Here is a 56,284-nt window from a genome sequence, read left to right on the forward strand (position 1 = left end):
CCTATCTATTCAGCCTGCTCGACGACCTGGGCTACGAGGGCTGGATCGGCTGCGAATACCGTCCGCGCGGGCGCACCGGGGATGGCCTCGGCTGGCTCGCGCCCTACTTGAATCATTCGAACCAATAAGGAGACAGCACATGAAAGTATTGATCACCGGCGGCGCCGGTTTCCTGGGACAGCGCCTGGCGCGCCAGCTGCTGGCGCAAGGCCGGCTGACGGACAGCAGCGGCCAGTTGCAGACCATCAGCGAGCTGGTACTGGTCGACGTGGTGGCCGCGCATGACTTCGGCGATGCGCGCGTGAAAGTGGTCACGGGCGACATCGCCGATGGCGCCCTGATGCGCGCCACCGTCGATGCGCAAACGACGTCGATCTTCCACCTGGCCGCCATCGTCAGCGGCCAGGCTGAAGCCGATTTCGATCTGGGCATGCGCATCAACCTCGACGCCTCGCGCCTGCTGCTCGATATCTGCCGCGAACTGGGGCACAAGCCGAAGGTCGTGTTTACCAGTTCCGTAGCCGTGTACGGCGGCAAGCTGCCCGAGGTGGTGCTCGATACGACGGCCTTGAATCCCCAGTCGTCGTACGGCGCGCAAAAGGCCATCGGCGAATTGCTGCTCAACGATTACAGCCGCCGCGGCTTTGTCGATGGCCGCGTGCTGCGCCTGCCCACCATCAGTGTGCGCCCCGGCAAACCGAACAAGGCGGCGTCGTCCTTCGCCAGCGGCATCATCCGCGAACCGCTGAATGGCGAAGCGGCCGTCTGCCCGGTCTCCACCGACCTGCGCCTGTGGCTGCTGTCGCCGCGCGGCGCCATCGCCTCGCTGATCGCCGGCCATGAACTGGCGGGCGAAGCGTTTGGCGCCAGCCGCACGGTGAACTTGCCTGGCTTGAGTGTGAGCGTGGGCGAGATGATTGCCGCCCTCGAGGCAGTGGCCGGCAGTGAAGCCGCGCAGCGCATCAGCTACGCGCCCGATCCGGCCGTCGAGCGCATCGTCAAGAGCTGGCCCGGCGCCTGGGACACGGCCCGCGCCGACGCGCTGGGCCTGACGGCCGATGCAGATTTCGCCAGCATCATTCGCGCGTATATCGACGACGTCAAGGCGGGCTAGGATTCCTTGCCGATGGCGTCCAGGCGTTGCTTCAGGCGCTGCGTTTGCTGCTCGCTGCTTGCCGTCTTGAGCAAGTCGTTCAGCAGCGCCGTTTGCGCCACGCGCAAGGCATCCTTGGCCGCCGCCGCCACATCGGGCGCCACGCCCACGCCTTCCCAGTTGGTGTGGGTGATGGGGCTGATGGAGCGCCCGGTCGGCACGAAGGCGCCGAAGTGCGCATCCAGCCGCACGACGCGGCCCGGATGGGCGCCGCCGCCCGTGGTCTCGCCCACGATGGTGGCGCGCTTCAGGTTTTTCATCGCGTAGCTGAAGTCTTCCGCTGCCGAAAACGTCCGCTTGCTGGTCAGGATGTACAGCGGCTTCTGCTGTCCAAACGGCTTGCCGGCGACGAAGGTAGTGCTCCAGTTTTGCTCCGTGAGGTCGTCGATGCGGTAGTAGTTGTCGTTCAGGCGCGTGCGCTCGTCGAGCACATAGCTGGCCAGCAGCGCCACCGTTTCCGGGGAACCGCCGCCGTTGTCGCGCAGGTCGATGATCAGGCCGTCCAGGTTGGACATCATCGTCATCGCCGCCGCCAAGGTCTCGCCCGCGTATTGGGCGGGCGCGAACTCATTCAACTTCAGGTAGCCGACATTGCAGGGCAGGCGTTCGACGCGCTCGACGCCGTAATTGCGTCCGCGCATATTGGCCGCCTGTTCCGCCATCACTTGCGGCGACGGCGTGCCGCCGGGGGGCAGCACGGGGAGGTCTTTTTCGCTGTAGCGGACACGCAGATGCAGGTCGCCCGTCTGCTGTCGTATTTGCGTGGTCAGTTCCTCTGCCAACTGGTTTGCGCTGGTGATGGCGGCATAGCCGGCGCTGCGCTGGTAGCGGTGCAAGGCTTGCTCGAGCTGCTTTGCTTTTTCCGGAAATACATAGCCGAGCTTTAGTTCCGCGATCAGCCGGTCGACGACTTGCTGGCGCTGCTCCTTGCTGATCTGCATGTCGGCTTGCGGAGGCTGTCCCTGGCCATGGGCCGGCATTGCCAGCAGCATGGCGCCCGCGAGAGGGAGTGCCAGGATGGTGTTGCGCAGACTGCGGATGATCGTTTTACCGTGCATTGTGACTCCTGTGGAGGTGAGTAAAGCAACGTGGGGCGGGATTATCTGGTCTTGCGGCTTTCGGTGCCGTCTTCGGCGCGCACGGCGGCATCGCGGATGCGCGCGCCGAACGGTTGGTTGTCCAGCGCCGCGATGGCCTGTTGCAGCAGCTGCGACAGGGGATACGGCAAGTCGGCGTCGAGGCTGGCGGCGGCGCCGGCCGTCGCTTGCCAGCAGCGCTGGATGGCCGGCAGCATGCTGCGTCCCTGTTCCGTCAGCTGTATCAGTTTCTGGCGTCCGTCTTCGGGGCCGGCAGAGGCGAAGACCAGGCCTTCCTTGATCATCAGCGCCACCGTCTGCGTGGCGGCCGGCTGCGTGATGCCGGCGGCGGCGGCGATGGCGCCGATGCTGGCCGCGTCCTGCGCCATCAGCACGCGCATCACGGGCGTGTAGCGGGGACGGTAGCGCAGGCCCGCCTCTTCATAGGCGGCGCTGACGGCGCCGTCGAGCAATTCGATCAAATGGCGTAGCTGCGTGCCCAGCGAAGATTTTTTCATGAGGAAATAATATCAGCGCTTATATAAGCAGTAAAGAATTTTCTTGGAGGTGCGTCCCGGCGGATGTTCGGACGTGATTGGCCCCGCTGTCCGGCTAGGCCGCCTTGACGGGGGCGGTCGCCTGCGAACGGCGATAGTCGAGCGGCGTGCTGCCCACCAGTTCCGCAAAACTGCGGCTGAAATGGGCCTGGTCGAAAAAGCCCAGCTCCTGGGCCAGGCTGGCCAGGTCGGGCGCATCGGCCTGCGCCAGGCGCCAGATCGCTTCCTGCAGGCGGTAGCGCTGGATCACCCATTTCGGCGGCACGCCCACGTAGTTGGCGAACAGGCGCTGCAGCCGGCGTTCACCGATGGCCATGCTGTCGCATAGCTGCGCCACATTGACCGGGCCGTGGTGGGCCGCCGCCGCGGCAGTCAGGCGGGCTGCCAGCAGGGCCGCATCATCGGCCGGCGGCAGCTTGGCCAGCAGCAGTGCCTGTGCCTGCGCCACCATGGCCAGATCGTCGGACTGGCCTAACACGCGGGCCTCGGCCTCCCCTGCCGGCATGCCCAGCAGGGCGTCGGCAGCGAGGGTCGTGCCGGTGAACGATGACAGGGGCTGGCTGATGAAGGGGCGCAGGCCGCCCGGCGTGAAGCGCACGCCTAGCACCTTGCCCGCGCCGGTCAAGGGCCGGTCGAAGGCGCCGCGCACGACGCCATGGATGGCGGTGCGCCCAAGGTCGAACACCAGGTGGGCATTCGGGTAGGGCAGCACGCGCTGCGTCTCGGGCGCGCAGCCCCGCCTGTCCCATTCGACCAGCCAGAAATACTCGACGAAGGGCGCCAGCGCGGCAGCCGGCGGATAGGTCGCCAGGCGCAGGCGGCGCGCCGCCGCCCGCGGGTCGACGATGCCTTTCGGCGCCTGTCCGCGCGCGGCGAGCAGATTGCGCGTGCTGTCGGCTTTATCCAATATCTGTCTCCTGCGCGGGACTAAGCTGGCCATCTCGCATCGATTGAAAGGGAATCATGAAATCACGCAGTTTGCCGGGCCTGGTGCTGGCCGCGGTTTGTCTATCGGCGGCGCCAGCCGGCGCCGCTTCATTTGCAGGGGGAGATCATCGCATGCATGCGCACGCCACGGGAAGTTTCAGCATCACCATGCAGCCTGCCGCGGCGCCGCAGCGCGCGGGGCACAGTTCGCTGGGAAGGGTGCTGCTTGAGAAGGTGTATGCGGGCGACCTCGTCGCCACGGCCACGGGCCAGATGCTCAATGCCGTCACCGACACCAGGGGCGCGGCCGGCTATGTCGCCATGGAAGCCGTCACGGGCACGCTGCAGGGCAGGGAGGGCAGTTTCGTGGCGCAGCATGCGGGCACGATGGCCGACGGCCAGCAGGCGCTGTCCATCGTGATCGTGCCGCATTCGGGCACGGGCCAATTGACGGGCATCCGCGGCACGCTGGCCATCCGCATCGTCGATGGCCAGCATTTCTACGACATCGACTATTCGCTGCCGGAGCCGTAGGCGGACCCCGGCACGGCCTTGGCGCGGCTGGCGGTTTATTTGCCCAGGATCGACGCCACGTTGTCCGTGCCAGGCGCGCCGAACAGCTGCTGCTTGAGGATGTGCAGCTGGTCGCGCACCTGCGCCGCCTTTTCGAATTCCAGGTTCTTGGCGTGGTCGACCATCAGTTTTTCCAGGCGCTTGATTTCCTTGCTGACCTGCTTTTCGCTCATGGATTCGAACTTCGCCGCTTCCTGCGCCACCTGCAGGGTTTCGCGCGCTTCCTGCGGGCTGTAGACGCCGTCGATCATTTCGCGGATCGATTTCTTCACGCCGATCGGGATGATGTTGTTGGCCGTATTGAAGGCGATCTGCTTGGCGCGGCGGCGTTCCGTCTCGTCGATGGCGCGGCGCATCGAGTCCGTGATGCGGTCGCCGTACAGGATCGCCGTGCCGTTCAGGTTACGCGCGGCGCGGCCGATGGTCTGGATCAGGCTGCGCTCCGAGCGCAAGAAGCCTTCCTTGTCCGCGTCGAGGATGGCCACCAGCGACACTTCCGGCAAGTCCAGGCCCTCGCGCAGCAGGTTGATCCCAACCAGCACGTCGAAGGTGCCCAGGCGCAGGTCGCGCAGGATTTCCACGCGTTCCACCGTTTCGATATCGCTGTGCAGGTAGCGCACCTTGATGCCATGGTCGCCCAGGTATTCCGTCAATTGCTCCGACATGCGCTTGGTGAGCGTCGTCACCAGCACGCGCTCGTCCTTCTTGATGCGTTCGACGATTTCCGACATCAGGTCGTCCACCTGGCTGCTGGCCGGGCGCACGATGATCTGCGGGTCGACCAGGCCCGTGGGACGCACCACCTGCTCGACCACCTGGTCCGAATGGGTCTTTTCGTATTCGGCCGGGGTGGCCGAAACGAACACGGTCTGGCGCATCTTCTGCTCGAATTCCTCGAACTTCAAGGGGCGGTTGTCCAGCGCCGACGGCAGGCGGAAGCCGTAGTCGACCAGGTTGGTCTTGCGCGAGCGGTCGCCGTTGTACATGGCGCTCAACTGGCCCGTCAGCACGTGCGACTCGTCGAGGAACATCAATGCGTCGGGCGGCAGGTAGTCGACCAGGGTGGGCGGCGGTTCGCCCGGCAGCGCGCCGCTCAAATGGCGCGAGTAGTTCTCGATGCCCTTGGTGAAACCGATTTCCGCCATCATTTCCAGGTCGAAGCGCGTGCGCTGTTCCAGCCGCTGCTCTTCGATCAGTTTATTCTCCTTGCGGAAGAACTCGAGGCGTTCGCGCAGCTCGTCCTTGATGGTCTCGACGGCACGCAGCACGGTGGAGCGGGGCGTCACGTAGTGCGAACCCGGGTACACGGTGAAGCGGGGGATCTTTTGCCGCACTCTGCCCGTCAGCGGGTCGAACAGCTGGATCGATTCGATCTCGTCGTCGAACATTTCCAGGCGCACGGCCAGTTCCGCATGCTCGGCGGGGAAGATGTCGATGGTGTCGCCGCGCACGCGGAAGGTGCCGCGGCCGAAATCGACCTCGTTGCGCGTGTACTGCATCTGGATCAGGCGCGCGATGACGTCGCGCTGGGCGACCCGGTCCTTGACGCGCAGGGTCAAAATCATCTGGTGGTATTCGTTGGGGTTACCGATACCGTAGATGGCCGAAACGGTGGCGACGATGATGACGTCGCGCCGCTCCATCAGCGACTTGGTGCACGACAAACGCATCTGCTCGATGTGCTCGTTGATCGACGAATCCTTTTCGATGAACAGGTCGCGCTGGGGCACGTAGGCTTCCGGCTGGTAGTAATCGTAGTAGCTGACGAAGTATTCGACGGCGTTCTGCGGGAAAAAGTCGCGGAATTCGCTGTACAGCTGCGCGGCCAGGGTCTTGTTCGGGGCGAAGACGATGGCGGGCCGGCCCATGCGCGCGATGACGTTGGCCATGGTGTAGGTCTTGCCCGAACCGGTCACGCCCAGCAGGGTCTGGAAGGCCAGGCCATCGGCAATCCCCTCCGATAACTGGGCGATCGCCGTGGGCTGGTCACCGGCCGGAGGGAAGGGCTGGTGCAGCTTGAAGGGGGAGTCCGGGAAAGAGATAATTGCGCTTTCCGCCTCGCTGGCGGTAGATAATTCGGGCATGTGAATCAGACCTTTGTTAGAATAGTGCTCTGCTGGCGGCCCTGGCGTTGTATTCGGGGCGCTGTCTACAACTCCGCTGTGAACCTGCTTCCAATCGAATCCAATCTTATCATGACGAACCCAACTGTTTCTGCCAGTCTGTTTAGCGCCATCGAGATGGCCCCACGCGACCCGATCCTGGGCATCACCGAAGCATTTAACGCGGACCAGAATCCCGCCAAAATCAATCTGGGCGTCGGCGTCTATTATGACGACAACGGCAAGGTGCCTCTGTTAGCTTGCGTACGCAAGGCAGAAGCCATCCTGATCGAACAGGCAGCCCCACGCACCTACCTGCCGATCGAAGGCCTCGCCGCCTACGACAAGGCCGTGCAAGAACTCGTATTTGGCGCCGACAGCGCCGTAATTCAAGAGCGCCGCGCCATTACCGTGCAAGCCATCGGCGGCACGGGTGCGTTGAAGATTGGTGCCGACTTCCTGCAGCGCTTTGCGCCGGGCGCCCAAGTCTACATCAGCGATCCTAGCTGGGAAAACCACCGCGCGCTGTTCGAAAACGCCGGTTTCGTCGTGAATAACTACACTTACTACGATGCCGTTACCCATGGCGTGAACTTCGACGGCATGCTGGCCAGCCTGAACGCCATGCCGGCCGGCTCCATCGTCGTGCTGCACGCCTGCTGCCACAACCCGACGGGCGCCGACCTGAGCGTAGCCCAGTGGGACCAGATCATCAGCGTGGTGACGTCGCGCGGCCTGGTGCCGTTCCTGGACATGGCGTATCAAGGCTTTGCCAACGGCATCGCCGAAGACGGCGCCGTGGTGCGCCGCTTTGCCGACGCGGGCGGCCCGCTGCTGGTGTCGAACTCGTTCTCGAAATCGTTCTCGCTGTACGGCGAGCGCGTGGGTGCCCTGAGCGTCGTCGCTGCCAGCGCCGATGAAGCGGCACGCCTGCTGTCGCAACTGAAGCGCGTCGTGCGCACCAACTACTCGAACCCGCCTACGCATGGCGGCAAGGTGGTCGCCACCGTGCTGGCCACGCCGGAACTGCGCCAGCTGTGGGAAGAGGAACTGGCCGGCATGCGCGTGCGCATCCGCGAAATGCGCAATGCCTTCGTGGAAAAACTGAAAGCCAAGGCGCCAGGCCACGATTTCGAATTCGTGCGCCAGCAAATCGGCATGTTCTCGTACTCCGGTCTCACCAAGGAGCAGGTGGCGTCCTTGCGCGAGCAGTCGATCTACGCCGTCGACACGGGCCGTATCTGCGTGGCAGCATTGAATTCGCGCAATATCGACATCGTTATTGACGCGATCGCCAAAGTGCTTTAAGATCTTGCTTCTTCGGCGCTGCATGCAAGTGCGGCGCTGATGGCAGTAGAAAGTCGCTGATGGCCGTATGCGGCGAGATGCAGTTTGAGTCTTGCAAATATGGAATAAGCAACATATAATATTGCCTCTTTTCCCTGATAGCTCAGTTGGTAGAGCGACGGACTGTTAATCCGCAGGTCCCTGGTTCGAGTCCAGGTCGGGGAGCCAGAATTCGAAAGGCCACGTTGAAAAACGTGGCCTTTTTTGTTTTTGCGCCGCTGGCGCAAGCATGGCGGCAAGATAAGAATTTCCCTATGGGAATCTAGACATCCGCATGCTTGCCCTATATAATACGGCCTCTTTTCCCTGATAGCTCAGTTGGTAGAGCGACGGACTGTTAATCCGCAGGTCCCTGGTTCGAGTCCAGGTCGGGGAGCCAGAATTCGAAAGGCCATGTTGAAAAACATGGCCTTTTTTGTTTTCCAGCGCCGCCAGCAGGGCCTGCCGGTGCGTTATCGCGTTTTGCGCTATCCTGAATGCATCACTTCAGGAGCCCTTCCCATGACTTGTACCTCTGCCTTGCGTCACATCGTCCTGTGCGACTTCCTTGAGGGCATCACGCCTGCCAAGCATGCCGAACTCGTTTATGAGTTTTCCCAGCTGAAACACCGGATTCCTGGCGTGCAGCAATTCGAATGGGGGCCGAACGTCAGTCCGGAAGGCCTCGACGACGGCTTTACCGATTGCTTCACCCTGACCTTCAACGACGCTGCCGCGCGCGACGTGTACCTGACCCATGCGGCCCACCTGGCCTTTGTCGAGCAGCTCAAGCCATGGCTGGGCCGTGTGCTGGTCTTTGACTACTATCCGCAAGAGCATCCCGGCTGACGGTCGGCCGGCATCGTGAACCCAGGAAAATACACATTTTTCGGGGGACATCTGGACATCGGAAAATTTACCCTATAGAATGCGGCCTCTTTTCCCTGATAGCTCAGTTGGTAGAGCGACGGACTGTTAATCCGCAGGTCCCTGGTTCGAGTCCAGGTCGGGGAGCCAGAATACGTAGCAGCAAAAAGCCCAGCCTTCACCTGTTGGGCTTTTTGCGTTTCAGGGTCCCGTTTGCTGGCGCCGGCTACCTTTGGTGCGCCGACGCTTGATCCATCGCACGGCGCGCCAGGCATCCGGCACTAAGCTTAAGGAACGGGGCGCGGGCATGTTGCCATCGCCCGCATTGCAACTTCCTGGGGAGGCTGGCATGGATGACATTACAAATGCTGGGTCGGCAACGATCGTGCTCGTGCATGGCGGCTTTGTCGACGGGTCCGGCTGGGAAGGCGTCTATCGGGCACTGCGTGACGAAGGCTGTCACGTTGCCATTGTGCAAAATCCAACGCTGTCGCTGGCGGACGACGTGGCCGCGACGCAGCGGGTCATCGCGGCGGCGCCCGGGCCCGTGCTGCTGGTCGGCCATTCGTATGGCGGCGCCGTGGTCACGCAGGCGGGCAACGATCCCAAGGTCAAGGCGCTGGTCTACATTGCGGCGTTCGTCCCGGATCAAGGCGAATCCGTCGATTCCTTGCTGAAGCATGCCCCGCCCGGCGCACCGGTGCCGCCGATCCTGCCGCCACGGGATGGCTTCCTGTTGCTCGACGAGAAAAAGTTTGCGGTGGCCTTTGCGGCCGATGTGCCCCGGGACCACGCCCGCTTCATGGCGGCATCGCAAGTGCCCTGGGGGATGGCTGCCTTGACGGGCGTGGTCGGCGCGCCAGCGTGGAGGAACAAGCCCAGCTGGTATCTGGTCGCCACCGAAGACAGGATGATTGCCCCGGCGATGCAGCGCGAGATGGCCGCACGCGCGGGTGCGAAGGTGGTCGAAGTTGCCGGCAGCCATGCCATTTATATTTCGCAAGCCCATGCGGTGGCGTCGCTGATCCGCCAGGCCGCGGCCGGCATGGCCGGCGACGAGGCCGGCACTGCGCCGGCCAGCGTGCCGGCTGCCGGAAACGGCGCCCGGTGACGGGGCGTTGCGTCAGGACTTGGCCGTCGTATCCAGGGTCTTGATGATGGCTTCCTGAAACTTTGCAGGCTCATCCTGGTGAATTTGATGGCCGGAATGGTCAAACAAGAACAGCCCCTTCTTTGGCGCTTTCAATGTCTCGAAATACTCTTGCGTGATCCTGGTCGAGGTCTGGATATCGTTCTTGCCTACGAAGAAATACACGGGGCAGTCAACGCTCTGCAAGGTCCTGGGCAGGTCTATCTTCATGACCTCGTTCCACACCGGCGACCAGGTTTGTGACCATTGAAGAAAGCCCGTCTTGAAAGCGGGACTCGTGGCAAATTCCTTGCCATCCTTGTAAAAAAGCCATTTCCGTAAATAAAACATGCTTTCGTCACTCGTGAACGGGAAGCTGATGCTGCCCAGTTCCTGGCTGGCGACGGCATTGTCCTTGAAATGCACTTTCAAGGCTTGCAGCAATTCTTTCTCGCTTTCCAGCTGGCTCACGACAGGATTGGAGGCGAAATAGGCATGCAGCAGTTCCGGGTGATTCCTGACGATATAAAAGCCCAGGACGTTGCCCCAGGAGCTGCCCAGCAAGTATATTTTTTCCTGCTTGAATTCCTTGCGCAGGAATTGTATGACTTCGTACGTATCCTGCTCCATCTGCGCGACGGACGGCTGGACGGGGGATGGATTCAGTTTCAATGTTTTCCCAGCATCGCGCTGGTCCCACTGGACCAGCGTGAATCTGTTTTTCAAGGCATTGGTAAAGGAGTCCGCGCCCTTGATCATGGAGCTTCCCGGGCCGCCGGACAGGAACAGGAGGACGGGTTTGCTCGCGTCGTCGGTCTTGATTTCCAGAACCTGCTTGATGCCGCCAATGTCAGGCGTCAGGGTGGTGGTGACTTCCGTGGCGGCGGGTTTCGCTTCCGGCATCGCTTGCGCCTGGCATCCGTAGAAGGGAATCAGGGCGGCAAGGAAAACTGCGTATGTCATTTTTTTTATCATGGTCTGATGATCAGTTTCAGGTTGGTTGCACTGGCGCATGACGCGCCGCATGGGAACAGCTGCAGTGGCACGCCAGGCTCATCCGCCCGGCATGGTCTCCTCGGGTACGTCGAAAAACCTCCTCGCCAGATAGCTGGCCGTATAAAAAGTCATGGGTTCGCGCAGCCGTCCTGGCCCATGCGCAGCCGCAGCGCTTCCAGGGCTTGAAAGCCGGGCTGGACCCGCGCGGCGATGGCTGCAAGGCCATCCGTTGCGGGTGCCGGGGGATCGCCGTGGAAGGCCGTGCCGTATTTCGCATGCAGGCCGCCGCGCGCGCGCATCGTTTGCAGCTGCCCGGCTGCGGGAGCGATGCCGAGGCGGGGCAGCAAGTCGCTGAACAGGACGTCAGGCAATTGCCTGTAGTGCATTAACTGCAACTGGCCGACCGCCGCATGGGGCCGGGCGGCGTCGAACAGGCTGGCCAGCACCAGGCCCGTGTAGCCGTCGAGGTCGCCGGGCGCCAGCTGGTGTGCGGGCAGCGGCAGCTGTGCCGGGTGCAGCATGCCGGGCACCATCTGCGGACCGCGCTGGCGCTGGTGCGAGGTCAGCACGGCCAGCGGTTCGCGGTACAGGAACAGGCAGGGCGTGCGGGGAAAGGCTTGCCGCAGCAGGTCCAGGCTGTGGATGTGCCAGCAGTCGAACTTGATGACAAAGTGCGTTTCCTCGCCGGAGCGGCGCTGGCCTAGGGCCAGGATGGCCTGGCGCAGCAGGGTGACGCTGGCGGCCGTGTCGCCGCTGTCGTGATGCAGGCGCAGCAGTGAGTCGATGATGGGCGGCTCGGACATGACGATGCATTGTGGTAGCGAGGCCAGCAGTTGCGTCAGCAGGGTCGAGCCGCAGCGCGACACGTGAAAGATGAAGGCGTCGGGCGCCAGGCTGTCGCCGACACTGGCCAGCGCCGTGGCGGGTGTGCGGCAGACGCGGCGCTCGCCGGGCTGCTGGCACTGGAGGGTGTTGACAAAGAACGCGTCCGTGAAGCGCTGCTGTCCCAGGTGGCGCCAGCAGACGGAGACGCCGCCCGTTTGCGCGTCGCGTTCGGCGGACACGGGAAACCAGTGGCGCATCGCCATGCCGGCATGCCATGCCAGCGTTTCGCCCTTGGCCAGATATTGTTCCTGCTGGGCTAGGCCGTACACGGCCGTCATGGGGCCGTTCCCGGGGCCAATGCCGCCAATTCGCTGGCCAGCGCCAGCGAGGCCGGCGTCGGGGCGGCGCGCAGCTGCGCAATGATGGCATGCACATTGCCGTCATGGATGTTGGCGTCGCCGTACTTGGGCAGCGGCTTCGGCACGAAACCGGCGGCAGCGAACAGCGCTTCCAGCCAGCCGTTGGTGATGCAGTCAAGCACGAGGTGGATGCGCGGCGTCATGCCCCGGTTGTGCACGGCGTGCAGGCAGCTGGCATCCATGTACCAGGCGTGCCCGGCCGTAAAATGCACGGTCTCGCCATCGATGCTGAACAGCACCTGCGGCGACGTGTGGATGGGAATGTGGATGCGCGTCAAGCCGTCGGCCAGCGCCGTGCCCGCGTCGCGGTGCGCGCGGATGATGGCGCCCGGCTCGAGCGCCATCAGGCGCACGGCGCGCGTGTCGCACTCGAAACGGGCGAGCACTTCGCGCAGGTAGGGGCAGCGCCCCAGTTGCGGCGTATCCGCGTAGCGCGCGCCGTCGACGGGCACGATGTGGCCGGCGTCGCCGCCGGGCGAGCGCAGCGGCACGCAGCTCCAGCCGCTGTCATAGGCGCCCGTGTTGAAGTGGCTGATCCAGTCGCTTGCCGCGAACTGGCTGCAGTCGTGCTGCATGCGCGCCACGTCGAATGCCAGCGGCAAGCGCAGCCAGGTGCTGGGCGTCTTGATCAGCGGCATGGCGTCGCGCCCCACACCAGATGCTCCTGCACCTCGTTTTCCCCCTGTACTTGAAATCCCAGCCGCAGATACAGCTTGCGCGCGCCCCCGTTGTTGCGGTTGACGCTCAGGTGGATCGCCAGTTGCTGCGCTTCGGCCAGCGCCTGCAGGCTGCGCAGCACGATGCTGGCTGCGCCCTGGCCCCGCGCCTCGGGCAGCACGGCAATATCGACCAGGTGCAGCACCGCGTCGCGCCGCTCGATGACGAGCCTGCCGATGGAGATGTTGTCTTGTTGCAACACCAGGTAGGCTGCTTGCGGAAAGCTCTGCCGGTAGCCGTGCGACTGCATGCGCCGTTGCATGGCGATCAATTGTTCGATAAAGGCAGGCTCGGCTGGCATCTGGCGCAGGTCATCGCGCGTGGCGCCGTACAGCACTGCGGCGAAGGCCTCGTCTTCCTCGTGCTGCAGCCGCAAGCGATAGGGGGCGGGCAGCGTGTCAAGGAGGACTAAGGTCAGAGAGTGCATCGATGCTCCGCTTCATGGTGGATTGGTGGATATGCCAACGATGGCCACAGGCATTTACTTATTTGCTATGCTGCCAATTTTTAAGCAAGCTTGCAATCATTTCAAGAAAGATCGACATGCATCCTGTCTGCACCATCGTCTCCCAGCGGGGCTGCGCATGACGCCGGCACAGGCGGAACTGGCCGCCATCGCTGCCGCCCTGTGCGATCCGCAGCGCTCCCTGGCAAGCCTGGTGGGCGAAACGGTGCGCCTGCGCCAGCTCGTCGAGCGGCATTCGCGCCTGTCCATGGATGGGCAGGCGGGCATGTGCGCGCGTGAACCGTACCGCAGCGCCGCTTTCATCCAGGGGCTGGCCTTGGCCATGCGCCAGCAGCCGGATAGCGGGCGGCCCGTGCGCGTGCTGTATGCGGGTTGCGGGCCGTTTGCCTTGCTGGCCTTGCCGGTGATGGCGGTGCCCGGTGCCAGCCAGGTGCAGTTTGCCATCCTCGACGTGCACGCCGAAACCCTGGCCTATGCGCGCGAACTGATTGCAATCCTGGGCCTGGAGGGCCATGTGGCGGACTACATTTGCGCCGACGCGGCCGCCTACCGCATTCCTGCCGGCGCCATGCCGGACGTGATCGTCAGCGAAACCATGAATACGGCGCTGGGCAAGGAGCCGCAGGTGGCCATCCTGCGCAACCTGCACGCGCAAGCGCCGTCGGCGGCGCTGTTGCCGGCGGCCGTCACGGTCCACCTGGGCCTGGACCGGCGCAACCCCGGCGAGCCGTGTACGGACTGGGGGCGCGTGTTTGCCCTCGATGCGGACGCCTTGCGCGCCTGGCAGGACGAAGAGGGCGACAGCTTGCCGGCCGCCAGCATCCGCCTGCCCGATGTGCTGGAACAGGCGCCGCGCCTGCTGACGCGCATCCGCGTGCATGGCGACATCGTCCTGGGCGACCATGAGTGCAGCCTGAACCTGCCCCTGCCGTTGCCGGGCAAGCCCACCCTGGCTGGCGGCAGCGTGCTCGGTTTCCATTACCGCCTGGGCGGGCAGCCGGGACTGGGATTTCGCCTGCGCGCAAATGGGGAATCAATGCCGGAATAGGCAAGGCGATTCCTAGTAGTAATACTACATTGGCAAACAATTTATTTATGTAGGATAATGACGAGACGAATTGCATTTGCTCAAATGCGATTTAACGCAACCATCCAAGTCAACAAAACAATAAGTCTTGCGGGAGTCTCGTCATGAACCATCCAGGCAGCGAACCATCTGTAGCACCTGCAGCATCTCCCTCTCTTCCCCGCATCAGCCGCCGCCACGCCCTGATCGGCCTGGCCGCCTTGCTGGCGCAGGCCGGCTTCTGGAGCAATCCCCTGTCGGCCGCCATGCAGGCGCCGGCCAGCGTTCCTGCCAGCGGACCGGCGCCTGCCACCATGCTGTTCTACACGGTGTCGCAAACGATCACGGGCCACCGCGATCTGTCCGCCGACACGGCGGCCCGCATCGAGCAAGCCATGCGCACGAACGTGCCCGGCTTTGCCGAGCGCTTGCCGCAGCTGGGCGCGCTGCTCGTCACGGGCCAGGAAGCCAAGGCGCTGCTGGCCGCCGCCACTGCCGCCGATCCTGGGCTGCGCGAGCTGGTGCTGGCCATCGTGGCCGCCTGGTACACGGGCACCGTCGCCGGCAACGGGGCGCAGGGCACGAAATCCATCGTCGTCGCGTATGCGGAAGCGTTGATGTACCGCACGGTGGCCGATGGCCAGGTCGTGCCGACCTATTGCAACTACGGCCCCCTGTGGTGGCTGAAAGCGCCGCCGGCCGTGCGCGTCTCCGCGCCCGTGGCGCCGAAACCCGTGCCCGCCCCGGCCACTACCGGCACTCCCGAACCGAAAGGCAAGCAAGCAAAATGAAATCACCGCAATTCAAGAGTAATGGCGACGTCGTCGCCGATGTCGTCATCGTGGGTACCGGCGTCGTGGGCGCCATGATGGCCGACCAGCTGGCTGCGCAGGGCCATTCCGTGATCATGCTGGAAGCGGGCTTGCGCATCGAGCGGGGACAAGCCGTGGAAAACTGGCGCAACATGCCGTTCGAGAACCGCGTCGGTTCCGACTTCCAGGGCCTGTATCCGCAGGCGGACAACGCGCCCGCGCCCCTGTATTTTCCAAAGAATAACTATGTGGAATTGTCCGGCCCCAGCGGCAGCAGTTTCCAGCAGGGCTATCTGCGCACGGTAGGCGGCACCACCTGGCACTGGGCCGCGTCGTGCTGGCGCCACTTGCCCACCGACATGCGCATGAAGAGCGATTACGGGGTAGGGCGCGACTGGGCCATTTCCTACGATGAGCTGGAACCGTACTATTGCCGCGCCGAACAGGAAATGGGCGTGGCCGGTCCCAACGATCCCGCCCTGCAATCGCCCAGCGAGCGCAGCGCGCCGTATCCGATGGACATGGTGCCCTGGGGCTATGGCGACAAGCGCTTCGCCGAAGTGGTCAACCCGCACGGCTACCGTTCCGTGCCCATCCCGCAGGGCCGCTCGACGCGCCCCTGGCAGGGGCGTCCCACGTGCTGCGGCAATAATAATTGCCAGCCTATCTGCCCCATCGGTGCCATGTACAACGGCATCCACCACGTGGAGCGGGCCGAGCTGAAAGGCGCTGGCGTGCTGGCCGAAGCCGTCGTCTACCGCATCGATACGGACCAGAACAACCGTGTGACGGCCGTGCACTGGTATGACGCCAAGAAACAATCGCACATGGCGACGGGCAAGGCTTTCGTGATTGCCTGCAACGGCATCGAAACGCCCCGCTTGCTGCTGCTGGCGGCCAATCAGAACAATCCGAACGGCATCGCCAACAGTTCCGACCAGGTGGGCCGCAACATGATGGACCATTCCGGTTTCCACTGTACTTTCCTGGCCAACGAGCCCATCTGGACGGGCCGAGGCCCGGCGCAGAGCAGCTGCCTGGTGGGGCCGCGCGACGGCGCTTTCCGCGCGCAGTATTCGGCCAACAAGATGATCCTGAACAACATCACGCGCGTGGGTCCCGCCACCCAGCAGTCGCTCAAGCTGGGCCTGGTGGGCAAGGACCTCGACGATGAAATCCGCCGCCGCGCCGCGTTTGGCGTGGACCTGTCGATCAGCCTGGAACCCTTGCCCGAAGCGCACAACCGCTTGACATTGAGCAAGACGCGCAAGGACCCGCTGGGCCTGGCCTGCCCCGACATCTACTACGACGTGGGCGACTACGTGCGCAATGGTGCAAAGGCCGCGCATGCGCAGCTCGAACACATCGGCAAGCTCTTCGGCGCCGTGGAATTCCATATCACCGACAGCCTGAACGCGAATAACCACATCATGGGCGGCGTCATCATGGGCAGTAACCGTCTTGACTCCGTGGTCGACGGCAATTGCCGCGCGCACGATCACGCCAATCTGTGGCTGCCCGGCGGCGGCGCCATGCCGTCGGCCAGCGTGGTCAACACAACCCTCAGCATGGCCGCGCTCGGTTTGCGCGCGGCCGACGACATCACCCGTACCCTGGCAAGGGAGGCAGCATGATGCGCCGTTTGTTACTGAGTCTGGCGCTGGCCGCAGGCTTGCCGCTGGCCGCGCATGCGGTGGCGGCGGTTCCGCCCGTCACCCTGACGCCGGACCGTCCCGCCGCACCGGCCCCGGCCAGCCCCGATGCGCGCCTGGAACGGGGCCGCTACCTGGCCATCGCGGCCGACTGCATGGCGTGCCATACGGCAGCGGGCGGCAAACCGTATGCGGGCGGTTACGCCATCGATTCACCCTTGGGCACGATCTATGCGACCAACATCACGCCATCTAAGAAGGGCGGCATCGGCCATTACACGGAAGCGGACTTTGCGCGCGCCTTGCGCGAGGGCGTGCGCGCCGATGGCAGCCACCTGTATCCGGCCATGCCCTACACCAGCTATGCGCAGTTGACGGATGCGGACGTGGGCGACCTGTATTACTACTTCATGCAGGCCGTTAAGCCCGTCGACGAGCCGGCGCGCCAGACGGCCCTGCCATTCCCGTTCAATGTGCGCCTATCCATGCTGGGCTGGAATACCTTGTTCCTGGACAACAAACGCTACGTGCCGGACCCAACGAAAAGCGCGCAGATCAACCGGGGCGCCTACCTGGCCGAGGGCCTGGCGCACTGCAGCGCCTGCCACACGCCGCGCAACATGCTGATGGCGGAAATCGGCAGCCAGACCCTGGCAGGCGCGTCGCTGGGTTCCTGGCACGCGCCGAATATCACGTCCGACAAGGTCAGCGGCATCGGCGCGTGGACGGATGCGGAAATCACGGCCTACCTGAAGACGGGCCACGTGGAAGGCAAGGGGCAGGCGGCGGGCGGCATGGCCGAAGCCATCCAGAACAGCCTGCAATTCCTGCGCGACGACGACGTGGCCGCCATCGTCGCGTGGCTGCGCACGGTGCCGCCCGTGCGCGCGCCGGGGCAGACCAAGTCCGCCTTCAGCCATGGCAGCGCCGCCAGCGAAGAAGCGGTGCTGCGCGGCATGGCCGGCTCCACCGAGCACCATTCGCTCAACAGCGGCGCCGTGCTGTTTTCCGGCTATTGCGCCAGCTGCCATTCGGCCAGCGGCGCGGGCAGCACGGGCCAGGCGTATCCCGCCCTGTTCCACAACACGGCGACGGGCGGCGCCACGCCGGCCAACCTGGTCTCGGCCATCCTGTTCGGCGTCGAGCGCAAGGTCGACGGGGAGGAGCACGAAGCGTTCATGCCCCGTTTCGACCAGCGCTCGTACGTGCAGCCCTTGACGGACGAGCAGATCGCCTCGATCGCCAACTACGTGCTGAAGCAGTATGGCAACCCGGACGTGTCCGTCACGCCCGCCTACGTGGCGCAGGCGCGCAGCGGCGGCGTCAAGCCCGTGCTGGCCCGCATGCAACCGTTTATATTGCCTGCTGGCGCAGTGGGCGTGCTGCTGCTGATCGCGCTGTTCGTGGGGCTGCGCCGGCGCCGTCAGCGCAAGGCTTGAGTGCCGGAGCGGCGGCGAATATGAACGTTAGGCGCAACTTGCAGTAAAATGCAGGCTGAAAAATGGTTACGAGCAATCGTAGCCATTTTTTATTCTGGCCCGATCCCGGCGATTGCTTTCGTCTCATTTGAAAATTGACAATGTCCCATTCCCTGCATCACCAATTTCTACGTTTCGCCGCCGTCGGCGCTTCCGGCACGGCCGTGCAATACAGCGTGCTGTGGGGCGGCGTGGAATGGGCGGGCATCAGCGCCGCGGCCGCTTCCGGCATCGGCTACATCATGGGTTCCGTCGTCAACTACATCCTCAATTACTTTTTCACGTTCAAGAGCGACAAGGGACATGGCGAGGCGGCCAGCAAGTATTTCACCTTGCTGGGCATAGGCTGGTGCATCAATACGGGGCTGATGTGGCTGCTGGTACACCAGCTGGGCTGGTATTACTGGCTGGCGCAGGTGCTGGCCACGGGCATCGGGCTGGTCTGGAATTTTGCGGGCAGCCGCTGGTGGGCCTTCAAGCCGGCCAGCGCGCCGGGCAAGTAGCTAAGTGTAGAGTTCAAGTGAAAAGTTCAAGCAAAGAGTTGTTGCAAGAAAAAATGCGCATAGTCCAAGACCAGGCGCGCGGTTTTACCAAAACAAGGGGTTAATCATGCAGTTCCTGGAACGCTATTTCAAACTGAAGGACAACGGGACCAATGTGCGCACGGAGCTGCTGGCCGGCCTGACCACATTCCTGACGATGGCCTACATCATCTTCGTCAATCCCTCCATCCTCGGCGACGCGGGCATGCCGAAAGACTCCGTCTTCGTCGCCACCTGCCTGGCGGCCGCCATCGGCACCCTGATCATGGGCCTGTACGCGAATTATCCGATCGCGCTGGCGCCGGGCATGGGCTTGAACGCGTATTTCTCGTACACGGTGGTCAAGGGCATGGGCATGAGCTGGGAAGTGGCGCTGGGCGCTGTCTTCATTTCCGGCTGCCTGTTCATCCTCGTCAGCCTGTTCAAGGTCCGCGAGATGATCATCAACAGCATTCCGCCCGCGCTGCGCACGGCGATCACGGTCGGTATCGGCTTGTTCCTGGCCATCATTTCCCTGAAAAGCGCCGGCGTGGTGGTGTCGAATCCCGCCACCATCATCGCCTTGGGCGACTTGCACCAGTCGGCGCCCATCCTGGCCATCGTGGGCTTTTTCATCATCGTCGCGCTGGACCGCCTGAAAGTGCCGGGTGCCATCCTGATCGGCATTCTCACCATCACCATCGCCAGCTTCTTCTTTGGCGGCAACCAGTTCAACGGCATCGTCTCGGCGCCGCCCGCCATCGAGCCGACCCTGTTCAAGCTCGACATCATGGGCGCGCTGTCGATCGGCATCGTCAACGTGGTGCTGGTATTTTTCCTGGTGGAGTTGTTCGATGCGACGGGTACGCTGATGGGCGTGGCCAACCGTGCCGGCTTGTTGAAAGACGGCAAGATGGAGCGCATGAACAAGGCCTTGCTGGCCGACAGCACGGCAATTGCCGCTGGCGCCTGCCTGGGCACGTCGAGCACCACGGCCTTCGTGGAAAGCGCGGCTGGCGTGCAAGCGGGCGGCCGCACGGGCTTGACGGCCGTGGCCGTCGCGCTGCTGTTCCTGGGCAGCCTGTTCTTCGCCCCGCTGGCGCACACGGTGCCGCCGTACGCGACGGCGCCCGCGCTGCTGTACGTGGCTTGTCTGATGCTGCGCGAACTGACCTATATCGACTGGGATGACAGCACGGAAAGCATTCCGGCCGCCATCACGGCCCTGATGATGCCATTTACGTATTCGGTGGCCAGCGGCGTGGCTTTCGGCTTCATCACCTATGCCGTGTTGAAACTGTTGACGGGCAAGGGCAAGCAAGTGTCGGTCGTGGCCTACATCATCGCCGCCATCTTCCTGTTCAAATTCATCTACCTGGGCGAATAGCGGGGAGGGCAGGGCCGGAGCCGCGCGTCCGGTGCTGTCACCGCAAAAAAGCGGCAATCAAGAAGCGACAATCGCAAAAAGGCCGCCCGTGCATCCGCAGGGGCGGCCTTTTTTGATGGCGGGGCCTACATCAGCAGCGCCGCCACCAGGTCTTTCTTGTCCTCGCCGGCGCTGCCATCGAAGCGCAGGGCCGCTTCCACATGCGTCAGGTGTTCCGCCATCAGGCGCGCGGCCAGGTCGGCGTCGCCGCTGCGCGCCGCCTCGAGAAAACGGCCGTGTTCGTCGCATGAGCAGGCGGCGGCGTGGCCGGACTGGTACAGCATGGTGATCAGCGAGCTGCGCCCCACCAGTTCGCGCACGATATCGCGCAGCACGGCGTTGCCGGCGATGTCGGCCAGCAGTACATGGAAGTCGCCCAGCAGTTGCGAGCGCAGCGGCGTCGCTTGCGCCAGCGCCAGGCGTTCCGCTTTCAGGTGGCGTTCCAGCATCTTGTAGTCGGCGGGCTTGGCCCTGGCGACGAATTCGCGCGCCAGGGCCGCCTCGATGACGCGCCGCGCGGCGAAGATGTCGCGCGCTTCCGCCTCCGTTGGCTGGCTGACGAAGGCGCCCTTGTCGGGCACCATGCGGATCAGCTTATCTTTTGACAGGATCAGCAGGGCCGCGCGGATCTTGGTGCGGCTGACGCCATACAGCCGGCACAGCGCCTCTTCGCGCAGCCGTGTACCGGGTGGCAGCTGGCGCGCCACGATGGCTGCCGCCATATGTTCGGCAATTTCCGCCGAGCTGTCGCCGCTGCCGGGTTTGTCCACCAGGGATGCGCTTGATTCTGTCATGTCGGGTGAGAGCAGTAAGCCAGGGGCAAGGCCGAACCTTGCAAATGCATGTCTGCGCGGCGGCGTGCTTGACGCCCCGTTGCTGGCATGCCGTTTTGCGCCGTCCGTGTGGGAACGGCCTGGCTATTCTACTATCTTGCGTGGCGCCGCGCAGACGGACGCAGCCGCAACCCGCAGGCTTGCTCCGTTTGGCGTAAGCGGCCAGTGAGTGGCCCGTCCCGCGCATGCGCGCCATGCCACGGCAGCCCCATCCGCATGGCGCTCGCGTGCTGCCGTGCTGCCGTGTTGCAGTGCCTGCGATGCCTTCGCATGATGCCCTGGCATCTGGGCGAGGCAGTCAGCGGCAGGCGGCCTGTTTTAGTGCGCCATGCAGCAACAACTGGACATGGGAAATTTTGACGTATATAATTCGGCCTCCTTTCCCTGATAGCTCAGTTGGTAGAGCGACGGACTGTTAATCCGCAGGTCCCTGGTTCGAGTCCAGGTCGGGGAGCCAGAACAAGCAGTAGCAAAGGGCCACGTGGCAACACGTGGCCCTTTTGTTTTGCGCGCACGATTCCCGTTTTACGCTTTTTCTCTTTCCATCCCTTCAATACACGGCCGATGCACGCAATGCTTGCCTGCCGGCCGCCGGGACCCGCCCAATGCTGTGCGGATCAGGGATCGACGAACACGTCGAAGCGGATATTGAGCGGGCTGCCCCAGGAAATTTCCACCCAGGCCAGGAAGCCGCCGTTGTACGGGGCGATGTTATACACGGCCATGCGGGCGGCGCCGATGAAGCGGTGCTGGGCATCCGTGCTGAATTCGCTGATATTGAGGAACACGCGCGAATTGGCAGTCACGTTGCCGTTGACGAAATTCACGGCGTGGAACACGCCGTTTGCCCGCCACGTGTAATACGTGGTGAAGGCATTACCGCTCAGGTTCAAATCCTTTGCGGCCGTCCCTTTCGCCGTTTTGCTTTCCTGTTGCACGGGCAAGTCGGTGAGTTCCTGTTCGGCCAGATTGCTGCCGGTCCTGTCTTCTACTTTCATTTCCATGATGTGCTCCTGATCGATAGTTTGGACGCCGCGCCTGACGTCGTGCGGCAAGACGCCGTATCTGTTGCCGTGACGGCCAGTGTCACGATCTGGCTGATAAGGTAGCCGTCTGCTCCAAGAGGGGAGGCACTAATTTTAGGCCCGCAGGCAGGCAAAAAGGGGCGATTCGGCCATGCAAAACGGCGGCCATTTGTGCTGGCGCAAACACCTTGCAGGCAAGCGTCAAGATCTTTTCCAGCAAGCTATTTTTATGGGGCGCCACGCATGCCGCGCAGGACAATGGCACAATAGGTCCAGCCGACCTGTCGATGCGGAAACCGTTGCGAGCCTAGCCTATGCCGATACTGAACCTGAGTGCCGAAACCGATATCTATTACGAATTGATCGAAGGCGACCCTGCCAAGCCCTGCCTGGTCTTCCTGCATGAGGGGCTCGGTTGCTGTGCGATGTGGAAAGATTTTCCCGCTCAGCTATGCCAGGCGACGGGCTGCCGCGGCTTGGTGTACGACCGCCACGGCTATGGCCAGTCGTCGGCGCTGGCGGCGCGCCGCCAACTCCATTATTTGCACGATTACGCGCTGTGCGAGTTGCCGCAAGTGCTGGCGGCACTGCTGCCGGGGCAGGACCATTTTCTCGTCGGCCATTCCGACGGCGGCAGCATCGCCCTCATTTATGCGGCGCAGCAGCCGCCCCGCTTGCGCGGCATCATCACCGAAGCGGCACACGTGTTTGTCGAGGGCATCACGCTCGATGGCATCCGCGTGGCGGACGCGGCGTTTGGCGCGGGCAAGCTGCGCGCGCTGGCGAAATACCATGGCGACAAGACGGAAACCATCTTCAAGGCCTGGTCGGATACCTGGCTCAGCTATGGCTTCCAGTTCTGGAACATCGAATATCTGCTGCCCTCCGTCGAATGCCCGGCGCTGGTGGTGCAGGGCAGCGAGGACCAGTATGGCAGCGCGGCCCAGGTCGATACGATCGTGGCGCAGGCGCTCAACGCCGTGCCCGCCATGGTCGAACAGTGCGGCCACACGCCGCACCAGGAGCAGCCGCAGGCATTGCTGGCGTTGATGGAAGGCTTTTTGCAAGGCCGCATGGACGCGGCCACTCACCCGAAAAATACATGATAGACCACCTCGATCACCTGGTATTGACCACCCGCGACAAGCAAGCCTGCATCGATTTCTATACGCGCGTGCTGGGCATGCAGCTGGAAACGTTTGGCGCCGGCCGCCATGCCTTCAAGTTTGGCGCGCAAAAAATCAATCTGCATGAGGCCGGCAAGGAATTCCTGCCCAAGGCGGACTTGCCCACGCCCGGCGCGCTGGACCTGTGCTTCATCGCCGCCGTCCCGCTCGACGAATTCATTGCCCATCTGGCGGCGTTGGGGATTGCCATCGAGGAAGGTCCGGTGGCCCGCACGGGCGCCAACTGGCCCATCCGCTCCGTGTATCTGCGCGATCCGGACCGCAACCTGATCGAAGTGTCCGAACGCGCCTGACGTTGCATCCGGCGCCCCGGTATTCAGTGGCAGGCGGGATCGCTGTCCCAGCGGCCCGAGCAGATGCGCGAGCGGCACAGCATGCCTTCGATCAGGCCCAGCTGCCGGCAGCGCTGCAGGAGTTCCGCGGTTTCCCCTTCGCGCTGGCGCAGCACCACGTCGCGCATGGGCGCCGCCGTGCCATCTTGCCGGTGTGCATGGGCCACCATCGCCGTCAGCAAGGCGACGTCGCTGTCGCCGGGGGCGGCAGCCGCTCTTGACTCCGGTGTGCGCGCAGCAGCCTGGCGCGCGGGCGGCGGCGCCTTGCGCGGTGCGCTCGCACCCGCACCCGCACCCGCACTGCCGGCGCTGGCAAGCGCACCCGCCCCCGCGCTTGCTGCCGTGGCCGGTATTGCAGGCAAGGGTGGTCCCGCCGTATTGACGATGGTGGCCGCTTGCGCCGCATGCGCAAGCACTGCCGGCGCGGCCGGCACTGCCAGTGCGGGCGGGGCCGTGGCCGCGGAGGGCATCGGCGCCGGCGGCAGCGGCACGGTGCCGGGCCCGTCGGCGAGCATGGCCGTGATCAGCAGCGCCAGGCACAGCGCGCCGGCGGCCCAGTGCCGCCGTCCAGGGCGCCAGCGCAGGGCGGGCCTGGCGGCGGGCGCGGCGGCGCCGTGTTCCAGCTGCGACAGGATGCGCTTGCCATCGGCCTGCGCGGCGGCTGCCCCCGCCGTGCCCAGCAGGGTGGGACCTCTGGACTGGCCATCTCCGGTTTTCAATAAAGACAAAATATCACCTCCGCAATGGATCAAACTCGACTGACCTTGATGTAAACCGCGCTCAGGCGGGCCGCAGACGCCTACGATCTAGCGATACTGCCGAGCACGCTGCCCGGCCCACGCCGATCCCGTCACGGAGCGCCCCATGTTCGTCGCCCTGGTCCTGATGTATTTCCTGCTTGCCTGTTTTGCCTGCTGGCTGCTGCTGTTTCCCGGCGGCCGCGCCATCGTGCTGCATGCGCTCGTCAACCTCGGCTGGCGCATGCAGCGGCGTGCGCAGGGGCTGCAGCGGGGCAGCGGGGTGCAGTGGCAGCGCGTGCAGCGGCACACGGGCTCGGGCATGGCGCGCGCCTGGCAGCTGCTGTGGCGGCACCGCTGGCTGTCGCTGGCGGGCAGCGTGCTGGTCGTCGTGCCGCCGCTGCTGGCCTGGCTGTCCAGCGACCGCATCGCCCTGCGTGGCTATGCCGATCAGCAACATGTCATCAACGACCAGGTCAGCGACTTGCTCAAGGGCGAGCAGCTGGTGCCGCCACCCGCCTTGCCGCCGCTGCTGTTTTCCACGGCGGAAGTGACGCAGCTGCGCCCGCTGCTGGGCGGCGCCAGCCGCAACTGGCAATTGCTCGACCACGACTACGCGCAGCGCCTGTTGCTGGTCTTCAAGATCATGAAGGAGGTGCATGGCTACGACATGGTCTTGCTGGAAGGCTATCGCAGTCCCGCGCGCCAGGACCAGCTGGCGGCGGCCGGCCCGAACGTGACGAACGCGAGGGCGTTTCAAAGCTATCACCAGTACGGCCTGGCGGCCGATTGCGCATTCATGCATGAAGGAAAGCTCATCATTTCTGAAAAAAATGCCTGGGCCATGCGCGGCTACCGTTTATATGGCGTGACGGCCGAATCGGTGGGCCTGCGCTGGGGCGGACGGTGGACCATGATGGATTTTGGCCATACGGAATTGCCGCAACCGCGCGTGCTGGGCAAGTAAGCCGCGCCAGCCATTCTAGCGCCGCACGGCGGCCGGATTTTCAGCGCTGCAAGCTTACTTGCGCGGCATCAATGGGCTGCCGAAGCCTGCCGCGCGCTGGCGTCTGGTACTTGTCATATGTCAACAAAGGCGTGGCCCATTGCTGTCAGCATGGGCCGAATCCGCCTTGCTGCGCGGCGGCGTCCATCCTGTTTGCGACTTCACCCTGGGCTCATCATGCTGCGACGACTCTGGCATTTCTTCACCGACAGCCGCAATCTGACCATCGTCGGCTTCGTGGCGCTGGCCGTGTTCCTGTACCTGGGCGCCGAGGCGCTGGAAGTGGCGCTGGTCTGGGCGCTGGCCTTGCTGCTGCTGGCCTTTGTCACGTGGCTGGGCCTGTGGCTGTGGCGCCGGCGCCGCGCGCGGCGCAATGCGCAGATGCTGGGGCAAGCCATCCTCAACGAGGCCGAGATCGCCGCCGCGCAGGCGGCGTCGGCCTCGGCGGCCGGCAACACGCAGCAGGGCGAACTGGACGCCGTGCGCACGGGCATGCTGGCCGCCATCGAAACCATCAAGACGTCCAAGCTGGGCATTAAATCAGGCGCCGCCGCCCTGTACGAATTGCCGTGGTACATGATCATCGGCAATCCGGCCGCCGGCAAGAGCAGCGCCATCCTGCATTCGGGACTGCAGTTTCCCTTCGCCGACGGCAAGATCGTGCAAGGCGTGGGCGGCACGCGCAACTGCGACTGGTTTTTCACCACGGACGGCATCGTGCTCGACACGGCGGGGCGCTATTGCGTCGTCGACGAGCACCGGGGCGAGTGGTTCGGCTTTCTCGACCTGCTGAAAAAATACCGGCGCAAGGCGCCCATCAACGGCATCCTCATCGCCGTCAGCATTGCCGAATTGAAAGGCGACCCGGACGTGGGCATGCAGCTGGCGCGCAGCCTGCGCAAGCGCGTGCAGGACGTCATCGAGCGCCTGGAAGTGTTCGCGCCCCTGTACATCGTGTTTACCAAGGCGGACCTGATCGCCGGCTTCACGGAGTTTTTCGCGGATGCCGAACGCAGCGAGCGCGAGCGCGTCTGGGGCGCCACCATGCCCTACCAGCGCAAGCTGCCCACGGCCGATTTGCTGGCGTTTTTCGACCAGAGTTTCGATGAATTGCACGATGGCTTGACGGAGCTGAGCCTGGCCAACATGGCGCACCGGCAACGCAAGACGATGGCGCCCGGCGTATTCACCTTTCCGCTCGAGTTTGCCGCCGTCAAGCCGGCCCTGCGCGCCTTCATCGCCACCCTGTTCGAGGAAAATCCGTTCCAGTTCCAGCCCGTGTTCCGCGGCTTTTACTTCACCAGCGCGCTGCAGGAGGGCGAGCCCGTCAGCGCCTCCTCGCAGCAGGTGGCGCGCCGCTTCGACCTGGCCTTCGCGCCGGCCCAGGCCGTGCTGCCCGCGGGCGGGCGCCAGCATGGCTATTTCCTGCTGGAACTGTTCCGCAAGGTGATTTTTGCCGACAAGCATCTGGTCGCCAACTATGCCAACCGCGCCAAGCTGCGCTTCAAATATGCCGTGTTCTTTGCCGCCACGGTGTCGCTGGGCGCCTGCCTGGGCGGCTGGAGCTGGTCCTACCTGGGCAACCGGCAACTAGTGGCCAACGTGGAGGCCGATCTAGCTAAAGTGGTGAAGCTGCAGGAGCGGCGCCTGGACTTGCAGTCGCGCCTGGAAGCGCTCGAGATCTTGCAGGACCGCATAGAACAGCTGGAAGCGTACCGCACGCAGCGGCCGTGGTCCTTGCGCCTGGGCCTGTATCAGGGCGAACTGCTCGAACGCAAGCTGCGCGAGGAATATTTTGCCGGGGCCCGCCAGATCATGCTGGCCCCCGTGGCGGGGGCGCTGGAAGCGCTGCTGTTCGAGATGAACGCCAGCGCCGACCAGCTGCAGCCCGCGGCGCGCACGCCGCAGACCGCGGCCTCCGCGCTTTCCGCACCTTCCGCTGCGCCGCGCAGCGTGCAGTACCAGGCGGCCAGCGCGACGAACGTGGAAGATGCCTACAATGCGCTGAAAACCTATCTGATGCTGGCCGATAAGACGCATGCCGAGAGCAGCCACCTGAACGACCAGATGACGCGTTTCTGGCGCGGCTGGCTGGAAGGCAACCGGGGCGCCATGCCGCGCGAACAGATGATACGCAGCGCGGAGCGGCTGCTGACGTTTTACCTGGCGCAGATCGGCGATCCATCCTGGCCGCGCATCGAACAGAAGCTGGCGCTGGTCGACCAGGCACGCGAAAACCTGCGCCGCGTGGTGCGCGGCATGCCGGCGCGCGAGCGCGTGTATGCCGACGTCAAGGCGCGCGCCTCGACGCGCTTTCCCGGCATGACGGTGGCGCGCATCGTCGGCGAACAGGATCAGGCGCTGCTGGCGGGCAGTTACGCCGTCTCCGGCGCCTTTACGCGCCAGGCGTGGGAAAAATTCGTCGAGGGCGCGTTCCGCGATGCCGCCAACCGCGAGCTGCAAAGCGCAGACTGGGTGCTGAAAAGCGCGTCCACCGACGACCTGACCCTGGAAGGCAGCCCGGAGCAGATCGAGAAAAACCTGGTGGCCATGTACAAGGCCGACTACGCGCGCGAGTGGCAAAAGTTCGTGCAGGGCGTCGCCGTCGCCGACCTGAAAGGTTTTGACGGCGCCGTACAGGCGATGAACCGCCTGGGCGACCCGCAATCGTCGCCGATCGCCAAACTGCTGACGGCCATCTACGACGAAACCTCGTGGGACAACCCGGCGCTGCGGAATGCGCAATTGCGCAAGGCCGAGCGGGGCATCGTCGCCTGGTTCAAGGAAACGGTGCTACGCCGCGCGCCGTCGCAGCTGGCATCGAGTCCCGGCATGCAGGCGCAGCTCGACCCGGCCCGCCTGGACAAACCGATGGGACCCGTGGGCCGCGAATTTGCCGGCGTGGGCAAGCTGGTGGCGGTCAGGGACAACAATGCGTCCCTGATGCGCGCCTACCTGGAAGCGTTGTCGAAACTGCGTAGCCGCTTGAACCAGCTGAAGAACCAGGGCGATCCCGGCCCGGGCGCGCGCCAGTTCATGCAGCAGACCCTGGAGGGCAGCGGTTCCGAACTGGCCGACGCCTTGAAACTGGTCGACGAGCAGCTGCTCACGGGGATGAGCGACGCACAAAAGCAGGCCATCCGTCCCATCCTCGTGCGCCCGCTGATGCAGACCTTTGCCGTCATCGTCGCACCGGCCGAACTCGACATCAACAAGACCTGGGCGGCGCAGGTGTACGAACCGTTCCAGAAATCGCTGGCGAACAAATATCCGTTTGCGCCCGCGGCGCGCATCGAGGCGAGCAACCTGGAGATCGGCCAGTTCTTCGGCCCGGAAGGACTGGTGGCGAAATTCGTCACCACCTCCATGGGACCCCTGGTGGTGCGGCGCGGCGACGTGCTGGCGCCGCGCACCTGGGCCGACATGGGTATCAGCCTGGCGCCGCAGGTGGTGGCGCGTTTCCCCGGCTGGATCGCGCCGCTGGGCGCGGGCGGCGTGGCGGCTACTTCCGGCGTGGCGCAGACCGTGTTCCAGATCCAGCCGTCGCCCGCGCCGGGCACCTTGGAATACACGGTGGAGATCGACGGCCAGCAGCTGCGCTACCGCAATACCCCGGCCCAGTGGACGAACATGCTGCATCCGGGTCCCCAAGGCGCGGCAGGTGCCCAGGGCGCGCGCATCACGGCCGTCACCTTCGACGGACGCACGGTGGAGCTGTTCAACGAGCCGGGACAATTCGGCTTGAAGCGCATGATCGATGCTGCGGCCAAGAAGCGCAAGGACGGCGGCGTGTTCGAACTGCGCTGGGCGCGCGGCGAGGTGGCCGTGGCGGTCAACCTGAAAATCACCAGCAGCGCCGAAACGGCGGGGGCGGGCGCTGGCGGGACCGCGGCGCTGCAGGAGCAGGGCTTTCGCGGCATGCAGCTGCCCGAGACCGTCGTCGGCGCGCCCGGTGTTCCCGCCGTGCCTCCTGCGCCTCCCGCGCCCGCCATCGCCGCCGCAGCCGCAGCCGTGGCCGGGGTGGCGCCATGATGCGCGCGCCGCAGCAGGTGCGCCTCGCTTACTTCGGCAAGATCCCCGCGCGGGGCGACTTCATCAAGGCTTGCGACAATCACGCGCTGGTGCAGCTGCTCGATGACTGGCTGGCGCAGGTCATGAGTGCCCTGACGGTGGAACCGCGCTGGAAGCTCAATTACGACGCCTTGCCGCCGCTGCGCTTTGCCTTCGTCGGCACGCGCAGCCGGCGCGCCATCGCCGGGCGCCTGGAAGCGAGCAACGACCAGTCGCACAGGCGCTTTCCCTTCATGGCCATGGGCGCGCTGGAAGTCGACGACGCCGAGGCCTTTGTCGCCTGCAGCCCGCTGGCGCTGGCGCCCCTGTGGCAGCGCGTGGAGCAGCTGTCGCAAGGCATCGTGGCCAGCGCCGAACCGGGACCGGCCCTGCTGGCGCTGGCCGGCAACGTGGTGGAAGTGGAACCGGCCGCACCTGGCCATGCGGCGCGGCTGGCCGCCTTCTTGCAGGCGCAGACGGTGCAGGGCTTGCAGACCATGCTGGCCTCGCCCGCATTCCCCGTGACGGTGCGCGAATTGCTGCTGGGCCTGGGTTTGCTGCTGCGGCCCGTGCGCCAGAGCGGCTTGCCGCGCCTGGAGAAAAGCCTGGTGCTGCCGCTGCCGCAGGACGCGCAGCTGCGCGAGCTGGTGGCCAGCTTCTGGCTGCACCTGATCGCGCCTTTCCTGCGCCAGGCCGATTTCGAACTGGCGCTGTTCTTTTCCCACCTCGACGAGGCGCCCGTGCTGGTGATCGGTTTTTGCGGCGCCGACCCGCATGGCTTGCGCGCGCTGATCGATCCGCAGGCCGGCGGCGAGCGGCTGATCGTCTTCGACCAGCTGGACTGGGTGGAGCAGCAGCTGGGACGCGATGCGGCGCTCAGCCGGTTTTCCGCCTGTTTGCAGCAGGAGCAGTTGTCGCTGCGCTCGGCCTGCGCCATGTTTGCCGATACCTTTGCCTGAAGGAGTGCGATGAAACCGTTTGCCACTTTGCTGCTGATGCTTGCCGCCACCGCGCCCTGCCACGCCCAGGCGCAGGCGCCCCAGACGCCCATGCCGGGGCAGATCCTCGTTACGGGGACCCTGGCCGACGAGGCGGGCAAGGCGGCCGTGCTGGCCCGCCTGCGCGAACTGTATGGCGCCGAGCGCGTGGTCGACCAGATCGCCATCGGCACCGTGGCCGTGCCGGCCAACTGGAACGCCTACGTGCAAAAGCTGATCGCGCCGAACCTGAAGCTCATTTCACGGGGGCAGATCAGCATCGACGGCAACAACGTCAGCGTGCGCGGCGAAGTGGCGAACGAGGCGCAGCGCCAGCAGATCGCCAGCGACATCGCCACCAGCCTCAATCCCACCTACACCGTCAACAACGGCTTGCGGGTCAGGGCGGCCGAGGCCGAGCAGGGCTTGCTCGATGCGGCGCTGGATAGACGCATCATCGAATTCGACAGCGGCAAGGCGTCCATCACGCCCGCCGGCCTGGCCATCCTCGACGAGATGGCGGCCGTCATGCTCAAGCTGCGGGGACGCAAGGTGGAAGTGATCGGCCATACAGACGACACGGGCCTGCGCGCCAGCAATGTGGCCCTGAGCCAGGCGCGCGCCGAAGCAGTGCGCGCCTACCTGACCAGCAAGGGCGTCGTGGCCGATTCGGTGCTGGTGTCGGGCCAGGGACCGGACCGCCCCGTGGCCAGCAACGCCACGGCCGATGGCCGGGCGCGAAACCGGCGCATCGAGTTCAGGATCGCGCAATAGATTTGGTTGACACCTCACAAAACCGTAGCGAGCGGATGAGAGTTGTGGCCGAGAAGCGCAAGTGTGCGAATGCACATTGAGCATCGCAGGCCGCAAATCTCGACGCGCAGTAGGTTCTGTGAGGTGTTCAGGGCAGGGTGATGGTCAGGTGCGCGGGGCGCGGCGCCAGTTTGACCAGGTCCGCATACGCGGCCAGGGTCGTTTGCGTGCTGCGCGTCAGATGCGTTTTCAGGCCCAGGTAGGCGCAGATGGCCAGCAGCGCGAAAACGCTCGACAGCGCCCACAGCGGCACGTCGCTGCCGCGTTTGTTGACCACCTGGTCGGGGCGTTCCGCGCGCGGCGCGAAGCCCCGGCTCTTGCCCTTGATGTGGGCGATTTCGTCGCCCAGGCGCGCCGTCAGGTAGCTGAGCTTTTCGCCGCCGTCGATCGCATACTTGCCCTGGAATCCCAGTAGCAAGCACATGTGGAAAACCTGCAGCGCCTGCACGCGCATGGCGCCCTTGCCGCGCAAGGCGTCGAGGCGGTCGAAGAAGTGTTCGCCGGCCAGCTGGTCGCCAAAGATCAGCAACTGCAGCGGGCGCCGCTCCCACTGCTTGCGCAGGGCAAAGGGCGAGGCCAGGATAATTTCGTCGACCGCCGCGCAGAACGCATATTTGGCCGCCGCGATATCGTCGCCATCGGCGCGGATTTTTTTTGCCTCGCGTTCGAAGTCGTCGAGGAAGGCCGTGATGCGGTCCATGAAGCTTTGCTCGTCGCCGGGCGCCGAGCCGTGCTTCAGCATGAACAGCATGTAAAAGCCTTCGTGCATCAGGTCCAGCAGGGCGCTGCCGGCATGGCGGGCGCCGGCAGGGGCGGGACCGCGTGGTCCCAGCAGGGAGGGCGCCGCGCGCCGTTCGATGAGCTGGCTCATGCCGTCACCGCGATCAGTTCCAGCTGCAGGTCGCGTATGCCGGCCGGCACGTAGACGGAAATCGACTGCGCCTTGAGCATCTGCTCATATAGCGCGCCGCGGTTTTCCATCGCAAAATAATAGGTGTCCGGGCGCACGGGGATGGCGGCCGGCACTTGCGGCGCATGCGACAATTTGAGGCCGGGCATGGCCGTGAGCACGCATTTTTCCACGTCGTCGGGCGCACCCACTTTCACGCGCAGCGGCACCACGTCCACCAGTTCGATGGCAGGCATGGCGGCGCGGATCGCCAGGTACAGGGTGGTGTGCTGGTCGATCTTGCCCGAATCGAGCTTGCCCAGGTAGTACGACGGCTTGTCCTCGACCAGGGCGATGGAAAAATACTTCGACGAGATGACGGTGTCGAGCAGTTCGCGGATGATGGCGTCGAGGGCGTCGAAGCAGGCGCCCGGCTGCGCGTGGTCGTAGGCGGGCAGGCTGGCCAGGGTGTAGTGCTTGGAGTAGCTGAGCAGGCCGCCCGCCAGGCCCAGCAACGCTTCGTACAGGCGTTCCGGATGCAGGGCCGGATGGCGCACGTAATGCATCAGCGCGGCGGCGGCCGTGCTGACCGTGTGCAGCAGCCAGAACGAGGATACGTCGCCCGAGCGGAATTCGATCACGTTGCGGCTCGGTTCGCGGTGGTGGCCGTGCAGCGCGCTCACTTTCGCCTGCAGCGCGTCGAGCAGGTGTTCCAGCACGCCCTGCAGGCGCGGCGCGCCGGCAATCGCCAGGCTGGGCGCCATGAACGAAGGCACGGGCTCGAAGCCGCCCGAGACCGTGCGCCGCAGGGCGATCAGCGGCAGGCAGTCGTAGGAGCCGCGCGCCTCGCTGTCGGGAATCAGGCGCACGGCCTTCTTCAGGTAGGCCACGTCGGCCACGGCCGATTCCGTGAACAGGTCGGGCGTGGCGCGCATGGCGTGCGCAAAGCGCGTGCTGGCCGGCGTGCCGGCCTTGGACGCCTGCGCCGTGTAGTTCATGCCTTCGCCGTTGAGGATGGGCAGCGCCGCGTAATACGTCACTTCCTGCACCGCCGGCGGCAGCGCTTCCAGGTCCACGGGCGGGGGCAGGGTGTCGCTGCCGGGCGCGCCGTCACCCAGTGCCTCGAACACTTCGCCGTCGCGGAAGATCGCCGACAGGGCTTGCAGGCGCAAGGAGCCCGTCCTCAGCGCCGCCAGGTCCCATTCCATGTGCGCCACGCCCCACAGGTAGGGATGCAGCGCGCTGGCCGTGTGGTGCAGGCGCGCTTCGTGATATTGATCCTGGCGCTGGAAATGCTGCGGCCGCAGGAACAGGCCTTCGCCCCACAAGACTTTCGCTGCCATGCCCATTGCGTTTCTCCTTGAGTGTGTGCGAGCCGCTGCTGCCGTTACTGGCAGCGCAGGGCGGCCAGCGGCGCCATGCCGCTGTCCATGCCGGCCACGCTGAGCGCGCAGGCGTGCAGACCGACGGTGATGCCGCCCCGTTCCGCGTCGGCGGCGGCAAAGGTGGCGCGCCAGCGCTGCGCCGCCGGTGCGCGGAACAGGGCCACCACGCCGATGAAGCTGGCTTCTTTGCTGACTTTTTCCTGTATTTCGTAGCGCTGGCCCGGTACCAGCAGCACTTCCTTCACTTCCATCAGGTCGGCGCCCAGCGCGGCTTTTTCGCGCTGCGTGTCGAGGAAGCTGTCGTATGGCGTCTGCTCGAAGGCGGCGCTCTGGCGCAGCTTGTAGATGCGCGCCACCAGCGCCAGCGGCCGGCCGTCGGCATCCGTGTTGAGGCGCTGCGCCGCATGCAGGCGGATGCTGACGTTGCGCGGCGGTTTTTGCGCGTCGGGCAGTTCGGGCGGCGGCTTGGCCGTCCCGGCCATGTGCAGCGCCGCGTTGGCCAGGGTGCCGATGGCGCCGCCCGCACAGCCGGCCTGCAGCAACGCCAATAGCAGCAGCGCGGCGGCGCGGGCCAGGTGGCGGAACGGGGCGTCAGATGGCATGGGAGCTCTTTGCAAAAAATGGTGCGTGGAAATGAACCTGGTGCAGTCATTTAAGCGCATGCATGGCCAGACTACTTGCGTTGACGCAAAGTCCGTCTGCGATCAAGACAATTGCTGCGCCAGATCAGGATTCATGTCGCTGCACGCGGCTGTGATGTGGAACTTCTTCTTTGCTGATTAATCTCAATTTGGCAAAAAAATGGGCGATCAATAATGGCCTCCAGCAAGGCGCCGCCCATCTTTCCCAGCGGTAGCGTCCTCCACGTGAAGGAATGCCCCGATGAAGCCAGCCACCATATTGCCCCGTATTGCCTGCCTCGCCAGCGCCGTGCTGCTGGCCGCCTGCGCCGCGCCGGACCAGCCGGCACCGAAGATTCCTGCCGCGCCGACTCTGGCGCAAGTGATGAGCGACGCCGATGCGGCCGCGCGCGCCGGCCAGTACGAGCGGGCCATGACCCTGCTCAAGGGCGGCGGCACCAGCTATCCGGCCGACAAGGCGCCATGGCTGCAAATGGCGCAGATGAAGTTCGACCGCGGCCAGTACGGCGACGCCATCGGCCATGCGCTCGAAGCGCTGGAGCGCGACCCGGACGACAAGGTCGCCAACAGCATCGTCGCCGTCAGCGGCTTGCGCCTGTCCGGCAAGGCGCTGGCCGACCTGTCGCGGCAAAACAATCTGAATGGCTCGCTGCGGTCGGAAGCGCAGGACCTGGCCAAGCTGCTGCGCGCGAGCATAGGCGAGGACGTGCTGCTGCCGCCGGTCAAGCGCCCGGCAGCGGCAGGCAAGCGCGCTGCAACTTCCAGCTCCGGCACGCCGGCGGCGAAGGGGGCGGCGTCGCCAGGCAGCGCGGCCGACCCGTTCAGCGGCCTGAAATAAGCCCGCGTTCCCACCACCCCTTCGCAAAGGAAGCGACATGCCCAAGTCCGATAGCGTGCAAAAACGCCTGCAAAAGATACGCGCGCCGCGCGTGCAAATGACCTACGACGTCGAGATTGGCGACGCGATTGAAAACAAGGAGCTGCCCTTCGTGGTCGGCGTGCTGGGCGACTTTGGCGGCAATCCGGACAGCGACAAAAAACGCTTAAAAGACCGCAAGTTCGTCGCCATCGACCGCGACAACTTCGACGAAGTGCTGGCCGGCGTGGAGCCGGTCGCCCGTTTCGCCGTGCCGAACCGCCTCGGCGAGGCGGGCGGCACGTTCGCCGTCGACCTGCATTTCCGCTCGATGGACGACTTTCGCCCCGAATCGGTGGTGCGCCAGGTCGATCCCTTGCGCAAGCTGCTCGAGGCGCGCACCAAGCTGGCCGACCTGCGCAACAAGCTGGCAGGCAACGACAAGCTGGAAGACTTGCTGACGGAAGTGCTGAACAACACGGACAGCCTGGCCACCCTGAAACCGCAGTTCCCAGCGCAGGAGGATTGAGATGAGCGCCCAGGCAGAAGCCCTCGCAGTATCGACCGCCGGCGCGCCGGTCGCCGCCGACTTGCTGGACCAGATCGTCGAGCAAAGCCGCGTCGCCAAGTCCGGCGCCGAACATGCGCGCGCACGCGATCTGATCTCGGAACTGGTGGCGCAGGTGCTCGACGGCACGGTGCTGATGTCCAGCAGCCTGTCCGCAACCCTGGACGGGCGCGTGGCGGAAATCGACCGCCTGATCTCCGCCCAGCTCAGCGAAATCATGCACGCGGCGCCGTTCCAGCAGCTCGAACAAAGCTGGACGGGGCTGCGCTACCTGGTCGGCAATTCCGATACGGGCACGCGCCTGCAGATCCGCATGTTCAACGCCACCAAGCGCGAACTGGTGAAGGATTTCCAGGCAGCGCTGGAATTCGACCAGAGCAGCATGTTCAAGAAGGTCTACGAAGAGGAATTCGGCACGTTTGGCGGCGCGCCGTTCGCCGCGCTGCTGGGCGATTTTGCCATCTCGCGCCAGCCGGAAGACATGTATTTCGTCGAGCAGATGTCGCACATCGCCGCCGCCGCGCACGCGCCGTTTATCGCTTCGGCCGCGCCGGAACTGTTTGGCCTGGAAAGCTACGGCGACCTGGGCAAGCCGCGCGACCTGGCGAAAGTGTTCGACACCATCGAGTACGCGAAATGGAAAGCCTTCCGCGAATCCGAGGATGCGCGCTACGTGGGCCTGACCTTGCCCCGTTTCCTGGGCCGGTTGCCGTTCAATCCCGTCGACGGCACCACCGTGGAAGGCTTTAATTTTGTCGAGGAAGTCGACGGCAGCGACCACCACAAATACCTGTGGTGCAATGCCGCGTACGCATTCGGCAGCAAGCTGACGCGGGCCTTTGCCGACTATGGCTGGTGCGCCGCCATCCGCGGCGTGGAGGGCGGCGGCCTGGTGGACGACCTGCCCACGCACACCTTCAAGACGGACGAGGGCGACGTGGCCCTGAAATGTCCGGCCGAAGTGGCGATCACCGACCGCCGCGAAAAGGAGTTGTCGGACCTGGGCTTCATCTCCCTCGTGCACTGCAAGAACACGGCGTATGCGGCGTTCTTCGGCGCGCAGTCGGCGCAGAAAAGCCGCAAGTACAACAGCGACGCGGCCAATGCGAACGCGGTGCTTTCGTCGCAGCTGCAGTACATCTTTGCCGTCTCGCGCATCGCCCATTACATGAAGGCCATGATGCGCGACAAGATCGGCAGCTTTGCCGCCGCCTCCAACGTGGAAGATTTTTTGAACCGCTGGCTGATGCAGTACGTGCTGCTCGACGATAACGCCAGCCAGGAACAGAAGGCGCAGTTCCCCCTGCGCGAAGCTTCCGTGCAGGTGCATGAAGTGCCGGGCCGGCCCGGCGTGTACCGCGCCGTGTCCTTCCTGCGGCCGCACTTCCAGCTCGATGAATTATCCGTTTCGCTCCGACTGGTCGCGGAGTTGCCGAAGTCGACCAATTCCTGATCCACCGGATCATCTTTCAACCAGAGGAGCACACCATGGCAATCGATGTATATCTGCAGATAGACGGCATCAAGGGCGAATCCACCGATGACAAGCACAAGGACTGGATCGAATGCAAATCGGTCAGCTGGAGCGTCGAGCAGCCGAAGTCCGCCACCGCGTCGACGGGCGGCGGCCACACGGCCGAACGCTGCGAGCACAAGGACATCGTCATCTCCAAGCTGGCCGACCTGGCCTCGCCGGTGCTGCTTCAGACCTGCTCGGCCGGCAAGACCATCCCCAAGGCGCGCTTCGAATTCATGCGCGCCGACGGCCAGGGCGAGCGCGTCAAGTACTTTGAAATCGAGATCGAGAATGTGCTGATCGGCGCCGTCACGCCAAACGTGGAAGAGGGCGACATCCTCGGCGAACATGTGGGCTTCAAGTTCTCGAAAGTGAAGTGGAAATACACGCAGCAAAAAGTGACGGGTGGCGCCGGCGGCAATACCTCGGGCGGCTGGGACCTGGCCGCGAACCGCGTGGCTTGATCCATGGCGCGCGGCGCGCGGCGGCCACCCGCGCCCGCGCGCCGCGCCGACTTTTCAGGAGAGCGCATGGACAGTTATGTACCGGGCCTGTTCGACCGCCTGATGGGCGACGGCGGCGCGGCGGCGGGCGGCGTGGCGGTGCGCCTGTCGCTCGAACAATTGAAGGATGCGGTGGCGCGCGACCTCGAGGAACTGCTCAACACGCGCGTGGCCCTGCCGCCCGGCGCGCTCGACGCCTACCCGGAATGCGCGGCTTCCATCGTCAACTATGGTTTGATCGATTTCGCCGGCATGTGTTTGTCCAGCAGCGACGACCGTGCCCGCATCTGCGCCGCGCTGAAGGCCGCCATCGAACGCCATGAACCGCGCCTGCGCAATGTGCGCGCCCGCCTGGAACGGGACGCGGGCAGCATCAACCGGGTCGGCTTCGTCATCAGCGGCACCTTGGCCGTGACGGCGGGCGGCGAGACGGTCAATTTCGACGCCGTGCTGCAGCCATCGTCGCTGCGCTATTCGATCAACCGCAAGGGAGCTGCCGCATGAGCAATAACTTGAAAACCCTGATCGCCAAGCTCAATGACACGGCGCGCACGGCCGCCACGCGCGCCGCCGGCATCTGCGTGGGACTGGGACAGTATGAAGTCGATATCGAACACCTGTTCCTGGCCCTGCTGGAGCAGGAGCGCAGCGATTTCGTCACCATTGCGCGGCGCAGCGAAATCAGCCTGACGGCGCTGGAGGCGGACCTGCGCCGCGAGATCGGCAGCTTCAGGACGGGCAGCGCGCGCACGCCCGTGTTCTCGCCCCACTTGCCGCTGCTGTTCGAGCATGCCTGGCTGATTGCCTCGCTGGACGCGGCGCAGCCGGGGCCCATCCGCAGCCGCCACCTGCTGCTGGCGCTGCTGACGGAGCCGGAACTGTCGCAGCTCGCGTATCGCGGTTCGAAGCTGTTCGCCCGTTTCAGCGTCGAGCAATTGAAGCACCATCCGGACAAGCTGACGGCCGGCTCCGGCGAGGAGGAAAGCGCGGCAGTGCCGCGGCTTTCCGACACCGGCGACGATCCTGTTGTTAGCCTGGCCAGCAAGACCCCGGCGCTGGACCAGTTCACCACCGACCTGACGCAGCTGGCGCGCGACGGCAAGCTCGATCCCGTGATCGGCCGCGAGACGGCGATACGCCAGGCCGTCGACATCTTGCTGCGCCGGCGCCAGAACAATCCGATTCTGACGGGCGAGGCGGGCGTGGGCAAGACGGCCGTGGTGGAAGGCCTGGCCTTGCGCATCGCCGCCGGCGACGTGCCCGAGGTGCTGCAGGGCGCGCGCATCCACGCGCTCGACATGGGTTTGCTGCAGGCCGGCGCCAGCGTGAAGGGAGAATTCGAAAGCCGCTTGAAGAACGTCATCGACGAGGTGACGAAAAGTCCGCACCCCATCATCCTCTTCATCGACGAGGCGCACACGATGATCGGCGCCGGCGGCCAGGCGGGGCAGAACGACGCGGCCAATCTGCTGAAGCCGGCGTTGGCGCGCGGCGCCCTGCGCACGATTGCCGCCACCACCTGGAGCGAGTACAAAAAGTATTTTGAAAAGGATGCGGCGCTGGCGCGGCGCTTCCAGGTGGTGAAGGTGGAAGAACCGAGCGAAGACATTGCCTGCGCCATGCTGCGCGCCATGGCGCCGCTGATGGAGCGCCATTTCGGCATCCGCGTGCGCGACGCCGCCATCGTCGAGGCGGTGCGTTTGTCGCACCGCTACATCAGCGGACGCCAACTGCCCGACAAGGCCATCGGCGTGCTCGATACGGCCTGCGCCCAGGTGGCGCTTGGCCAGCGCGCCACGCCGGCGCAGCTGGAAAACGCGAACCGGCGGCAGGAACGCATCGGCGCGGAAATCGCCGCCCTGGCCCGCGAGGCGGCCGATGGCGAAGCGCCCGACAAAGCCGGCGCCGCGCACCTGGCGCAGCTGCGGCGCGAGCATGGCGAGGGGCAGGCGGCGATCGGGGTGCTGGCGCAGCGCTGGGAGCGCGAAAAGGCGCTGGTGGCGCAGATTGGCGAGTTGCGCGCGCAGCTGCGCGGCGAGCGGCCGGGCGAGATCGGCGCGGCGCGCCTGCTGGCGCTGAAGGACGAGCTGGCGGCGCTGCAGGGCGAGGCGCCGCTGTCGCCGCTGGAAGTCGATGCGCAGGTGGTGGCCGGCATCGTCGCGGGCTGGACCGGCATCCCGCTGGGGAAGATGCTCAAGGACGAGATCCGCACGGTGCTGACCCTGGAAGGGGCGTTGCGCGAACGGGTGCTGGGACAGGACCACGTCATCGCGGCCGTGGCGCAGCGCGTGCGCACGGCGCGCGCCAGCCTGGACGACCCGGACAAGCCGCAAGCCGTGTTCCTGTTCACGGGACCGTCCGGCACGGGCAAGACGGAAACGGCGCTGGCGCTGGCCGACCTGCTGTATGGCGGCGAGCGCAAGCTCGTGACCATCAACATGAGCGAATACCAGGAGGCGCACAGCGTGGCGGGCCTGAAAGGTTCGCCGCCCGGCTATGTCGGTTATGGCGAAGGCGGCGTGCTGACGGAAGCCGTGCGGCGCCAGCCCTACAGCGTGGTGCTGCTCGATGAAGCGGAAAAAGCCCATCCCGACGTGCTGGAACTGTTTTTCCAGGTCTTCGACAAGGGCGTGCTCGATGACGCGGAAGGGCGCGAAGTCGATTTCCGCAATACCATCATCATTGCCACCTCGAACCTGGGCTCGGGCGCCATGATGGCCGCCTGCCTGAACCGGGCAGCGCAGGACTTGCCCACGCCGGCCGCGCTGGAAGAACTGGTGCGCCCGCAGCTGGTGGCGCAATTCAAGCCGGCCTTGCTGGGACGCCTGAAGGTGCTGCCGTTCTATCCCTTGAACGACACGGTGCTGGCCGAGATCATCGCCCTGAAGCTGGCGCGCATCGGCGCGCGCATCGCGCGCAACCACCAGGCGCAGTTCAGCCACGACGGGGGCCTGGTCGACGCCGTGCTGGCGCGCTGCACCGAGGTCGACTCGGGCGCGCGCAATGTCGACCAGATCCTCAACGGCAGCCTGCTGCCGGCGATTGCCGAAGCGGTATTGGCGCGCATGGCCGAAGGCGAGCCGATAGCCTCGATACGCGTCAGCGCGAACAAGCAGGGGCAGTTCAAGTACGCCATCAAATAACGTCATCCGGTCACGTCAATCCGCGGAGAGCGCCATGTTCAATCTGGAGCAGTTGCTGCACCCCGTCAGCGCCGTCAATCCCTGCGGCGAAGACATCACTTTCAGCCAGGAGCTCGACGCCATCGCGCGCGCGCGCCAGCACGACGACCCCAGCCTGGACCAGGGCGAGTGGGTGACGGCGCTGAAGGAAGCCGACTGGCCTTTCGTGGCGACGCGCTGCGAACAGCTGATCGCCGCGAGCAGCAAGGATCTGCGCGTGGCCGTGTGGCTGGCCGAGGCGCATGCAAAAACGCGCCGTTTCCGCGGCCTGGGCGATGGCTACGCGCTGCTGGCCGGCCTGTGCGAGCGTTACTGGGATGGCCTGTATCCGCCGGCGGAAGAGGGCGACCAGGAACAGCGCATCGGCAATGTGTTCTGGCTGCTGTCGCGCACGCCGCAGCTGCTGCGCGAGATTCCGCTGACCGAAGGCACCGACGGCCTGTTTTCGCTGCAGGATTTCGATGCGGCGCGCCAGCGCGCGGCCGCCAGCCTGGCGCAGGGCGCGGCGGAACAGGGCTGGGGCGATGCGCGCCATGACGACGGGGCGACCCTGGCGCAGATGGAGGCGGCGCGCCAGCGGAACACGCGTGCATTTTCCGACGCCTTGCTGGCCGATGCACAATACTGCATGCAGTCGCTGCTGGCGTTCGAACGCAGCGTCGATGCGCGTTTTGGCGCCGATGGCCCAAGCTTTCGCGCCGCGCGCGAAGCGCTGGAAAACATCATTCATTTCATCGCGCCGCTGCCAACGGGCGCGGACTTTGCCGGCGCGCCAATCGCCGCGGGCCAGGATGCCGGCAGCGGCGCGGGCGCCATCGTGCAGCGCCAGCAGGCGCTGGCCCAGCTGCGCCAGGTGGCCGATTTTTTCCGCCGCACGGAGCCGCACAGCCCCGTCGCCTACCTGGCGGACAAGGCGGCCAGCTGGGGCGAGCTGCCGCTGCACCTGTGGCTGCGCGCCGTCGTGAAGGACGCAGGCACCCTGGCGCAGCTCGACGAAATGCTGGGCACGGACAGTACGAACGGATGATCGGTTTTGGCGCTTCCATGCTAATCTTCGGGCATGTTCAGAATGCTCATCTTGCCTGCCGCGCTATGCCTGTTCATCGTTGCCGAAGCGCAGGCCGGAGCTGCGACGCCGCTGGTGATCTATGGCGACGACGACTATCCGCCGTACTCCTACGTCGAGAATGGCCAGCTGAAAGGCATCTACACGGAGATCGTGCGCACAGCCGTGCAATCGATGCCGCACTATGCGGTGCAGCTGCGCCCCGTGCCCTGGAAGCGGGGGCTGCTGATGCTGCAGACGGGCGAGGCGTTTGCCCTGTATCCGCCGTATTCGTGGCGCAGCGAACGGCCGTACGTGCGTTATTCCGTGCCGCTGCTGATGGAACAGTTGGTGTTGCTGTGCAACCAGGACGTGCTGGCCCGGCGCACGCTGCGCCAGTGGCCCGCCGATTACGGCGGCCTGCACATCGGCGTGAACGCAGGTTTTCTGCTGGGCGACGCGGGGCTGATGGCGTCCTTGCGCGCCGAAAAAATCGTGCTCGATCCGGCCAAGGGCACGCGCACGAATTTGCTCAAGCTGATGCGCGGACGTATCGATTGCTATGTCAGCGACCGTCTGTCGGCGCAGTGGGAGCTGCAGCGCATCCGGCGCGAGGGGCCGGCCGGCACGCCGATGCAGGCGGTCCACGAAACGGCGCAGCTGGCCAGCCAGCAGGGACACCTGGGTTTCACGGTGCGCCGGCCGGCGGCCTATCCGTATCGCGATGATTTTATCGAGCAATTCAATGCGGCCATCGTGCGCATGCAAAACAATGGCGCAATCCGCCGCATCGTCGACCAGGCATTGCTGCCCTGATGCCAATGCCCTGGCGCCGCCACCTTGATTCAAGCAATGGAGACAAGCATGAAAAGATTGCTGTTGCTGTGTGTACTCGTGCTGGCCGGCTGCATGGGCCGGCCCGATAATATTGTGCCTGTTAGCAATTTCGACACGACCCGCTACCTGGGGAAATGGTATGAGGTCGCCCGCCTCGACCACTCGTTCGAGCGGGGGCTGAGCCATGTGACGGCCGACTACAGCCTGCGGCAGGATGGCGGGTTGAAAGTGCTCAACCGTGGCTACAAGGATGCGGACGCGGCATGGAAGGAAGCGCAAGGCAAGGCGTATTTCGTGGACAGGAAAGACGTGGGCTACCTGAAAGTGTCGTTTTTCGGCCCCTTCTATGGTTCCTACATCGTTTTCGACCTCGACCAGCAAAATTACAGCTATTCCATGATCAGCGGCCCCGACAAGTCCTACTTGTGGTTGCTGTCGCGCACGCCCACCATGGACCCCGCCGTGCAGCAGCGCCTGATCGAGAAGGCCCGGGGGCTGGGTTTCGATACGTCAAAATTGATCTATGTGAAGCAAAACTGACTCTGCTTGCCTGCCGCCCGTTCGTGGCGGCATAGCGTCTTCTGGTTGTTGCTTTTCTGCATGTTATTTCTTGCAATGCCACTCCGATTCACTCACAATCTGCTCCAAAGTAGTGCGCTGCGGCGCGCTGCCATTCCGGTGGCGCGGGTACCGTTGCGCCACCGTTCGTGATTGCCGCACGGCAGATGCCTGCTATATTGCAATGTAGCAGTAGGTCGGTTTCGTGGCGTCTGTGCATCGTTTTCTTCAGATAGGAATCACGCAATGAAAAACCTCAAAATCGGCGTACGTCTCGGTGGCGGTTTCGCCGCCGTCCTGCTCCTCTTGACGACCTTGACCGTGGTGGGCATCGTGCAGATGCAAAGCGCCAGCAAGGAAACCGATGCGCTCGTCAACGTCAAGGTGCGCAATGAGCGCCTGATCGGGGAGTGGACCAAGGTCATCGAGGTGAACGCGGCGCGCACGGCGGCCGCCTGGAAAGTCAGCGATCCCGAACACCAGAAACAGTTTGAAACGGAAATGGCGGCCTCGTCGGCACGCGCCACGGAAATCCAGAACGATATCGGCAAGAGCCAGCTGAACGCTGAAGAGCAGGCGCTCTACCAGGACGTGCTGAGCACGCGCAAGGCCTACACGGAAGTGCGCAAGAATGTGTTCAAGGCCAAGAATGCGGGCGACCTGGAACTGGGCAAGCGCCTGTACGAAGGCGACATGGCCGTCAAGCGCGACATCTACCTGGCGTCGCTGAAGAAGCTGGAAGTGCTGGAAGCCAAGTTGCTCGATGAAACGGCCGCGCAGATCCGTTCGCGCTATGAGAACGGCCGCATGCTGCTGATCTCGCTGGGCGTGGTCGCCATCCTGTTGGGCATAGCCTGCGCATACTGGATCACGCGTTCCATCACGCGCCCCATCACGCGCGCCGTCGAAGTGGCGGAAGCCGTTTCCGCTGGCGACCTGACCAGCCATATCGTGGTGGAAAGCCGCGATGAGACGGGGCAATTGATGCATGCGCTGAAAAACATGAACGATAAACTGGTCAGTATCGTGGGCCAGGTGCGCGCGGGAACCGAGTCCATCAGCACGGCGTCGAGCGAAATCGCCGCCGGCAACCTGGACTTGTCGTCGCGCACGGAAGAGCAGGCCAGCTCGCTGGAAGAGACGGCGTCTTCCATGGAAGAGCTGACGTCCACCGTGAAACTCAATGCCGACAATGCGCGCAGCGCCAACCAGCTGGCCATCGATGCTTCGCAGATCGCCAGCAAGGGTGGCGTGGTGGTGTCGGAAGTGGTCAGCACCATGGGTTCGATCAACGATTCCTCGCGCAAGATAGTCGACATCATCAGCGTCATCGACGCCATTGCCTTCCAGACGAATATCCTCGCCCTGAATGCAGCCGTGGAAGCGGCCAGGGCCGGCGAGCAGGGCCGCGGTTTTGCCGTGGTGGCCTCCGAGGTGCGCAACCTGGCACAGCGCTCGAGCGCGGCGGCCAAGGAAATCAAGGGCTTGATCGACGATTCCGTGCAAAAGGTCGAGGCCGGTTCGCAACTGGTGGACAAGGCGGGCCGCACCATGGATGAAATCGTGCAAAGCATCAGCCACGTAACGCAGATCATGAACCAGATTACCGACGCCAGCGATGAACAGCGCGCCGGCATCGAACAGGTCAACCAGGCCATCGGCCAGATGGATCAGGTGACGCAGCAAAACGCGGCCCTGGTGGAAGAGGCGGCTGCGGCGGCCGAATCCATGCAGGAACAGGCCGCCAAGCTGGCCGACGTGGTGGGCTTGTTCAAGCTCGACGCCACGCAGCAATATGTGTCGGCCAGCGTGGCGCGCCCGGTGACGGCCAAGTCTGTCGCGCCTGCCGCACGGCGGGCCGTGACCGGTACTGCGCGCACCTCCGCCTCCACTGCCTCCACTGCCGCTACCCACTCCGCCAGCGGCCCTGCCAAGGCAGCGAAACCGGACACGGCGCACAGCAGCAAGCCACGCGCACCGGTCGCTTCCGGCGCCGATGAGTGGGAAGAGTTTTAAAGCGTTTTATTTTAAGTCGTGGTTTGAGTCCTTGTGCTCAGCAATGAAAAGTTATGCAATTTATCGTTGTTGATGTATCGTTGTTGTCAGCATTGCAGGCCGTTTTCCACGACCGTTCAGTTGGCCATTCCTGTTGGCCATTCCCGCTGGCATGGCGCGGGCGCTACAATCGCGGCTTGAAGAATCCCGCGTACGCGCTCCGCCATGACCACCAGCCGCTCATCTAGCATCTCCAGCCCTAGCTCTGCATCGTCCTCTCACGTCGAACCGGCCAAACGGGCGCGCTGTCCGGTTTGCCTGCGTGCCGCCGCCAGCTGCATCTGCCGCTGGGTCGCGCCGCTTGCCCACACGGTGGACGTGCTGATCCTGCAGCATCCGCTGGAAGTTCATAATGCCAAGGGCAGTGCCCGCTTGCTGCACCTGAGCCTGCCCAACAGCCAACTGCTGACAGGCGAGCATTTCGCACCCGCTACCCTGGCTGCGTTGCTGGCCGACAAGTACAATGTGCTGCTGTACCCGGATACGCCCGGCGACCGTTCGCTGGGCATCGCGCCGCCGCCAGCGCTCGCCCCTGCCGTCTTGCTTGATCCGGCACGCTTGCGGCTGGTGGTGCTGGACGGCACCTGGCGCAAGAGCCGCAAGATGCTGTACCTGAATCCCCAGTTGCAACAGCTGCCGCGCCTGCCCCTGCGCGATACGCCTGCTTCCCATTATTTGATCCGCAAGGCGCACGCGCCAGACCAGTTATCGACCCTGGAGGCGACTTGCTATGCCCTGATGCAGTTGGAGCAGGACACGTCCCGTTTCGTTCCCTTGATCGCGGCATTTGACGGCTTTGTCGCGCAGCAGTTGAGTTATGTCATGCCGCATGGTGAAAAAGCTTGAAATGGCCTCACGGTAGCCCTTGATCTTGCCCGAACAGCGGCATAGTATACTGTACGTATATACAGTTGATGGGGCCGTTCATGAAAGCAATCATTCCAGAGCACGATGACAGCTTTGCCGGGCAAGCCATGCTGCCGCCGCAATCGCTGAAGGCCCGCAAGGGCCGCGGCGCCGTGTCGAACCTGCAAGGGCGCCACGAAGTGCATGCGCGTGCCGGTTTCGATGACGGCTGGAGCGTGGGCGGCCTGGATGAGGCGGCAGGGGAGGCGGAGGCGCCCACCTGGAAGACGCAGGTCAGCGACGAGCAGGCGCGCACCATCCTCACGCGCAATGCGTCGCCAGATTTGCCGTTCAACGTTTCCTTGAATCCGTACCGGGGTTGCGAACACGGCTGCATTTACTGCTTTGCCCGTCCCACGCACAGCTATCTGGGCCTGTCGCCGGGCCTGGACTTCGAAAGCCGGATCTATGCCAAGGTGAACGCTCCCGAACTCTTGCGGCGCGAACTGGCCAAGCCATCCTATGTGCCCGAACCGATCGCCCTGGGCGTCAATACGGATGCGTATCAGCCGTGCGAACGCGAACGGCAACTGACGCGGCGCGTTCTGGAGGTCTTGCAGGAGTGCGACCATCCGCTGGCGCTGATCACGAAATCGTCGCTGATCGAGCGCGATATCGACATCCTGGCGCCCATGGCGGCCAAGCGACTGGCAGCCGTGGCCGTCACTGTCACCACGCTCGACCCGGCCATCGCGCGCACCCTGGAACCGCGCGCGGCCGCACCGGCGCGGCGGCTGCGTACCATCCGCACGCTCACCGACGCGGGCATCCCCGTGGGCGTGAGCATCGCGCCCATCATTCCCTTTGTCACGGAACCTGAAATCGAGCAGCTGCTGGAAGCCGTGCGCGACGCGGGCGCCATCCACGCCCACTACGTCGTGCTGCGTCTGCCGTGGGAAGTGAGCCCCTTGTTCCAGCAATGGCTGGAAGCGCACTTTCCGGAGCGGGCCCAGCGCGTGATGAACCGGGTGCGAGAAATGCGTGGCGGCAAGGATTACGACAGCGCGTTCGGCACGCGCATGCGGGGCGAGGGCGTGTGGGCCGACCTCATCCGCCAGCGTTTCGAGAAAGCCGTGCACCGGCAGGGCTTGCACGGCAAGGGCGGCCGCTTCAAGCAGCTCGATTGCACGCAGTTCCGCCGGCCGCTGGTGGTGCCGCCGCTGGGCGCGAAAGCGAAAGGGGGCAATGCGGGGCAGCTGGATCTGTTCTAGCGCAGGCAGTGCGGGGCGCGGGCTTGTGCGTTGACAAGGACGCGCGCAAGGGCATGCGCACTGCGCGAAACAGGCGGACTTGGTGGCGAGTCGCATCGCCGTCCTGCGTCCGTCGTGGGTGATGCCGGCAGGGGGAGCGGGCGACGAGAAACTCATCGCCCGCAGGCATGCCCGGTTTAGCCGGGATGGCTCGTTCTTGCTGGCTTGATCAGCAAACGGTGCTGGCGCAAGCGGCCAGGCAGAGTTGCTGTGCGGTGCCGCTCAAGGCGCTGCAACCCAGTTTGCACAGGGTGCAAGCAATGCCGGAAGGGGCGACACCCTGGCTGATGGCGGAGATGCTGGGGCTGCGTTGTACGGCTTTGGCTTGCAATGGCAGATTGTTCATTTTAAAACTCCTTGTGGTGGCGCCGCTGCGGGCAACGGCAATGGGTGTGCGTACCGAGGTACGGTGCTGGTCGTTTCCCGCCAACGACCGTTTGCTGAAGTGCGTGCGCGCATCGCTGCGCCCACGTGCCCCGACAATTCAAATGGCGTTGACGTCAGCGCTGCGACCAGTAGCGCACTGCGCCGACGCTGACCGGTATCACATCGCTGACGTCAACGGCGAAGCGGGCGACCGTGTTGGCTACCTGCAGGTTTTCCGGGTTGAAGAAGGTCATGATGATGTCATAGCACTCGGAGCCCGGGCGGCACACGGGGCTCTGTTGCACCACGATGGTATCGAGCTGCATGCCCGTGGTCTTGGCCAGCATTTCTGCCGCTTGCATGGCATTCGTGGCCGAGAAGTTGAGCGCGCGGTCCATGCCCGTGACGCCCAGGTTGCGGAAGTCGTAATAGATGCGGTTCAGGAAGTTTTCCAGGCGCGCGCCCGTGTTGCTGCTCTTGATTTCCAGGCTGTCCTGCACCGCCATCAGGCTGTCGATCAGCTGCGGCACATTCCAGCTGAACATGCCCCGGATGGCCGGCTGGATCACGGGAACGACTTGGCCGGACATCAGCCTGGCGGCGCCCGAGATTACGCCGGGAAACGAATTCATGACAACCAGGCCATCGATGGTGCCGACAAAGGCCTCGAACAGCAGTTCATAGGTCATGTCGGCATATGGACCGACGGGGACGACCGCGTAAATCGGCGTGGCGTCGAGGTTGACGGTCCAGGTCAGCGACTGGCGGAAATATGGTTTTGCGCGCAGGAATTCGATCAATTGCTGCGGATCGCTTGGATTGTCCCTGCCCGGTGGCATGGCTTGGACGAAGGAATCGCGGCGCGCTTCGCTACCGAAGTCGATGCCCAGGTTGCCCAGCGCATACACCAAGGTCGGGCCCTTGGCGCTGCCGCCGCCGCAGCCGCAGTCGGAGGCATCGATGCCGGAAGCGGCGATGCCTTGCCGCGTCACGCCGGAAGGGGCCGCGAAGTTGGCCGGGGAGGAGGTTTCCAGCATGGGAATGCTGAGCGGATGCGCCTGCGCGGAAGTGTCGGCATTGGCTGGGCTCGCTTCAATCACAGTATCGTCTGACATTTCAATTTTCCCTTTTAATAATAGTTGAGTGGCGCCCGGCACATTCAATGTCCCAGTCAGGAGGCGGCGACAGTCCAGCTCGCCATTGGTGTTGCAACGCGTTGCGCTCTGCAGCAATGCGCTGCAAACTCCACGAGGGTCAGGACGATCCCCATGTTGGTGTTGCCGGCATAGCAGCAGGGCTGCGATGGCCGAGACGATCGGGGTGGCAAAGCTGGTGCCGCTGCTGAGCCGCACGTGCCCTGCGGGAGCGGCGCCGAGGATGTCGGTGCCGGGCGCCATGATGCCGCGCGCGCGATAGGCCTCGCCCCAGTTGCTGTTGGGCATGGGCGTGCCTTGCCGGTCCAGGGCGCCGACGACCAGTGTGTATTTGATGGAGGCGGGGATATGCAGGCAATCGCAGCCGTCATTGCCTGCCGCGGCGACCAGCAGGACGTTGCGTTCATGGCACAGCTGTATGGCTTTTTGCAGCAGGCCGTCGGCGGCGCCGCTGTCGGACAGTTCGCCGCCGCTGACATTGATGATGTGCGCGCCGTGCTCGACGGCCTGGGTGATGGCGCGGGCCAGGTCGAGCTGTGTGCATTGCGTCAAGGTGCCGTCGGCACGGTCGGAAAAGATGGGCAGGATCAAGCCCCGACAACGGGGCGCCAGACCCGTGACGGGACTGCCGGGCTGGCCAAAGATGATGCTGGCGACGTGGGTGCCGTGCAGCGATGCCCGGCCGCTGCCGCTGGAACCACTGGCGAGGGTTTCCAGCAGTTGCAGGTCGGCGCCGGCAAAACAGGGATGGCTGGTATCGACGGGACCGTCGAGCACGGCGATACAGATCTCGGCACAGCCGGTGTTGCCTTCTTGCAAGGCGGCCAGGCCGGGCAGCAAGCCATGATTGGCCAGGCTGTCGTGGGTGGTGGATGCATCGTCCATAGTCGTCGGCACGGCGGGGCTCCTTGCTGGGTCATGGGGGCGGGCGGCCCTCCGTTTGAGGTGCGCCGCCCGCCTGCTGCGGCGCCTGCTGCTGAAGCGCCGATAGCATGATCTTTAGCAAGCAGTGTGCCAGAACGCCAAGTACTTGATTTTCAAGGAGTGAGGCTGAATTGCGTTGTCGTGCTGCAAGAATATTGGCGGATATCGTCCACCACCTTTGGCTGGAATGGACGAAAACGGCAGGCGGGAAGGACGGGGTGGAGGCGCCCGAACCACGGCATGGCGTGGCCCGGGCGCGTGCGGCGGTTCAGCTATCCTTGCTGTAGCAGGCGCGGCTGGGCCGCAGGCGCATGCGCACGAGGGACACCAGGAAGCTGAAGCCTGCCTGGTTCGGATCGATGACCGGTACATAGGTCTGCAGCGCGTCTTCCAGCAGCGCGCTGACGCGCGCGGCGACGCCAACAAATCCTGTGCAGCCCAGCAAGATGGATTGGGCGCCGTCTTCCTGTATGGCCAGCATGGCGGCCTTGAAAGTCTTTTCGATCACCTTGTCCAGCTGGCCGAGGTCGCTGACTGGACAGTCGATGGAGCGGATGGAGGCGAAGCTGTCCTGCAAGCCGTAAGCCTGCATGTGGCCCCGCTGCATGGCTAGCGTGCTTGGCAATATCGTCATGATCGACAGGCGCTGGCTGAGCGCCAGCGCGGTAAAGGCGGCGGGCGGGAAGCCGCCGAGGATGGGAATGTCGATCACTTCCCGCGCCGCCTCCACGCCGCACATGTCGAAGTCGCTGAGCCAGATGCCGTCATAGCCTTCGCGTTCGATTTCCCTGGCCAGCTGTACCACCGGATAGCCGTTTTGCAGCCAGTCGACGCGGTATTCGATGCAATTGTGTCCGGTCGAAAGATTGCGCACAGACACTTCGACATCGGGCGGGATCACGGGCTCGATGGCGTCGAGCAGGCGCTGGTTGTAGATGGATGTGGCCACCGGCGCCACGATGCAGATGCGCAGCGTCTTCATGCGACGCTCCTTGCCGCTGCGCCGGCGGTGAGGGGCACATAGGGGCCCAGGTAGCCGATGGTGTCGAGCAGTTGCATGAAGCTGTCGAGTATCAAGCCGTTCCGTTCGCGCAGCACGGGATTGGCTTGCACGCCCAGCAGCGTCACCTTGCGCTGCTGCAGGGCCGGGTTGAGCGTGCCGTCAGGCAACAGCAAGTCGCCATTCGAATACACGGCCTGGCCATCGCCCTCGACAAAATAGCTGATGGTGTCGGGCGCCATGCAGATGGGGCTGCTGTAGCTGCTGTCCCAGGCCAGCAGCGATTCGTTCTGGTACAGGACCGTGCAGAGCCGCTCGCCCGCGCGGATGGTGATCTTTCCCAGGTCGAAGCCATTGCGCGATTCGACTTCGGCGGCGACGAATGTCCCCTGCGCAAACAAGGTCCTGGCGCGCAGGTCGCATTGCCGCGCAAGATAATCGACCAGTTCGTCCGCGCTGCGCAAGCGGCCTGCCTGCAGTTCGCGGCCCAGGCGCAGCGCGCGTCCCAGGGTGCCGCGCACGGGCAAGGCCCGGGCCAGCTCGGATGGTGCCATGATCCACATGGCCAGCCCGCCGAACTGCTTGAAATCGGCCTGCGAGACGATGGGGCGCATCATCTGGTCGATGATCGTTGCCACGTCCTGCTGATGGGAATGGGCGCCGTTCACGCCCTGGCTAGGCTGGACGTCGAGTTCCACGCGCAATCCCGCCTGGCTGACGAGGAAGGCGGGGCGCGGATTGATCTGCGCGGCCGCATACGTGAGCTGGGGCAGCGAGGGAACGGCGCGGCCGGCGCCGTCGGCGTCGATCACGGCCAGTCCCAGGTGGGCGCCGACCAGGCAGGCGACGAGAAACCCCAGTGCGCCGCTCTCCGGCGGCGCCAGGTAGGTCAAGGTGCGATTTTCCAGTGCCAGGCGCTCCCTGACGGCGGTCACGGCATCGACGGGCCCCTGCGGAAAATGGGCCCCATTGATCGCTACGGGCGACCCCAGGTAAGCCACCATGACCGTATCGCCATCGGTGGCTTCGTCGACGCTGACCACGCGCACCTGGGCGTCCGGATAATAGGCGCCGGCGTGGAACTGGGCCAGCAGGCTGCGCGCGGACGTGAGCGTGCCGCCGCCACCGCTGCCGAAGAAGCATGCTCCCAGCAGTAGCGATTCAAGGTCATCGTGGTTCAGCAGATAGCTCATGTTGCGGGTCCTCAGGTTGGCATGGCATGGAAATGGCTTGCGTCAGAGTGGCCTGCAACTGCAGCGCCTGGGCAAACCGGGGAAAAGCCAGGTCGCGTTCCACGCCGCGCAAGGCGCGCGTGAGGTGCTCCAGTGCTTCGGGCCGGCGTCCGCGCTGCTGCAGCAGCTGCGCCAGGCGGGTCGCCACCAGCAGGCTGCCAGCCGCCGCGCCCAGCGCCTTGGCGGTCGACAGTGCACTGCCCAGTTCGCGCTCCGCGTTGTCCAGGTCGCCCACCGCGATCCACGTCCGGGCGTGCATGTCGAGCAGTTCGACCAGATAGGCACGTTCGCCATGTTCCAGCGCCAATTCGATGGCGCCGTGCAGCAACTGCCGGGCTTGCGATGGCTGGCCTGCGGACAGCAGCAATTCGCCCCGTTTCCAGGCCTGGAATGAATGGAAGAGCATGCCGCCCTCGCACAGCATGTAGTGCTGGTAACCGTCGGCGATGCGCTGCTCGGTCTGCGCATGGGCGTTGCCAGGCGCCAGTGCGCAGGCATGGAATATCTGGCCCACGCCCAGATAGAATTGATAGCCGTATTCGCTGGCGACGGTGTTCAGGTCCGCCGCCAGGCTTGCCAGCCTGCTCCAGTCTTCGAACATGCAGGCCAGCCATGCGGCGCCCTGCAGCGCGATGGCGCGATGGAAGGGATGGGGGTTGTCGGCGCCGCCGCGCAACGCCAGGTGTTCCATCGCCAGGCGCGCGCGCCGGAAGGCGCCGCTCTGGAAGCAGGACAGGCCTTCGAAGGTGGTGGACAGCGCGGCGATGTCCAGGCCCTGTCCCCCCGTCTCGGCCGATACCGCGCCGCACAGCAGGTGTCCGCGCTCGAGGCAGGCCAGCGTCTCGCGGTAGTCGCCCAGCCAAAACAGCGTGTTGGCCAGGGCCAGGTGGGCCTGGGACAGCAAATCCGTGTCGCCTATCGCCTGCGCTCGCTGCAGCATGTCCTGCGCCGTTGCCCGGGCCGCCACCAGGTCCAGCGCCATCAGCTGCGAGCTCCAGATGCCGAACCGCAGGGCCGTGATTTCCACCTCGTCGCCCAGCGCCGCCGCCTCCTGCAATGCCTGCTGGTAGCAGGCGAGCGCTTCGGCGCTTTGCCAGCCGCTGATGCCGCGGTGCGAGATGGCCAGCCAGCGGTGCAGGTCGCAGCTCAGGCGGCGCGCCGTGCACGGATGGGCGTCGGCGGCCAGCAGCTTGAGGCCGCGGCGCAACACTTCAATGGCTTCCTTGAAACGGGCCGCCTCGATCAGCGCGCGCCCCTCCAGCAGGCAGACGTGGGCGAAATTGCTGCGCTCCTCGTCGCCATGCAGGCGGCGTTCGATGACCTTGCGGTTGATGCCCAGGTGGCGGGCAGCGATCGTCTTGTTGCCATCGGCAATGCGCATCGCATATTCGATCAGCAATTGTTCCGCGGCAGCCAGCTTGTCATCGCCGTCCAGTCGCATGAGGGCTTCGGCCAGCAGCGTGTGATCGGCGTCCCCTGGCATGGCTGCCGACAGGAAGGCTTCCAGGTTGTGGGCATCGATCAGCGGCGATTCGGCCAGTATCGACAGCCGTTCGATGAGATTGCGCAGTTCGCGGATATGGCCGGGCCAGGCATGCCGGCACAGCCGCTCCATGGCGGTGGCGGTGAAGCGGATGGGCCGCTTCTGCAGGCCGGCAAAGTGCGCGGCAAGGGCGGCAACGTCGCCGCGGCGCTGGTCCAGGCCTGGCACGTCGAGTTTCAAGACGGCCAGCCGGTAGTACAGGTCTTCGCGGAAACGGCCCGCTTGCACCATCGCGGCCAGGTCGCAGTGGGTGGCGGCCACGATGCGGCCGTTGAACGGCTGGCTGTCGCCGCCGCCCAGCGGCCGGAAACAGCGCGATTCGAGCACGCGCAGCAGCTTGCTCTGGACTGCCAGCGGCAGTTCGCCGATTTCATCGAGAAACAGCGTGCCTTGTCCCGCCTGGGCGAAAAAGCCGGCGCGGCTGCTCAGTGCTCCCGTAAACGCCCCTTTGGTATGGCCGAAGAGTTCCGCGTCGATCAAGTGTTCCGGCAGGGCGCCACAGTTAAGGTCCACAAATGGCGCGCCGGGATCGCCGCTTTGCCGGTGCACGAGTTGGGCGATGATTTCCTTGCCGGAACCGGTGGGGCCGCTGATGAGCACCGTGCTGCGGGTCGGCGCGACCGCTTCGACCATGCGCAGCAGGCGCTGGAATATGGGGGAGCTGCCGATGATGTTCGTCCCGCCACCGATGCCGGTGCGGTGAACGGGGGCCTGCGCGGGGGCGATGACGCTCGTCCCGGGAAGCACATAGTGCGGCTGCCTGCCATGCTGTTGCAGCATAGACCTGTCGGACATGGTCGTCTCGCTCCGGTGAATTCGCTCCGATCGTGCAGGGCAGTGATTTTTCTGGATGTATTGCCCTGCCGCCTGCTGGCGCGCGTGCCTTTGCTCCACTCATGCCTAAAGGAATCGCGCGTTCCGATTATGGCCGCTAATGAAACGGCGATAGTCGCCAATTGTCACAATAAAAAGATATTCATCGCTTGCATCTTGCAAGCTGCCAGGCTGCGGCCAGGCGCCTGTGCAGGGCAGGGGCGATGGCGCGAGGATGGGCTGCCAGCTGGGTCGCCGGCGGCTGGGGGAGTGGACGGGCGGGTGCTCGTCCGCTGCAACTTACGGCGTTGCCGGCGGCGCATCCTTCAATTGCGCCAGATGCTGTTCGATGGCAAAGACGTGGGGATCGCTCTTGCCCAGTTCGCGCAGGGCGCTGGCCAGGTGCAGCAGGTATTCGCTGTTCGGGCCGCTGGGGCCTGCCGAGCGGGCGATCTGGCGCGCGATGTCCAGTTCCGGGGCGGCGCCCAGGAAGGCGGCATTTTCCTCGTTGGCGATGTACACCAGGCCTTCCACCTTGCTGCCGTCCTCGAAGGTGATCTCGGTGGCCAGGCGCAGGTAGCCGTTCTTTTCGCGGTGGTCGAGGTGGGCGAAGACTTCGGGCGTGATCAGGTAGGCCATGCCGTCGCACACGGCGCCCGCCTGCGGCACGATGGTGGCGACGCGGCCCGGCGCCATGGGCGTGCCGCGGTGGTCGTGCGAACCCTGCCAGAAGCGCCGCGTCCAGCCTTCGATGCTGGCGGGGCGCCGTTCGATATACGGGAAGTCGGCCTTGTAGATCAGCGAGCCATAGCCGAACAGCCAGACCTGTTCGTGGCCGTCGAATGTGGTCATGCGCCGGTTGATGGCGATGGTGGCGGCGTCGATGGCGGACAGGTCGTGCTGGTCAGGCTGGGTCATGGCATCAGGGGCAAGGGGCGATGCGCCATTATAAGGCGCTGCCGGCCACGTTGCCGGCGGGCAGGGTGTCGCGAGCGCCGCTGTTGCCGCCGACGTTCCATTCATGCGTCTCGACGAACTGGAACAGGAAGGCCATGAAGCTTTCGGCGGCCGGCGACAGCGAACGGCCCGTCTTCGTGTAGACGAAAAAGCGCCGCGTCAGTTCCGGCTCATGCAGGGCGCGCATGTGCAAATTGTATAGTTTGACCATCGGTTCCGCGTACGGCAGGCACACCGTGATGCCCAGGTTGGCGCTGACCATGGCCAGCGCCGTCGTCATGAAGGTCACTTCATTGTAGGGATTGAGCGACAGCTCGCGAAACGCGCCGTGCATGTCGCGCAGCAGGCGTTCCGTGAACTGGCCCTGCAGAGAGATGAACGGGTAGTCGCCCACGTCGGCCCAGGTGACGCGCTCTTTCTGGCGCAGCGGGTGCTGCTCGGGGAAGACCAGCACGAAGGGCATTTCGAACAGCACCTGCGCGGCGATTTCCGCCGTCGGATCGCGCTCGGGGCCGATGCCGAAATCGACTTCGCCGCTGAAGACGCGGGCCGACACGTTTTCCACGGGACAGTCGACGAGGCGCAGTTGCACGTCCGGGTGCGCCTGGCGGTAGGCGGCGATCACTTCCGGCAGCAGGGTGCAGGCCATCATCTGCGGCGCGGCGATGCGCACCATGCCCGTTTTCAATGCCTTGCGCTGGGCGATGCCGGCCATGGCGCCGTCGAGGTCCTCGATCATCTTTTCGAACAGCGGATACAGCTCGCGGCCGATTTCCGACAGCTGCGTCTTGCGCGTGCTGCGCTCGACCACACGCACGCCCAGCACGCTTTCCAGTTCCTTGATCAAGCCGCTCAAGGCGGACTGCGTCACGTGCAGGTATTCGGCGGCCAGGGTAAAACTGCCGGTCTTGGCCAGCGCCACGAAGGCGCGCATCTGTCGCAGGCTGGGACTCATAAGATAATCCGATAAATCGATGGTTAAAAATTGTTTGTATGATAGCTGTAACTGGATTCTAATGGTGAAAAGCTGAAAAACATCGCGCCCACGGCGCCATC

At 64.8% G+C, this 56,284-nt stretch carries 51 protein-coding genes and 4 tRNA genes (1 of these 55 cut by a window edge); 34 read left to right on the plus strand and 21 right to left on the minus strand.

Features of this window, described 5'->3' with window-relative positions:
- Both otnI and denD read left to right on the plus strand, forming a co-directional pair.
- Positions 1-128: the 3' end of a 2-oxo-tetronate isomerase gene (gene otnI, locus VPH41_RS06565; protein ID WP_328569349.1), read on the plus strand. 664 nt of this gene lie to the left of the window's left edge; the window shows 128 of its 792 coding nt (coding positions 665-792); the start codon falls outside the window, past its left edge; the stop codon is at positions 126-128.
- A gap of 11 nt (positions 129-139) precedes the next feature.
- Entirely contained in the window at positions 140-1,114 is a 975-nt protein-coding gene (gene denD, locus VPH41_RS06570) for a D-erythronate dehydrogenase (protein WP_328569350.1), read from the plus strand.
- Here denD and VPH41_RS06575 read toward each other — a convergent pair.
- The 3 genes from VPH41_RS06575 to VPH41_RS06585 form a co-directional block, all read right to left on the minus strand.
- Positions 1,111-2,211, minus strand: coding sequence for a S41 family peptidase (locus tag VPH41_RS06575; RefSeq protein ID WP_328569351.1), 1,101 nt, complete (start codon positions 2,209-2,211; stop codon positions 1,111-1,113). The genes denD and VPH41_RS06575 overlap by 4 nt on opposite strands.
- A 41-nt stretch (positions 2,212-2,252) precedes the next feature.
- The gene (locus VPH41_RS06580; protein WP_328569352.1) at positions 2,253-2,747 is read right to left on the minus strand and encodes a MarR family transcriptional regulator; all 495 of its coding nucleotides are present in this window, start codon (positions 2,745-2,747) and stop codon (positions 2,253-2,255) included.
- A 94-nt stretch (positions 2,748-2,841) separates the two neighbouring features.
- Complete coding sequence (locus VPH41_RS06585) at positions 2,842-3,693, minus strand: AraC family transcriptional regulator (RefSeq protein ID WP_328569353.1); 852 nt, start codon at positions 3,691-3,693, stop codon at positions 2,842-2,844.
- A gap of 56 nt (positions 3,694-3,749) precedes the next feature.
- Between VPH41_RS06585 and VPH41_RS06590 the strand changes: the two genes are divergently transcribed.
- The gene (locus VPH41_RS06590) at positions 3,750-4,247 is read left to right on the plus strand and encodes a DUF3224 domain-containing protein (RefSeq protein WP_328569354.1); all 498 of its coding nucleotides are present in this window, start codon (positions 3,750-3,752) and stop codon (positions 4,245-4,247) included.
- Positions 4,248-4,282: 35 nt separating this feature from the next.
- On the opposite strand, the gene uvrB is transcribed toward VPH41_RS06590, so the two are convergent.
- Positions 4,283-6,370 (minus strand): excinuclease ABC subunit UvrB, encoded by a 2,088-nt coding sequence (gene uvrB, locus VPH41_RS06595; protein WP_102296668.1) that lies wholly within the window; start codon positions 6,368-6,370, stop codon positions 4,283-4,285.
- A 111-nt stretch (positions 6,371-6,481) separates the two neighbouring features.
- Between uvrB and VPH41_RS06600 the strand changes: the two genes are divergently transcribed.
- From VPH41_RS06600 to VPH41_RS06625, 6 genes are all read left to right on the plus strand, one after another.
- Complete coding sequence (locus VPH41_RS06600) at positions 6,482-7,696, plus strand: amino acid aminotransferase (RefSeq protein ID WP_328569355.1); 1,215 nt, start codon at positions 6,482-6,484, stop codon at positions 7,694-7,696.
- A gap of 131 nt (positions 7,697-7,827) precedes the next feature.
- Positions 7,828-7,903, plus strand: a tRNA-Asn gene (locus tag VPH41_RS06605).
- Positions 7,904-8,038: 135 nt separating this feature from the next.
- Positions 8,039-8,114: transfer RNA gene (locus VPH41_RS06610), tRNA-Asn, on the plus strand.
- A gap of 122 nt (positions 8,115-8,236) precedes the next feature.
- On the plus strand, positions 8,237-8,563 hold the full coding sequence (locus tag VPH41_RS06615; protein WP_328569356.1) for a Dabb family protein: 327 nt from the start codon (positions 8,237-8,239) through the stop codon (positions 8,561-8,563).
- A 92-nt stretch (positions 8,564-8,655) separates the two neighbouring features.
- Positions 8,656-8,731: transfer RNA gene (locus VPH41_RS06620), tRNA-Asn, on the plus strand.
- Between the two features lie 199 nt (positions 8,732-8,930).
- Positions 8,931-9,692 carry an alpha/beta hydrolase gene (locus VPH41_RS06625; RefSeq protein ID WP_328569357.1) on the plus strand — a complete coding sequence of 254 codons (762 nt, stop codon included), beginning with the start codon at positions 8,931-8,933 and terminating at the stop codon, positions 9,690-9,692.
- Between the two features lie 12 nt (positions 9,693-9,704).
- On the opposite strand, the gene VPH41_RS06630 is transcribed toward VPH41_RS06625, so the two are convergent.
- The 4 genes from VPH41_RS06630 to VPH41_RS06645 all read right to left on the minus strand — a co-directional run bounded on the left by VPH41_RS06630 (position 9,705) and on the right by VPH41_RS06645 (position 13,094).
- Positions 9,705-10,736, minus strand: coding sequence for an alpha/beta fold hydrolase (locus VPH41_RS06630; RefSeq protein ID WP_328569358.1), 1,032 nt, complete (start codon positions 10,734-10,736; stop codon positions 9,705-9,707).
- A gap of 98 nt (positions 10,737-10,834) precedes the next feature.
- Positions 10,835-11,869: a hypothetical protein gene (locus VPH41_RS06635; protein ID WP_328569359.1), complete on the minus strand. Its 1,035-nt coding sequence runs from the start codon at positions 11,867-11,869 to the stop codon at positions 10,835-10,837.
- Complete coding sequence (locus tag VPH41_RS06640; RefSeq protein WP_328569360.1) at positions 11,866-12,603, minus strand: aspartyl/asparaginyl beta-hydroxylase domain-containing protein; 738 nt, start codon at positions 12,601-12,603, stop codon at positions 11,866-11,868. Before VPH41_RS06640 ends, VPH41_RS06635 begins: the two co-directional genes overlap by 4 nt.
- Positions 12,579-13,094, minus strand: a complete 516-nt coding sequence (locus VPH41_RS06645) for a GNAT family N-acetyltransferase (RefSeq protein WP_328569361.1) — start codon at positions 13,092-13,094, stop codon at positions 12,579-12,581. The genes VPH41_RS06640 and VPH41_RS06645 overlap by 25 nt, the downstream gene beginning before the upstream one ends.
- A 157-nt stretch (positions 13,095-13,251) precedes the next feature.
- Between VPH41_RS06645 and VPH41_RS06650 the strand changes: the two genes are divergently transcribed.
- The 6 genes from VPH41_RS06650 to VPH41_RS06675 all read left to right on the plus strand — a co-directional run bounded on the left by VPH41_RS06650 (position 13,252) and on the right by VPH41_RS06675 (position 20,049).
- Positions 13,252-14,181, plus strand: a complete 930-nt coding sequence (locus VPH41_RS06650) for a hypothetical protein (RefSeq protein WP_328569362.1) — start codon at positions 13,252-13,254, stop codon at positions 14,179-14,181.
- A gap of 143 nt (positions 14,182-14,324) precedes the next feature.
- Positions 14,325-14,990, plus strand: a complete 666-nt coding sequence (locus VPH41_RS06655; RefSeq protein ID WP_328569363.1) for a sugar dehydrogenase complex small subunit — start codon at positions 14,325-14,327, stop codon at positions 14,988-14,990.
- Positions 14,987-16,645, plus strand: a complete 1,659-nt coding sequence (locus tag VPH41_RS06660) for a GMC family oxidoreductase (protein ID WP_328569364.1) — start codon at positions 14,987-14,989, stop codon at positions 16,643-16,645. The genes VPH41_RS06655 and VPH41_RS06660 overlap by 4 nt, the downstream gene beginning before the upstream one ends.
- Positions 16,642-18,102: a c-type cytochrome gene (locus VPH41_RS06665; RefSeq protein WP_328569365.1), complete on the plus strand. Its 1,461-nt coding sequence runs from the start codon at positions 16,642-16,644 to the stop codon at positions 18,100-18,102. Before VPH41_RS06660 ends, VPH41_RS06665 begins: the two co-directional genes overlap by 4 nt.
- Before the next feature lie 140 nt (positions 18,103-18,242).
- Positions 18,243-18,644 carry a GtrA family protein gene (locus tag VPH41_RS06670; RefSeq protein WP_287778753.1) on the plus strand — a complete coding sequence of 134 codons (402 nt, stop codon included), beginning with the start codon at positions 18,243-18,245 and terminating at the stop codon, positions 18,642-18,644.
- A 106-nt stretch (positions 18,645-18,750) separates the two neighbouring features.
- Complete coding sequence (locus tag VPH41_RS06675; protein ID WP_328569366.1) at positions 18,751-20,049, plus strand: NCS2 family permease; 1,299 nt, start codon at positions 18,751-18,753, stop codon at positions 20,047-20,049.
- A 125-nt stretch (positions 20,050-20,174) separates the two neighbouring features.
- Here the strand turns inward: VPH41_RS06675 and VPH41_RS06680 are convergent, their stop codons facing one another.
- Positions 20,175-20,882 carry a GntR family transcriptional regulator gene (locus tag VPH41_RS06680; protein ID WP_328569367.1) on the minus strand — a complete coding sequence of 236 codons (708 nt, stop codon included), beginning with the start codon at positions 20,880-20,882 and terminating at the stop codon, positions 20,175-20,177.
- A 420-nt stretch (positions 20,883-21,302) separates the two neighbouring features.
- On the opposite strand from VPH41_RS06680, the gene VPH41_RS06685 reads away from it, so the two are divergent.
- Positions 21,303-21,378, plus strand: a tRNA-Asn gene (locus VPH41_RS06685).
- A 160-nt stretch (positions 21,379-21,538) separates the two neighbouring features.
- On the opposite strand, the gene VPH41_RS06690 is transcribed toward VPH41_RS06685, so the two are convergent.
- Complete coding sequence (locus tag VPH41_RS06690; RefSeq protein ID WP_226941003.1) at positions 21,539-21,925, minus strand: hypothetical protein; 387 nt, start codon at positions 21,923-21,925, stop codon at positions 21,539-21,541.
- A gap of 335 nt (positions 21,926-22,260) precedes the next feature.
- On the opposite strand from VPH41_RS06690, the gene VPH41_RS06695 reads away from it, so the two are divergent.
- A complete protein-coding gene (locus VPH41_RS06695; RefSeq protein ID WP_328569368.1) occupies positions 22,261-23,052 on the plus strand; it encodes an alpha/beta fold hydrolase in 792 nt (263 codons plus the stop codon).
- On the plus strand, positions 23,049-23,426 hold the full coding sequence (locus tag VPH41_RS06700) for a VOC family protein (protein ID WP_328569369.1): 378 nt from the start codon (positions 23,049-23,051) through the stop codon (positions 23,424-23,426). The genes VPH41_RS06695 and VPH41_RS06700 overlap by 4 nt, the downstream gene beginning before the upstream one ends.
- A 23-nt stretch (positions 23,427-23,449) precedes the next feature.
- Here the strand turns inward: VPH41_RS06700 and VPH41_RS06705 are convergent, their stop codons facing one another.
- Entirely contained in the window at positions 23,450-24,193 is a 744-nt protein-coding gene (locus tag VPH41_RS06705; RefSeq protein ID WP_328569370.1) for a hypothetical protein, read from the minus strand.
- A 136-nt stretch (positions 24,194-24,329) separates the two neighbouring features.
- Between VPH41_RS06705 and VPH41_RS06710 the strand changes: the two genes are divergently transcribed.
- The 4 genes from VPH41_RS06710 to VPH41_RS06725 all read left to right on the plus strand — a co-directional run bounded on the left by VPH41_RS06710 (position 24,330) and on the right by VPH41_RS06725 (position 31,009).
- Positions 24,330-25,169: a M15 family metallopeptidase gene (locus VPH41_RS06710; protein ID WP_328569371.1), complete on the plus strand. Its 840-nt coding sequence runs from the start codon at positions 24,330-24,332 to the stop codon at positions 25,167-25,169.
- Between the two features lie 216 nt (positions 25,170-25,385).
- Positions 25,386-29,240 (plus strand): type VI secretion system membrane subunit TssM, encoded by a 3,855-nt coding sequence (gene tssM / locus VPH41_RS06715; RefSeq protein ID WP_328569372.1) that lies wholly within the window; start codon positions 25,386-25,388, stop codon positions 29,238-29,240.
- Entirely contained in the window at positions 29,237-30,217 is a 981-nt protein-coding gene (tagF, locus tag VPH41_RS06720) for a type VI secretion system-associated protein TagF (protein ID WP_328569373.1), read from the plus strand. The genes tssM and tagF overlap by 4 nt, the downstream gene beginning before the upstream one ends.
- Before the next feature lie 9 nt (positions 30,218-30,226).
- A complete protein-coding gene (locus tag VPH41_RS06725) occupies positions 30,227-31,009 on the plus strand; it encodes an OmpA family protein (RefSeq protein ID WP_442906223.1) in 783 nt (260 codons plus the stop codon).
- Positions 31,010-31,136: 127 nt separating this feature from the next.
- On the opposite strand, the gene icmH is transcribed toward VPH41_RS06725, so the two are convergent.
- From icmH to tssJ, 3 genes are read right to left on the minus strand one after another with little or no spacing between them, the layout of a single operon-like run.
- Positions 31,137-31,919 (minus strand): type IVB secretion system protein IcmH/DotU, encoded by a 783-nt coding sequence (gene icmH / locus VPH41_RS06730; protein ID WP_328569374.1) that lies wholly within the window; start codon positions 31,917-31,919, stop codon positions 31,137-31,139.
- Complete coding sequence (tssK, locus tag VPH41_RS06735; protein ID WP_328569375.1) at positions 31,916-33,286, minus strand: type VI secretion system baseplate subunit TssK; 1,371 nt, start codon at positions 33,284-33,286, stop codon at positions 31,916-31,918. The genes icmH and tssK overlap by 4 nt, the downstream gene beginning before the upstream one ends.
- Positions 33,287-33,324: 38 nt before the next feature.
- Positions 33,325-33,924 carry a type VI secretion system lipoprotein TssJ gene (gene tssJ / locus VPH41_RS06740; RefSeq protein ID WP_328569376.1) on the minus strand — a complete coding sequence of 200 codons (600 nt, stop codon included), beginning with the start codon at positions 33,922-33,924 and terminating at the stop codon, positions 33,325-33,327.
- 280 nt (positions 33,925-34,204) lie between these two features.
- Here tssJ and VPH41_RS06745 point away from each other — a divergent pair, with 280 nt between their 5' ends.
- The 12 genes from VPH41_RS06745 to VPH41_RS06800 all read left to right on the plus strand — a co-directional run bounded on the left by VPH41_RS06745 (position 34,205) and on the right by VPH41_RS06800 (position 47,200).
- Positions 34,205-34,801: a hypothetical protein gene (locus VPH41_RS06745; RefSeq protein WP_328569377.1), complete on the plus strand. Its 597-nt coding sequence runs from the start codon at positions 34,205-34,207 to the stop codon at positions 34,799-34,801.
- Positions 34,802-34,838: 37 nt separating this feature from the next.
- Positions 34,839-35,348 (plus strand): type VI secretion system contractile sheath small subunit, encoded by a 510-nt coding sequence (tssB, locus tag VPH41_RS06750; protein WP_328569378.1) that lies wholly within the window; start codon positions 34,839-34,841, stop codon positions 35,346-35,348.
- A 1-nt stretch (position 35,349) separates the two neighbouring features.
- Entirely contained in the window at positions 35,350-36,840 is a 1,491-nt protein-coding gene (gene tssC / locus VPH41_RS06755) for a type VI secretion system contractile sheath large subunit (protein ID WP_328569379.1), read from the plus strand.
- 35 nt (positions 36,841-36,875) lie between these two features.
- Positions 36,876-37,367, plus strand: coding sequence for an Hcp family type VI secretion system effector (locus VPH41_RS06760; RefSeq protein ID WP_034750126.1), 492 nt, complete (start codon positions 36,876-36,878; stop codon positions 37,365-37,367).
- Positions 37,368-37,433: 66 nt separating this feature from the next.
- Entirely contained in the window at positions 37,434-37,910 is a 477-nt protein-coding gene (tssE, locus tag VPH41_RS06765; protein WP_328569380.1) for a type VI secretion system baseplate subunit TssE, read from the plus strand.
- Positions 37,907-40,549 carry a type VI secretion system ATPase TssH gene (gene tssH, locus VPH41_RS06770; RefSeq protein ID WP_328569381.1) on the plus strand — a complete coding sequence of 881 codons (2,643 nt, stop codon included), beginning with the start codon at positions 37,907-37,909 and terminating at the stop codon, positions 40,547-40,549. Before tssE ends, tssH begins: the two co-directional genes overlap by 4 nt.
- 34 nt (positions 40,550-40,583) lie before the next feature.
- Positions 40,584-41,615, plus strand: a complete 1,032-nt coding sequence (tssA, locus tag VPH41_RS06775) for a type VI secretion system protein TssA (protein ID WP_328569382.1) — start codon at positions 40,584-40,586, stop codon at positions 41,613-41,615.
- 42 nt (positions 41,616-41,657) lie between these two features.
- A complete protein-coding gene (locus VPH41_RS06780) occupies positions 41,658-42,449 on the plus strand; it encodes a substrate-binding periplasmic protein (protein WP_328569383.1) in 792 nt (263 codons plus the stop codon).
- 48 nt (positions 42,450-42,497) lie between these two features.
- The gene (locus VPH41_RS06785; protein ID WP_328569384.1) at positions 42,498-43,010 is read left to right on the plus strand and encodes a lipocalin family protein; all 513 of its coding nucleotides are present in this window, start codon (positions 42,498-42,500) and stop codon (positions 43,008-43,010) included.
- A 264-nt stretch (positions 43,011-43,274) separates the two neighbouring features.
- On the plus strand, positions 43,275-45,044 hold the full coding sequence (locus VPH41_RS06790; protein WP_328569385.1) for a methyl-accepting chemotaxis protein: 1,770 nt from the start codon (positions 43,275-43,277) through the stop codon (positions 45,042-45,044).
- 204 nt (positions 45,045-45,248) lie between these two features.
- Positions 45,249-45,929, plus strand: coding sequence for a tRNA-uridine aminocarboxypropyltransferase (locus tag VPH41_RS06795; RefSeq protein WP_328569386.1), 681 nt, complete (start codon positions 45,249-45,251; stop codon positions 45,927-45,929).
- A gap of 80 nt (positions 45,930-46,009) precedes the next feature.
- On the plus strand, positions 46,010-47,200 hold the full coding sequence (locus tag VPH41_RS06800; protein ID WP_442906225.1) for a PA0069 family radical SAM protein: 1,191 nt from the start codon (positions 46,010-46,012) through the stop codon (positions 47,198-47,200).
- A 208-nt stretch (positions 47,201-47,408) separates the two neighbouring features.
- Here VPH41_RS06800 and VPH41_RS06805 read toward each other — a convergent pair whose 3' ends face one another.
- From VPH41_RS06805 to VPH41_RS06835, 7 genes are all read right to left on the minus strand, one after another.
- Positions 47,409-47,585: a hypothetical protein gene (locus tag VPH41_RS06805; RefSeq protein ID WP_328569387.1), complete on the minus strand. Its 177-nt coding sequence runs from the start codon at positions 47,583-47,585 to the stop codon at positions 47,409-47,411.
- A gap of 154 nt (positions 47,586-47,739) precedes the next feature.
- Positions 47,740-49,656, minus strand: a complete 1,917-nt coding sequence (locus VPH41_RS06810; protein ID WP_328569388.1) for a S8 family serine peptidase — start codon at positions 49,654-49,656, stop codon at positions 47,740-47,742.
- A gap of 295 nt (positions 49,657-49,951) precedes the next feature.
- Positions 49,952-50,665: an aspartate/glutamate racemase family protein gene (locus VPH41_RS06815; protein ID WP_328569389.1), complete on the minus strand. Its 714-nt coding sequence runs from the start codon at positions 50,663-50,665 to the stop codon at positions 49,952-49,954.
- Positions 50,662-51,876: a DUF917 domain-containing protein gene (locus tag VPH41_RS06820; RefSeq protein ID WP_328569390.1), complete on the minus strand. Its 1,215-nt coding sequence runs from the start codon at positions 51,874-51,876 to the stop codon at positions 50,662-50,664. The genes VPH41_RS06815 and VPH41_RS06820 overlap by 4 nt, the downstream gene beginning before the upstream one ends.
- The gene (locus tag VPH41_RS06825) at positions 51,851-54,253 is read right to left on the minus strand and encodes a sigma-54 dependent transcriptional regulator (protein ID WP_328569391.1); all 2,403 of its coding nucleotides are present in this window, start codon (positions 54,251-54,253) and stop codon (positions 51,851-51,853) included. Before VPH41_RS06825 ends, VPH41_RS06820 begins: the two co-directional genes overlap by 26 nt.
- Positions 54,254-54,571: 318 nt before the next feature.
- Positions 54,572-55,156 carry a gamma-glutamylcyclotransferase gene (locus tag VPH41_RS06830; RefSeq protein WP_328569625.1) on the minus strand — a complete coding sequence of 195 codons (585 nt, stop codon included), beginning with the start codon at positions 55,154-55,156 and terminating at the stop codon, positions 54,572-54,574.
- A gap of 61 nt (positions 55,157-55,217) precedes the next feature.
- Positions 55,218-56,183, minus strand: coding sequence for a LysR family transcriptional regulator (locus tag VPH41_RS06835; protein WP_328569392.1), 966 nt, complete (start codon positions 56,181-56,183; stop codon positions 55,218-55,220).
- Positions 56,184-56,284: the final 101 nt, after the last annotated feature.

The sequence above is a fragment of the Janthinobacterium sp. P210006 genome, from assembly GCF_036231885.1.
Taxonomy (GTDB): domain Bacteria; phylum Pseudomonadota; class Gammaproteobacteria; order Burkholderiales; family Burkholderiaceae_D; genus Janthinobacterium; species Janthinobacterium violaceinigrum.

Bases quoted from the DNA above. Each gene is read 5' to 3' on its own strand.
- tssH (WP_328569381.1), top strand. From the start codon at position 37,907: ATGAGCAATAACTTGAAAACCCTGATCGCCAAGCTCAATGACACGGCG.
- VPH41_RS06670 (WP_287778753.1), top strand. From the start codon at position 18,243: ATGTCCCATTCCCTGCATCACCAATTTCTACGTTTCGCCGCCGTCGGC.
- icmH (WP_328569374.1), bottom strand. From the start codon at position 31,919: ATGAGCCAGCTCATCGAACGGCGCGCGGCGCCCTCCCTGCTGGGACCA.
- tssE (WP_328569380.1), top strand. From the start codon at position 37,434: ATGGACAGTTATGTACCGGGCCTGTTCGACCGCCTGATGGGCGACGGC.
- VPH41_RS06650 (WP_328569362.1), top strand. From the start codon at position 13,252: ATGACGCCGGCACAGGCGGAACTGGCCGCCATCGCTGCCGCCCTGTGC.
- VPH41_RS06625 (WP_328569357.1), top strand. From the start codon at position 8,931: ATGGATGACATTACAAATGCTGGGTCGGCAACGATCGTGCTCGTGCAT.
- VPH41_RS06630 (WP_328569358.1), bottom strand. From the start codon at position 10,736: ATGCGGCGCGTCATGCGCCAGTGCAACCAACCTGAAACTGATCATCAG.
- tssC (WP_328569379.1), top strand. From the start codon at position 35,350: ATGAGCGCCCAGGCAGAAGCCCTCGCAGTATCGACCGCCGGCGCGCCG.
- VPH41_RS06700 (WP_328569369.1), top strand. From the start codon at position 23,049: ATGATAGACCACCTCGATCACCTGGTATTGACCACCCGCGACAAGCAA.
- VPH41_RS06695 (WP_328569368.1), top strand. From the start codon at position 22,261: ATGCCGATACTGAACCTGAGTGCCGAAACCGATATCTATTACGAATTG.
- VPH41_RS06805 (WP_328569387.1), bottom strand. From the start codon at position 47,585: ATGAACAATCTGCCATTGCAAGCCAAAGCCGTACAACGCAGCCCCAGC.
- VPH41_RS06760 (WP_034750126.1), top strand. From the start codon at position 36,876: ATGGCAATCGATGTATATCTGCAGATAGACGGCATCAAGGGCGAATCC.
- tagF (WP_328569373.1), top strand. From the start codon at position 29,237: ATGATGCGCGCGCCGCAGCAGGTGCGCCTCGCTTACTTCGGCAAGATC.
- VPH41_RS06825 (WP_328569391.1), bottom strand. From the start codon at position 54,253: ATGTCCGACAGGTCTATGCTGCAACAGCATGGCAGGCAGCCGCACTAT.
- VPH41_RS06660 (WP_328569364.1), top strand. From the start codon at position 14,987: ATGAAATCACCGCAATTCAAGAGTAATGGCGACGTCGTCGCCGATGTC.
- VPH41_RS06675 (WP_328569366.1), top strand. From the start codon at position 18,751: ATGCAGTTCCTGGAACGCTATTTCAAACTGAAGGACAACGGGACCAAT.
- VPH41_RS06785 (WP_328569384.1), top strand. From the start codon at position 42,498: ATGAAAAGATTGCTGTTGCTGTGTGTACTCGTGCTGGCCGGCTGCATG.
- VPH41_RS06835 (WP_328569392.1), bottom strand. From the start codon at position 56,183: ATGAGTCCCAGCCTGCGACAGATGCGCGCCTTCGTGGCGCTGGCCAAG.
- tssB (WP_328569378.1), top strand. From the start codon at position 34,839: ATGCCCAAGTCCGATAGCGTGCAAAAACGCCTGCAAAAGATACGCGCG.
- VPH41_RS06710 (WP_328569371.1), top strand. From the start codon at position 24,330: ATGTTCGTCGCCCTGGTCCTGATGTATTTCCTGCTTGCCTGTTTTGCC.
- VPH41_RS06580 (WP_328569352.1), bottom strand. From the start codon at position 2,747: ATGAAAAAATCTTCGCTGGGCACGCAGCTACGCCATTTGATCGAATTG.
- tssK (WP_328569375.1), bottom strand. From the start codon at position 33,286: ATGGGCATGGCAGCGAAAGTCTTGTGGGGCGAAGGCCTGTTCCTGCGG.
- VPH41_RS06665 (WP_328569365.1), top strand. From the start codon at position 16,642: ATGATGCGCCGTTTGTTACTGAGTCTGGCGCTGGCCGCAGGCTTGCCG.
- VPH41_RS06780 (WP_328569383.1), top strand. From the start codon at position 41,658: ATGCTCATCTTGCCTGCCGCGCTATGCCTGTTCATCGTTGCCGAAGCG.
- VPH41_RS06600 (WP_328569355.1), top strand. From the start codon at position 6,482: ATGACGAACCCAACTGTTTCTGCCAGTCTGTTTAGCGCCATCGAGATG.
- VPH41_RS06590 (WP_328569354.1), top strand. From the start codon at position 3,750: ATGAAATCACGCAGTTTGCCGGGCCTGGTGCTGGCCGCGGTTTGTCTA.
- VPH41_RS06790 (WP_328569385.1), top strand. From the start codon at position 43,275: ATGAAAAACCTCAAAATCGGCGTACGTCTCGGTGGCGGTTTCGCCGCC.
- VPH41_RS06575 (WP_328569351.1), bottom strand. From the start codon at position 2,211: ATGCACGGTAAAACGATCATCCGCAGTCTGCGCAACACCATCCTGGCA.
- uvrB (WP_102296668.1), bottom strand. From the start codon at position 6,370: ATGCCCGAATTATCTACCGCCAGCGAGGCGGAAAGCGCAATTATCTCT.
- tssM (WP_328569372.1), top strand. From the start codon at position 25,386: ATGCTGCGACGACTCTGGCATTTCTTCACCGACAGCCGCAATCTGACC.
- tssJ (WP_328569376.1), bottom strand. From the start codon at position 33,924: ATGCCATCTGACGCCCCGTTCCGCCACCTGGCCCGCGCCGCCGCGCTG.
- VPH41_RS06655 (WP_328569363.1), top strand. From the start codon at position 14,325: ATGAACCATCCAGGCAGCGAACCATCTGTAGCACCTGCAGCATCTCCC.
- VPH41_RS06795 (WP_328569386.1), top strand. From the start codon at position 45,249: ATGACCACCAGCCGCTCATCTAGCATCTCCAGCCCTAGCTCTGCATCG.
- VPH41_RS06680 (WP_328569367.1), bottom strand. From the start codon at position 20,882: ATGACAGAATCAAGCGCATCCCTGGTGGACAAACCCGGCAGCGGCGAC.
- VPH41_RS06820 (WP_328569390.1), bottom strand. From the start codon at position 51,876: ATGAGCTATCTGCTGAACCACGATGACCTTGAATCGCTACTGCTGGGA.
- VPH41_RS06645 (WP_328569361.1), bottom strand. From the start codon at position 13,094: ATGCACTCTCTGACCTTAGTCCTCCTTGACACGCTGCCCGCCCCCTAT.
- VPH41_RS06615 (WP_328569356.1), top strand. From the start codon at position 8,237: ATGACTTGTACCTCTGCCTTGCGTCACATCGTCCTGTGCGACTTCCTT.
- VPH41_RS06725 (WP_442906223.1), top strand. From the start codon at position 30,227: ATGAAACCGTTTGCCACTTTGCTGCTGATGCTTGCCGCCACCGCGCCC.
- VPH41_RS06745 (WP_328569377.1), top strand. From the start codon at position 34,205: ATGAAGCCAGCCACCATATTGCCCCGTATTGCCTGCCTCGCCAGCGCC.
- VPH41_RS06815 (WP_328569389.1), bottom strand. From the start codon at position 50,665: ATGAAGACGCTGCGCATCTGCATCGTGGCGCCGGTGGCCACATCCATC.
- VPH41_RS06690 (WP_226941003.1), bottom strand. From the start codon at position 21,925: ATGGAAATGAAAGTAGAAGACAGGACCGGCAGCAATCTGGCCGAACAG.
- denD (WP_328569350.1), top strand. From the start codon at position 140: ATGAAAGTATTGATCACCGGCGGCGCCGGTTTCCTGGGACAGCGCCTG.
- VPH41_RS06635 (WP_328569359.1), bottom strand. From the start codon at position 11,869: ATGACGGCCGTGTACGGCCTAGCCCAGCAGGAACAATATCTGGCCAAG.
- VPH41_RS06800 (WP_442906225.1), top strand. From the start codon at position 46,010: ATGAAAGCAATCATTCCAGAGCACGATGACAGCTTTGCCGGGCAAGCC.
- tssA (WP_328569382.1), top strand. From the start codon at position 40,584: ATGTTCAATCTGGAGCAGTTGCTGCACCCCGTCAGCGCCGTCAATCCC.